The organism is Cupriavidus alkaliphilus (genome assembly GCF_900094595.1).
Classification (GTDB): Bacteria; Pseudomonadota; Gammaproteobacteria; order Burkholderiales; family Burkholderiaceae; genus Cupriavidus; species Cupriavidus alkaliphilus.
Window position 1 is genome coordinate 115,344 of the sequence record NZ_FMAD01000012.1, and the last position, 55,281, is coordinate 170,624.

The following is a 55,281-nucleotide window of genomic DNA, read 5'->3' on the forward strand; positions in this document are numbered from 1 at the left end:
GACGCGCATGGTGACGCAGTCAGACATGATCGCGGTGCTGACGGCGGATGTCGCGCAATACTACGCGGCGTTCGGCATGGTGGAAGTGCTGCCGATGGCCATGCCCTGTCATATGGACGACTTCGGCCTGATCACGCCGACCGACCGGCTGATGTCGCCCGGCGCACTGCTGGTTGCGGATGCGTTGCGCGAAACGGCTCTGCGCATCTACGGCAGGTAGTTCCAGTGCTGGTGCCAGCGCCGGTCATCCCTGCCCGCTCTCGCGCGCCGCGATCCGGCGCCTGATGGTCTCGTCGAACCAGCGGTCCATCATCGCCTTTTCATAGCGCAGCCTGTCGCCCTGGCTGTAGACGTTGACGCCCATGTTGAAGGCCTGGTCAGAGATGCGCTGCTCGCCGCTGCCGATCACCGCACCGTCGCTGCCGCGCAGTGCATAGCGCAGCGTCATGCGCGGCCAGGTGACGTCGCGCACGATGCGGACGTCATAGCCGCGCACGCGCCATGGCTCGAAATGTCCCGCGAGATCGATATCCAGCACCTCGATATTCAGCGCATAGCCCTGCGGCAGGTAGCGCGCGGCCAGCTCGTCGAAGTGGCGGCGGATATCGTTCATCACCTGCGCGCGCTCGCGGTCGCTGCCGTACGGGCTGCGGTAGGCGGCATCGGTGTAGGTGTCGGGATGGGGGAAGGAAACTGTCAGCGTTCCGGCAGGCGGCGCGGCGAAGGCATGGATGGCACCGATGGCACACATCAGGCCCATGGGCGCCGCGCAGGCGGCCAGCAGACGGCGGGATCTGGCCATGGCGAACTCCAGGACAAGGGCAACTGCACCCTTGATGCCTCTTGATTGTAGTGCGCCACGGCCAGTCAGCCAGCCAGTTAGCCGGTCAGCCGATGATGTTGAACTGGCTGAAGTATTCCTCGTTCAGTTCCAGCCCCAGCCCCGGCAGGTTGTCGTCAAGCTGCAGGTAGCCGTTGTCCGGCGCGGGGTCGCCCTTGAAGATGTAGTAGAACAGCTCGTTGCCGACCTCGACGTCGTGCACCGGGAAGTACTCGGCCATCGGCGACGCGGTCGACGCCATGGTCAGGTGGTAGTTGTGCATCTGCCCGGCGTGCGGGATCACCGGCACCGACCAGGCCTCGGCCATCGCATTGATCTTCTGTGCCGCGGTGATGCCGCCGACGCGGTTGGTGTCGTACTGGATCACGTCGACCGCGCGGCGCTCCAGCAGGTCCTTGAAGCCGTACGAGGTGAACTCGTGCTCGCCGCCGGAGATCGGGAACGGGCTCGCCTTCTTCAGCTCGACATAGCCTTCGATATCGTCGGCGATCACGGGCTCTTCGAGCCAGCGGGGATTGAACTCGGCCAGGCGCGGCAGCATGCGGCGCGCGTATTCGAGCGTCCAGCCCATGTAGCATTCCAGCATGATGTCGACACCGTCGCCGACCAGCTCGCGCAGCAAGCGCACCTGCTCGATGTTCTTCTGCATGCCCGCGGGGCCGTCCTTGGGGCCGTAGCCGAAGCGCATCTTCATCGCGGTAAAGCCCTGGTCCAGGTAGCCCTGCGCTTCGGCCAGGAAGGCATCGCGGTCGTCGTTGTTGTAGAGCTTGGAGGCGTAGCACCAGATCTTTTCCTTGGTGCGTCCGCCCAGCAGCTTGAACACCGGCTTGCCCACGGCCTTGCCCATCAGGTCCCACAGCGCGATATCGACCGCCGAAATCGCCGCCATGCCGATGCCCTTGCGGCCCCAGGCGTGGGTGCGGCGGTACATCTTCTGCCACAGGTATTCGTTGTCGAACGGGTCCTGGCCGATCACCACCGGGGCCAGGTACTGGTCGACGATCTGCTTGGCCACGCGCGGCGCCAGCGCGCAGTTGCCGATGCCGACCAGGCCGGTATCGGTCTCGATCTCGACCACCATCCAGCCGTGGAAGCGGAACGAGCCCATGGCGTCGCCGCGCTCGAACAGGATGTCGGTGGCGTTGGTGCAGAAGTGCGCCTGCGGCGGCACGGTCTTGCCCTTCCATTCGAAGACGCGGGCGCGGACGTTGGTGATCTTCAATTTCAGCTCCTGATGGCGATGCGTTGGCACGAACGCTCCCCGGCCGCACCGGGGGGCGGTCATGCTGTGATCCGGTATGGATAAGAGTGGCTAGGCTTGTGCGGCGGCGCGCCGTTGCGCACCCATGCGGCAGGCGATCTGGAACGCCTGCAGCGTGGCGCCGGGATCGGCGCGGCCCTGCTGCGTGATGTCGAACGCGGTGCCGTGCGCCGGCGTGGTGATCGGCACCGGCAGCCCGCCCTGCACCGTCACGCCGCGCGAGAAGCCCATCAGCTTGATGCCGATCTGTCCCTGGTCGTGGTACATGGTGACGATGGCGTCGAACTGCCGCTGCGACGGCCCGCCCTGCACCTTCAGGAAGATGGTGTCGGCCGGGAACGGGCCGTCGGCATTCACGCCACGCTCGCGCGCCGCGGCGACGGCCGGGGCAATCACATCGATCTCTTCGCGGCCGAAGGCACCGTTGTCGCCGTTGTGCGGGTTCAGGCCGCATACCGCGATGCGCGGGCTCGCCATGCCGGCGCGGCGCAGCGCCTGGTCGATCAGGTCGATGGCGGCGCCGACGCGTTCCGGCGTGATCATCGCCGGCACGTCCTTGAGCGCGATGTGCGAGGTCACGCGCGAAGTCCACAGGCCGTCGAGCACGTTGAATTCGCAGAAATCGCCACTGTAGCCAAGCTGCTCGGCGAACCAGTGCAGCTCGTCGCTGTGGGCCATGCCGGCGGCGTGCAGCGAACTCTTGTTCAGCGGCCCGAACAGGATCGCATCGGCCTGTCCGGCCTGCGCCAGCTCCAGTGCCAACGCCAGCGTGCCCAGGCTGTAGCGCCCGCCTTCGGCGCTGGCCACGCCACGCGCATACACCGGGTTTTCGGGCAACTGCCAGTGGTACAGGCGCGGCTGGCCGTCGGTGGCGAACGCCGGCACATCGGTCTCGGCCACTGCCAGTTCAACCCCGGCGACCTGCATGCCGTGGCGCCATTCGGCGCGGTCAGCGATCAGCAGGATCTCGGCCTGCGCGGCGGTGCCGGCATCGGCCAGCAGCCTGGCGATCAGTTCGGGACCGATGCCGGCGGGGTCGCCCAGCACCATGGCGATTCTTGGACGGGAATGCATGAGGCTTCCGTAGAGGTTATTGGTCGAGCTTGACGCCCAGTTCGGCGATCAGCTTGCCGTAGCGCGCATATTCGGCGCGCGAGAAGGCATCGAATTGCGAAGCGGTCAGCGCGCCGGGTACGGCCCCCACGTCGGCCAGCTTGCGCACGGTATCCGGATCCTTGATCACGGTCGACAGCGCGGTGCCCAGCTTCTGCAGCGTCGCCGGCGGCGTGCCGGCCGGCGCATAGACACCGTACCACGCGCTCATCTGGATGCCGGGCACGCCCGCTTCAGCCAGCGTGGGCACATTGGGCAGCAGCGCCGAGCGCTGGTCGGCGGTCACCGCCAGCGCGCGCAGCTTGCCGGCCTTGATATGGCCGATGACCGACGGCATGGTCTCGAAGCTCAGGTCCACCTGCCCGCCCATCAGGTCCACTAGCGCGCTGCTGCTGCTCTTGTACGGCACATGCAGCAGCTTGCCCTTGATCTGGCGCGCAAAGGCCGCGCCGGCCAGGTGCTGGGTGCTGCCGACTCCCGACGAGCTGTAGCGGAACTTGTCCGGATTCGCCTGGATCTGCGCCACCAGCGCCTTGACGTCGCGCGCCGTCACCTGGCTGTTGACCACCAGCACATTGGGCACGGTCGATACCAGCGCCACCGGCGCCAGGTCCTTGAGCGGATCGAACTGCAGCTTGAGCAGGTGCGGCGCGATCGCTTGCGAGGTAACCACGCCCATCAGCAGCGTATTGCCGTCCGCCGGCGCCTTGGCGGTGATGTCCGCCGCAATGGTGTTGGACGCGCCGGGGCGGTTGTCCACCACCACCGGCTGCTTCAGCTGCGCGGCAAGCTTGTCGGAGACGATACGCGCCATCACGTCGGTACCGCCGCCAGGGGCGGCGCCCACCATCAGCCGCACCGGCCGCGTATCCTGGGCCCATGCCGCGCCCGTTGCCGCGGCCACCGTGGCGAGGCCGGCGATTGAGCCGGCGATTGCGCCGGCGATCCATGTCTTCATTGCCTGTCTCCGTCGTTTGCTGTCCGGCTCTGCGGCGCGGATGGCCAGACTATAGGAGCATCAGTGATTCGCCACTACTGATGTTTTTTGAACTGGCGATCACCTGGCGTTATACCTTGGCGCCACCCCCGATCGACGTGGTCGGGCCCGCTTTCAGGATAGCGACCAGCTGCCGCGCCGCCGCCGACAGCCCGCCCCCGCGCCGCGTGACGATGCCGAAGGTCTGCTGGCGCGACTGCAGCCGCACGGGCAGGATGCGCAGCATTTTCTGGCGCACGAACATGGCGGCCACGCCCGCCGGCAGCAACGACACCAGGCCGGGATCGCCCTGCAGCATCGCCACCGTGACGAACGCCGACGAGGTCGACACCGTATTGGCCGGAAAGCTGATGCCGGCAAGGTCCAGTTCGCGCTGCAGCAGCGCATGCATCGGCATATGGCCGGCATACGTGATCCAGCGATAGCCCGCGAGGTCGGCAAACCCCATCGAGGCCGCGCGCGGCGCCGGATGCGAACGTCCCACCACCACCGCCACCTGCTCGTCGCCGAGCGGGTGGTAGTGGTAGCGGGCCGGCTCGTCGCTGACCAGCGAGCGGCCGATCACTAGGTCCAGGTGGCCGTCGTCGAGCAGTTCCAGCAGGCGGCGGCTGGTGTCCTCGATGACTTCCAGCGCCAGCTCCGGGTGCGCCTGGCGCAACTGCGCCAGCGCCGGCACCAGCACATCGGGCACCGCGCCCATGATGGTGCCGACCGCGACGCGACCGCCGCTGCCGGCACGGATGCCGGCCACCTCGTCGCACATCGCGCCCAGGTCCGCCACCAGCTGGCGTGCGTGCCGGATCACGCAATGGCCGAAGGCGTTGGGGCGCATGCCGCGCCGCGAGCGCTCGAACAACGGTGCCTCCAGCATGCTTTCCAGCTCCTGCAGCGACTTGCTCGCCGCGGACTGGGTCATCGCCATGGCTGCGGCCGCCTGGTGCAGCGACGCCTGTTCATCCAGCGCGATCAGCAGTTGCAGCTGCTTCACGCGCAGGCGGCCCATGAGGGTTTCGAGGGTGGATTTCATGACAGGTCGGTGAGTCGCAAAAGCGATCACCAGATGGAAAGGATTCAATATACAGCCCGCCGCGCGGCTCGTATATTGGCCCGACCCATTGATCGACAGCCGGAGCGAGACCATGACCCGCAGCCCCACCCCCACCGTCTACCGCGGCGTATTCCCGGTGGCGCCCACCATCTTCGACGCGCAAGGCGGGCTCGACCTCGACGGCCAGCGCCGCTGCATCGACTTCATGATCGATGCCGGCTCGCACGGCCTGTGCATCCTGGCCAATTTCTCCGAGCAGTTCGTGCTGAGCGACGACGAGCGCAACGTACTGATGAAAACCGTGCTGGAACACGTCGACGGCCGCGTGCCGGTGATCGTCACCACCACGCATTTCAGCTCGCGCCTGTGCGCCGAGCGCAGCCGCGCGGCGCAGGACGCCGGCGCGGCCATGGTGATGGTGATGCCGCCCTACCACGGCGCCACCATCCGCATGCCCGAGCGCAGCATCTATGAATTCTTCGCCACGGTCTCGGACGCCATCGATATCCCCATCATGATCCAGGACGCGCCGGTCAGCGGCACCACGCTGAGCGCGCCGTTCCTGGCGCGCATGGCGCGCGAGATCGGCAATGTGTCGTACTTCAAGATCGAGGTGCCGCAGGCCGCGGCCAAGCTGCGCGAGCTGATCGAGCTGGGCGGCGACGCCATCGTCGGCCCCTGGGACGGCGAAGAGGCCATCACGCTGATGGCCGACCTGGAAGCCGGCGCCACCGGCGCCATGACCGGCGCGGGCTTTCCCGATGGCATCCGCCAGATCCTCGATGCCTGGCAGGCCGGCGACGCCGAACTGGCCGCGCAGCGCTACCAGCAGTGGCTGCCGCTGATCAACTATGAGAACCGCCAGGGCTGGCTGGCCACCAGCAAGGTGCTGATGCAGGAAGGCGGCGTGATCGCGTCGGACGCGGTGCGCCACCCGCTGCAGCCGATGCACCCGGCCACGCGCGAAGGGCTGATGCGGATTGCGCGGCGGCTGGATCCGATGGTGCTGCGGTGGGGGCGCTGAGCGCACGGCAATGAAGTGCTGGCGCCTCGCATCGAGAGGCGCCGGCCCTCACCCCAACCCTCTCCCGCAAGCGGGAGAGGGAGTACACAGAATGCAATTGCGACGCCGGTTTGCTCCCCTCTCCCGCCCCGCGGGAGAGGGGCGGGGGTGAGGGCCGGTGCGTCCACGAAGCGCTATTCCTGACGATGCCTCCGCCCTTCGCAGATGCCAACACCATCCCCACCCTTCAAAAACCAACCATGACCCTCACCGGCAACCTCCTGATCGGCCGCCAATCACCTCGCGGCACCCACGGCACCCTCCACGCCATCGACGCCGCCACCGGCACCCAGCTGGAACCGGCCTTCGGCGGCGCCACGCCCCAGCAGCTCGACCACGCCTGCGCCGTCGCCTGGCAGGCCTTCGATGCCTACCGCGAGACCGCCCCCGAGCGCCGTGCCGATTTCCTTGAAGCCATCGCCGCCAACATCCTGGCGCTGGGCGATGCGCTGGTCGACCGCTGCGTCGCCGAGTCCGGCCTGCCGCGCGCCCGCATCGAAGGCGAGCGCGGCCGCACCGTGGGTCAGTTGCGCCTGTTTGCCAACCTGCTGCGGCAGGGCGATTTCCTGGAACTGCGCGTGGATCCGGCCCAACCCGAACGCAAGCCGCTGCCGCGCCCGGACCTGCGCCTGCGCCATATCCCGCTGGGGCCGGTGGCGGTATTCGGGGCCAGTAATTTCCCGCTGGCATTCTCGGTGGCGGGCGGCGATACCGCATCGGCGCTGGCCGCCGGTTGCCCGGTCATCGTCAAGGCGCATCCGGCGCATCCCGGCACCTCCGAGCTGGTCGGCCGCGCCATCCAGCAAGCCGTGGCCGGCATGGACCTGCCCGAAGGCACGTTCTCGCTGCTGTTCGACGCCGGCCTGGAAGTCGGCCAGGGACTGGTGCGCGATCCGCGCATCAAGGCGGTGGGCTTCACCGGCTCGCGCGCGGGCGGCATGGCGCTGATGGCGATCGCGGCCGCCCGCTCCGAACCGATCCCGGTCTATGCCGAGATGAGCAGCGTCAACCCGGTGCTGCTGTTCCCGCACGCGCTGGCCAGCCGCGCCGAAGCCATCGGCACCGCCTTCGCCGATTCGCTGACGCTCGGCGCCGGGCAGTTCTGCACCAACCCCGGCCTGGTGCTGGCCGTTGCAGGGGACGACCTCAACCGCTTCCTGGAGGCCGCTTCCGCGCGGCTGGCCACGCTGCCCGCGGCGACCATGCTGACGCCCGGCATCCATCGCGCCTATTGCGCCGGCGTGGAGTCGCTCGCCGGTCATGCGCAGGTACAGACCGTCGCGCGCGGTCCGGCGGGATCGGCCACGCAAGGACAGGCCGCGCTGTTCACCACCGACGCCGCGGCCTTCCTCGCCGAACCGGCACTGCGCCACGAAGTCTTCGGCGCCGCCGCGCTGGTGGTGCGCTGCCGCGATCTTGCCGAGATGAAAGGCGTCATCGATTCGCTGGAAGGCCAGCTCACCGCCGCACTGCATCTCGACGAGCCCGACCACGACGCCGCCCGCCCGTTCCTGCCCGCGCTGGAGCGGCTGGCGGGACGCATCCTCGTCAATGGCTTCGGCACCGGCGTCGAGGTCGGCCACGCGATGGTGCATGGGGGGCCGTGGCCGGCCACCGCTGACGGCCGCAGCACCTCGGTCGGCAGCCTGGCGATCGCGCGCTTCGTGCGCCCGGTGAGCTACCAAGACATGCCGGCCGGGCTGCTGCCCGCGTCGCTGCGACCGGACAGCGCGCAGCGCCATGCCTGGCGCGTGGACGGCAAGCTGCCTGGCAGCGCCGGCTGAGGCCTAGCGCGACAGCGCCCGCAACGCATCGATCAGCAGGCTCATCGATGCGGTCGGCGGGCGTCCGCGCCGCGTGACGATGCCATACGGCCCCAGCTTGCGCGGCAGCGGCAACGGCAGCACCACCAGCGCGCCAAGCCGGCCATAGTAGGCCGCGACCGATTCCGGCAACACCGCGATCAGTTCGCTGTCCGCCAGCAACGAGGTGGTCATGAGCACCGCCGCGGTCTCGATGGTCGACGGCGGCGCCGGCACGCCGGCATCCTCGAACGAGCGGTCGATCAGCGCCCGCATCGGGCTGGGGCGCGGCTGCATGATCCACGGATAGCGCGTCAGCTCAGCGAACGACAGCTTGCGGCGCCGCGCCAGCGGATGCTGCGGCCCGACCACGATCGCCAACCCCTCGTCGCCCAGCTGCTCGAACTCCAGCCCGCTGCTGTCCCAGCCATCCGGCACCCGGCCCAGCACGAGATCGAGCTGGTCGCGCTCGAGCTGCGGCATCAGCACGTCGCTGGTCTCGACATGCACCGCCACCTCAAGCCGCGGGTGATCGCGGTTGAGCTGCCGGATCACGTCGGCAAGCAGCCCCGGCGTCGGCGCCATCACCGCGCCGACGCGCACGCGGCCGATCTTGCCCGATTCCAGCGCCACCAGTTCGTCGCGCAAGCCGCCCATATCCGCAAACACCAGCCGCGCGTAGCGCGTCGCCGCCAGCCCGAAGCGCGTCGGCCGCAGCCCGCGCGCATGGCGCTCGAACAGCGGCACGCCGAGCAGGTCTTCCATATCCTGCAGCATCTTGCTGACCGCGGGCTGCGTCAGCGTCAGCGCTTCCGCGGCCTGGCGCAGCGAGCCGCGCTCTTCCACGGCAAGCAGCAGGCGCAAGTGCTGCATCTTGAGGCGGCCGTGGAGGGTGCTGACGGGTGGGATCATGGGCAGGACGAAGGCGGGGATGCAAGGACAGGCTCGCGCCTGTGATCGCAAATTCTTATCGCTTTGTCCAGGATGGTCAACCTGCGATATCACTGCCCTACCGGCAACTGGCTCCGCTGCCATGCCCGCCCTATAGTGAATGGCGATGCGGCCGGTTGTAACGTCCTCCACTTCGGGGCCGCATCCGTTACATCCATGGGAGGCCAGCACCATGCATGGCGATGCCAACCTCACCGAGGTGACGATCCCGGCCGCCGGCGTGATCTTGCAAGGCGTCCTCGCCCTGCCACCGGGCGCCGCGGCATTGGTGCTGTTCGCGCACGGCACCGGCAGTTCGCGCCATAGCCCCCGCAATCGCTACGTGGCCGCCGAACTCAATCGCGCCGGCATGGGCACCTTGCTGATGGATCTGCTGCTGCCCGACGAAGACCAGGTGCAGGCGATCCGCTTCGACGTCGCGTTGCTGGCCGAGCGGCTTGCCCATGCCACCAACTGGGTCACGCAGCAGGCCGGCATGCCAGCTCAGTTGGGCTACTTCGGCGCCAGCATAGGCGCCGCCGCATCGATTCGTGCTGCCAGCCTGTCGCCGATCCCGATCGGCGCCATCGTCTCGCGCGGCGGCAGGGTCGACCTGGCAGGCGCCGACGCCCTGGCCAGCCTGCCGACACCGACCATGCTGATCGTCGGCGGGCTCGATGTCAGCGTGCTGGAACGGAACGAGTCGGCCTTCGCCGGCCTGTCATGTCCGAAGAAGCTGGTGATCGTACCCGGCGCTTCCCATCTGTTCGAGGAGCCCGGCGCGCTGCAGTCGGTGGCCCGCCTGGCGGCGCAATGGTTCGAGCGTTATCTGTGCAAGGCATCGTCCTGAGCAACGTGTGGGGACGATCGCGCCCCGAGTGTCGCCAACTGGCAAGTCAATGTCCCTGCAAAGTAAGCAGGTCGCCGGCGCGCGCCTGATACTGGCCTGCAATAAGCCGGGCACCGAACAGTCCGACGATTGACCGACCTGCAGGAGACATAGCAATGAAGATCAGGCAAATCACCCCCGCCATCGGCGCCGAGATTTCTGGCGTCAACCTTGGCGCCGCGGCACGCGATCCGGCGCTTTTCGCCGAGATCCGTTCGGCGCTGCTCAAGCACAAGGTGCTGTTCTTTCGCAGGCAAGAGATCTCGCGCGCCGATCACGTGGCGTTCGCGAGCGGCTTCGGCAAGCTGGAAGACCATCCGGTGGTCGGTAGTGTTCCCGAACATCCGGGCCTCGTGAAGGTCTACCGGAGCGACAACCCGCACAGTTACGAGAACAGCTATCACTGCGACGGCCTGTGGCGGCCCAACCCGGCCATGGGGGCGGTACTGCGCTGCATCGAATGTCCGGAGATCGGCGGCGACACCATCTGGGTCAACATGGCGAAGGCCTACGAAGAGCTGCCCGAGGAGATCAAGCGGAAGATCGACGGCCTGCGCGCCAGGGCAAGCATCGAGCACAGCTTCGGCGCGGTCATGACTCCCGAAGACCGTGCCAGGCTGGCCAGCGAACATCCGCCGGTAGAGCATCCGGTGGTGCGTACCCATCCCGAGACCGGGGAGAAGATCCTGTTTGTCGGTGCCTCGTTCACGACGCACTTCACCAACTACAGCACCCCGGAAAACGTGCGCCACGGCATCGACAAGTCGCCGGGCGCCTCGCTGCTGCTCAACTACCTGACCAGCCGCGCCACCATTCCCGAGTACCAGGTGCGCTGGGCCTGGCAGGAGGGCGATGTGGCGGTGTGGGACAACCGCAGCACGCAGCACTATGCCGTGAACGACTACTACCCTGCACCGCGCAAGCTGGAGCGCGCCGGCATCGTCGGCGATATCCCCTGCTGATGCGCACGCTCGCAGGCAAGTACCTGCGCGCCGCCGGCAGTGCGCAAGACGTCGAAGTGAACGTCGGCTGTCACGCGTGGCCTTGCGCCGTGCGGCGGCTCCGACACGAGGAACGTCGGGGGTTATCCTCGCTTGACAAGACATGGCGGCTATTTATCATGGGCTGTCAATTTTCTGCGCCCGTTCCAGATGTCGTTACTTGTGCGCGCAGCAGCGCTCACCAACTACAGCGAGGTCGCCCGGGCAGCCGGGCTGGATCCGGTGCGGATGCTGCTTGACGCGGGGCTCAGTCCGGGCGTACTTCGCGAGCCGGACCTCAAGATTCCGGTCGAGCGCTTTGGTCGCCTGCTCCAGGCCTCCGCCGACATGTCGGGCAATGAGAGTTTCGGGTTGTGCATGGCAGAGTCACGCCTGCTGTCCAATCTTGGGGCGGTAGGCATGCTGATCCGCGACCAGGCGACGCTGCGTGATTCGCTCGACATGCTGATGCGCTACCAGCCGATGCTCAATGGTGCGCAGTCGCTGGCGGTCGAAGAGTGCGGCGAACTTGTCATCATCCGCGAGACGCTGATTGCTGGCAGTGCACACCAGCCGACTCGCCAAAGGGTGGAGCTGGCGCTCGGCGTCATGGTGCGATTGATACGCCAGCTGCGCCAGCCCGACTGGCAGCCGCAGCGCGTATGCTTCGAACACTCCGCGCCGCGCGACCTCAGTGCGCACCATCGTTTCCTGGGCCCTCACATCGAATTCAATTGCGATTTCAACGGCATCGTCTGCGCGAAGGCCGATCTCGATGCGCGCAACCCCTGGGCCGATCCCGCGATGGTGCGCTACGCGCAGCGGCTGGTCGACCACTCTGCCCTGTCGCAGCGGACGACAATGCGCGAGGACGTGCGGCGCGCGGTCCTGCTGCTACTGCCCAGCGGGCGCTGCAGCATCGAGCAGGTGGCCGAAAGCATGGGCGTGGTGTGCCGCACGGTTCAGCGCCGCCTGGCAGAAGAGGGGCAGAGCTTCTCGACCATCGTCAATGAAGTGCGCGCGGAACTTGCGACGCGCCATGTCATCGAGAGCGATCGTCCCCTGACTGAAGTGGCGACGATGCTCGGCTTTTCTGCGCCAAGCGGTTTCTCGCGCTGGTATCACGTGCAATTCGGTTGCAGCCCCAGGGAGAGCCGCATCGCGCGCCGACCCGCGGCGCCTTCGCCTGCAAGCAAGGCATAACGCCCCCTGAACGGGATGCGCGGGCCAGCCCGCTTCATTCATCCAGCCGGATTTTCGCATCGGCCGCGATCTTCGCCCAGGCCTGCAGATCGTGGCTGACCGTCTCGCCAAACTGCACCGGGGTCTTCACCGGCGGCGGCCCGAAGTTCATGGTCTTCATCATGGTTGCAAGCTCCGGGGACGCCTGGACCTTGTTGACCTCGTCGGCCAGCCGCTTGACGATGGTCGGGCTGGTTCCCGCGGGAGCGAACATGCCGAACCATCCCACCATATCGAACGGATAGCCCTGTTCCCCCATGGTCTTGACATCCGGCAGCTTTGGCGCGCGCACGTTGCCGGTGACGGCAATGGCGCGGACCTTGCCGGCGCGAAGGAAAGGAACGGGCGCGGCCGGGTCGGTCCAACCGATTTTTACGACACCCGAGGAAAGGTCGGTCAATAGCTGATTCGAGGTCCGGTATGCGACATGCTCCGCCTTGATGCCGGTCTGCTTCTTGAGCCATTCCATGGTCAGCTGTCCTGAAGAACCCGTGGCCCAGCTGGCGTAGCTGTACTTGTCCGGGTTCGCCTTCAGCAGTTGGACGAGCTCCTGCAGGTTGTGCGCCGGCAGGTCGTTGCTTACCAGCAGCACCACGCCACCCTCAGCCGTCTCGGCGATGGGGACAAGGCTTTTCTTCGGGTCATACGGAAGGTTCTTCAGCACGGCCGGGGCGACGACCTGGTTCGATGCGGTGGTGTACAGGATCGTGTATCCGTCCGGCGGCGCCTTGACTACGGCGCTTGTCCCGATGACGCCACTGCCGCCTGGCCGGTTTTCAATGACGACCGGTTGCTTCAGGACGACCGACAGGCGTTGCGCCATCACGCGTGCCAGGGCATCGGTTCCCGATCCTGCCGACGACGCAACGACCATCTGGATCGGGCGTGTGGGCCAGCCTGCTTCCGCCTGCACCGCGCCGGCAGCGGACCACGCCAGAAGCGCTCCCGTGCCCAGCGTGACAGCTACGAGCTGTTGAATTCGCCATGCCATAGTCTACCTCCATGTACTTGTCTTGCTGACGCTCGGTTGCTGCGTCCATGTGCGTCGCCCTGGCGGCAGGGCAACGCACATGGCGGGGCCGAGTGAGCCGTTCGCCAGGATTTCTTTACATGCACTCGGCCTTGCGCAGGAAGCCCTGGTGGCCACCGTTGCGATTTGGGGCAAAGCCATTCTTCTGCAGCGTCTCTTCCACGGTGTCGTAGAAGACCCCAAGCTGCAGGATCTCGCGGGTCTGCTGCGCGGTGGCGATGGGGCGGCCGAATTCGCCGGCGATGCGCACCAGTTGCCTGATCTGCTCGACCGTGCTCATCTTGCCCGTGCGGGTCTGGTTCCAGAGCACGTCCTCGATGCCACACCGCACATGCAGGCCCAACGCCATGCCGATCATGTTGATGGGCAGCACATTGAGCACCGAACTCTCCACCGTGACCACGGCGCCGTCCGGCACGGCACGCAGAATGTTGGCCAGGTTGTAGATGTTCGCCTGGTCCATGCCGCCGCTGATCGCCACCCAGTTCATGACCAGAGGGCCCTTGTAGACGCCGCGGCGAATCATCCGCTCGATCGTCTCGAAGCTGTTGATGTTGTAGCACTGGAACTCGCTTTGGATGCCGGCGGCCGTCAGGCGTCGGACGTGCTCCTCGAACCAGCTGGGATTCGAGGGCACCACCATGTCCTTGTAGGTCTGGTAGAGCTGCGGGAATCCCCGCGAGACCCCCTTGAAGTCTTCCACGCCGGCATGTTCGGTCACGTTCATCTGCGACGTGTTGACGGTGACCGTGACCTGGTCGGGCTTCGGATCGAGTTCGGCCAGCATGTGCCGCGTGTCATCGTCGAGCCATTTGGCTTCCTGGCCTTCTTCCGGCGCGAAGCTGATCGAGCCTCCGACCTGGATGACCATCTCGGGGCAGGCGGCGCGGACCCCGGCGATCAGTTCGTTGAACCTGGACAGGCGCTTGCTGCCCTTGCCGTCGGCTTCGCGCACGTGCAGATGCAGCACGCGCGCGCCGGCTTCATAGCAATCCACCGCCTTCTGGATCTGATCCTCCATGGTGACCGGGATATCTTCCGGAAAGTCTGACGGGATCCAGCCCGGCGCATAAGGAGCGGCGGTGATGATCAGGGGCTGCTGGTTCTCGGGATACAGGTGGCCGTCAAGGAAGTTCATGCTGGTGGATCTCCAGGGTGAAAGTTAAATCCGCCCTATTCAAGGCGGGCAAACGGTCAAATCACGAAAATCGATGAGCCGGTGGTCTTTCGGGACTCGAGGTCGCGATGTGCCTGCACGGCTTCCTCCAGCGCATAGCGCTGATTGATGCCGATGCGGATGCGGCCGGCCGCCACGTGGCCGAACAGTTCGGCGACCAGTTCCGCCTTCTCGGCGGGATCCGCGATATAGTCGGCCAGGCCCGGCCGCGTCAGGAATGCCGAGCCTTTGCGGGCCAGGATTGCCGGATCGAACCCGGTAACCGGGCCCGAGGCAAAGCCCACGCACACCAACAGGCCGCGGCGCTTGAGCGAGTCAAGCGAGGACATGAAGGTGTCCTTGCCGACGCTGTCGAAAACCACGTTCACGCCCGCGCCATCGGTCAGCTCCCGCACGCGCGCGGCCACGTCCTCATGGCTGTAGTTGATCGTGTGGTCGCAGCCATGGGCGTGCGCGACTTCGGCCTTGGCGTCGGAGGAAACCGTTCCGATCACCGTCAGTCCCTGCAGCTTGGCCCATTGCGAGAGGATCAGCCCGACCCCTCCTGCCGCGGCATGCAGCAGGATGGAGTCGCCTGCCTTGAACGGGTAGATCCGGCGCATCAGGTACGCTGCCGACAGGCCCCGCATGGTCATGGCCGCCGCGACTTCGCAACTGATGGCCTCCGGCAGCCTGATCAGCGGATCGGCAGAGATCAGCCGCTCAGTGCTGTAGGCGCCCAGGGTGGGGATAAAGCCCGTATAGCTCACTCGATCGCCGACCGCCAGATGGGTGACGCCGGCACCGACGGCCTCGATCACGCCGGCGGCTTCGTTGCCGATACCGCTGGGCAGCGCAACCTTGTAGATGCCGCTGCGGAAGTAGGTGTCGGCAAAATTCAACCCCACCGCCACGTGACGGACGCGCACCTCTCCCGGTCCCGGATTCCCCACGCGGGCATCCTCGAAACGGAGGACGTCGGGGCCGCCTGTTTCGTAAATCCTGATGACTTTCGCCACGTTGTCACCTCTTCTCCATCTGCTATGACGTGTCGTCTGCGATGGATGGCTGCATGTCCTTCGCGACGATGGAATCATCTGGCCCGGGGCAACTTTCTGCTTTCCCTTGCATGCCCGGAACTTTCCCCTTTGTGACAAGGCGCGAGCGACGCCGCAGGTACAATGTCCCGGCCCGCGGCCTTGCCAGGCGGGCGCATCCACGCCAATTTCTCAAGGGACAGGTCACCACCCATGCGCGACACCAGCCGGGCATTCCTCCTCGGTCCGCTGCTCAAAGGCGTGTCGCGTTCGTTCTACCTGACGCTGCGCGTGCTGCCCGCGCGCATGCGCGATCCGGTGGGGCTGGCCTACCTGCTGGCGCGTGCGGCCGACACGATTGCCGATACCGCCCTGATCCCGCCGCAGCGGCGGCTGGCGCTGCTGTTGTCATTGCGCGAGCAGATCAACGGCACCGCCGGGGGTGCGGCTGCTGCCAGCGATATCGCGGCGCAAGTGGCCGGGCACCAGGAACAGTCAGACGAGCGCCTGCTGCTCGAATCGGTGGGGCCTGCGCTGGCCGAGCTGACGCAGCTCGGCGCGGCCGACCGGCAAGCGGTACGGCAGATCGTGTCGACGCTGACCGAGGGCATGGAATTCGACCTGCGCACGTTTCCCGACGAAGGTTCCGGCCGAGTGACCGCGCTGGGCGACTGCGACGCGCTGGATCGCTATACCTACATGGTTGCGGGGTGCGTGGGCGAGTTCTGGACGTGCATGACGATCGCACACGTACCGGTTGCGATCGAAGACAGCGGCACCATGCTGCGCCGCGGCGTTCGCTTCGGTCAGGCCCTGCAAATGACCAACGTGCTGCGCGACTGCGGCAAGGACCTGCGGATCGGCCGCTGCTACATCCCTCAGACAACGCTGGAACGGCACGGCTTGCTCGTGCCGGACCTGCTGGGTTCGGACGCCTCGGCGCGGGCGCGGCCCCTGATGTTCGAGCTGGTGCGCAAGACTCTGGAACACTTCGACGAGGCGCTGGCGTACACGCTGGCCATTCCCGTGCGCTTTGTCCGGCTGCGGCTGGCGTGCCTGTGGCCCGTGCTGATCGGCATGGAGACCTTGCTGCGCCTGGTCCACAACGACGACTGGCTGGATCCGGCAAAGGCGTCCAGGCTACCGCGCAGCGCGGTTTACCGGATCCTTGCCGGTTCGCTGCCGGCGGTGCTGTCAAACCGACTGTTGCGCCGGTGGTGTGCGCGTCTGCGACGGGACATCGACGCCGCCGTCGTCCGCTGACGCGCACCGGGTCGTTACTACTTAGTCAGACTGGTACTTGGGCGAACGCGGCCCATACAGCAAGCCGCCGGGCTGGCCCGCGGCCAGCAGCCGGTAGCTGGTGCTGCCTGCAACGGTATAGCTGGCGTCCATGGTGTGGTTCATCGCCTGCGTGATGGCCGCACTGATCAGCATGCCGATCAGTCCGCCGCCGCTGCTGGAGCTGTCGGTGGCCGCCACCGCGGTGCCGGACCACAAGACGTCGCCATTCTTCAGGTCGACCAGTTTGGCGTTGGCCGCCACCCGCGTCACGCTGCTGAGGATCTGATAGCGGGATCCATACTCGGTCACGGTGATATACAGCGCGGCGTCGGCGCCGAAGATCTCGCGCAGCTTGGCCGCCGGCACGGCATGGATATCGTCCGGCACCGTCAGGCCGTTCTGCCGGAAGGTTTCGTCGACCACCGCCACGGGCAACACGTAGTAACCCGATTCCGCCAGCGGCACCGTGGCTTGCGACAGCATGGCATAGGTGGCCTTGATGTCGGGCGAGGTATTCTGCGGCGGCAACACCACGATGGAGCGCGGCCGGCTCGACTTGAAGGCGGAGTAATCCACCTGCTTGGCCGGCACGGCACAACCGGCAAACAGCACGACCACGGCCACGCTGGCGACATAGGTCAGAAGGCGGCGCATCATTGGGTGCTCCCTGCGGCGGTAACGTCCTTTGCGGCAGTGGAGCCGGCCTTGATTTCCGTGCGGGTGTCGCTGTTGACATTCCTGAGCAGGAAATCCATATAGGGCGTGGATTCCGGGAACAGGGTCTTTTCGGTCTGGAACTCCTTGATCATTTGATCGCCCTTGCCGATGTTCAGGTACAGCATGCCAAGCTGGGCGTGATAGCCCGGCGGCACCGAACCGCTCTGCGCCTTGATTTTCTGCAGGCCGCTTTCCAGTGCCGTGATCTGCGCTTCCTTGGATTCGCCCTTGAAATACTCGTAGACCTGGGCCTGATAGCCCTCCCACTGATACATGGGCTTGGGTGCCGCGCAGCCGGCGAGCAGCAGACTGCCGGCGGCTGACATGAATGCTGCGCGGCGCAGCATGACCGTGTTCTTCATTGTTGTTCTCGTTGCGTTGAACCTTGCCGCTTATTGCGGGCCCGGCTTCCAGGCGCCCGTCTCGATGGCGCTGACCAGGTTGTTCACTGCCTCGCGCATGGCCAGGTCCATCACCTTGCCGTTGAGCGTCGAGTCGTAGCTGGCCGTACCGCCAAACCCGATCACCTCGCGGTTCGACAGCTTGTATTCGCCGGCCCCTTGGGTGGCATACACGACTTCCGAGGTGTTGATGTTGACGACGTTGAGATTGACCTTGGCATAGGCCACCTGCTCGCGGCCGCGGCCGAGGATGCCGAACAGCTGCACGTCGCCGACTTCCTTGCGGCCGAACTCGGTGATGTCGCCCGTCACCACATAGTCGGCGCCCTTGAGGCGCTGCGCCTGGTTCTTGATTGCCGCCTCGCGCTTGATTTCCGCCAGGTTCTCGCGCTCCAGCACGTTGAAGCGGTTGGTCTGCTGCAGGTGAGTCACCAGGCTGGTCTTGGCCTGACCGCTGAGGCGGTCGATGCCATCCGAGAACACCCCGCGCATATAGTTCGAGCGGTTGTCGAACTTGCCGACGGCAATCGGCGTGCGCACGCCGTGGTATGGCCGGCTGGCGCTTTCCACTTTCTGCACCGGCAAGGCGGTCGAGGTTTCGGTAGCGCAGCCTGCCAGCAGCAGCGCGGCGGCCACGCCGAGCAGGCAGCACGATTTGACGTTCTTCACTTGATTTCTCCCTGTTGTCATTGAGCGGCACCCTGGTCCAGGCGCGCCGCTGCCGCATGGCCCGCACTGCGGCGCGGCCAGCGGCGCGCGCCATGCTACCCCGTGCCGTGCAAGGGAAGATCAATCTGGATCAACAGGCTGGCGCGCCGGGTCGCATGAGGCGCAGTCCTGTCTTACGGCAGGGGCCGGCAAATCCTTAGCCACACCGGCTGACGATGCAGCTAAAAAAAACCGGCCCAATGGGCCGGTTCGATGCGTTATACAGCAAGCGCGTGGCGGAAGCTCAATCCACCGTGGCCCCCGAAGCCTTCACCACCTTCGCCCACTTGGCCGTTTCCGATTTCATGAACGCGGCCAGTTGCGCCGGCTTTTCCGGGTTGGGCTCGGCGCCCTGGTCGGCCATCTGCTTCTTCACGTCCGGCATGGCCAGGATCTTGACCACTTCGGCGTTGAGGCGGTCGACGATGGCTTGCGGCGTGCCGCCGGTGGCGTACAGCGCGAACCACGAGGTGGCTTCATAGCCCGGCACGCCCGATTCGGCCACGGTCGGCACGTTGGGCAGCGCGGGCGAGCGCTTGGCCGAGGTCACGGCCAGCGCGCGCAGCTTGCCCGCCTTCACGTGCGGGTACGACGACGGCATGTTGTCGAACATCAGGCCGATCTGGTTGCCCAGCAGGTCGTTCACGGCCGGGGCGCTGCCCTTGTACGGGATGTGCTGGATATGCAGGCCGGTCATCGAGTTGAACAGCTCGCCCGACAGGTGCATCGACGAGCCGCTGCCCGACGAGCCGTACGACAGCTTGTCCGGGTTGGCCTTGACGTAGGCAATCAGTTCCTTGATGTTGTTGACCGGCACCTTCGGGTTGGCCACCACCAGGTTCGGCACCATCGCCACGCGGCTGATCGGGGCGAAGTCCTTGACCGGGTCGTACGGCAGCTTGGAGTACAGCGACTGGTTGATGGCGTGCGTGCCGATGGTGCCCATGAACAGCGTGTAGCCGTCGCCCGGGGCCTTGGCGGCGAGCGAAGCGCCGATGTTGCCGCCCGCGCCCGGACGGTTGTCGATCACCACCGGCTGGCCGAGCGCCTTGCCCAGCTGCAGGCCGACGATGCGGGCCAGGATGTCGGTGGTGCCGCCGGCCGAGAACGGCACGATCAGCGTGATCGGCTTGGTCGGATAGCCGCCCTGCGCGTGGGCCGCGCCGGCAAAGCCGGCGATGGTGGTGGCCAGTGCCACGCCGGCTGCAAGCAGGCGGCGGCGCGTGGTGGAGGTCTGGGAATCTTGTCTCATCGGTAATGCTCCGGTGCTATATCGTTCCGGCGGTGATCGGTACCGCGGGAGGTTGTGCTGAATGGCGTGATTGCCGTTCCCGAACGGAGCGCGCACACGCGCGCTGCCGGTGGGCGGCCCGTTTGCGGGCCGCCATGCGTGACGCTTGGTTAACGTCTCTTCTTGTTGAATGCTTGAGTCGCGCAGGCGGCCGGTCTTTACACCGGCGCAACGCCCAGCGTGGTGCCGCCGCACACGTACAGCACCTGGCCGGTGACGAAGCCGTTGTCGGGCGACAGGAAGAACAGCGCGGCACGTGCCACGTCCTCGGGCGTGCCCATGCGCTTGACGGTGATGCTGGCAAGGATGCGCTTGGTCTGCTCCGCGCCTTCCGGATTGCTCTTGCGGAACAGCTCGGTGGCGATCGGGCCCGGCGCCACGGCATTGACGGTGATACCGTCGCCGCCCAGCTCCATCGCCAGCGTGCGGGTCATGCCGATCAGGCCGGCCTTGGTGGCCGAGTACACCACGCGCTCGGGCTTGCCCAGCGCGGCGCGAGAGGCCATGTTGACGATGCGGCCGAAGCCTGCGGCGCGCATCGCGGGCAGGCAGGCCTGCAGCAGCAACAGGGGCGCCTGCAGGTGCAGGCCGGTCACGTAGCCCAGGTCGGCGACGGTGGCGCTGTCGGCGGTGCCGGGGCGGGTGGCGCCGGCATTGTTCACCAGGCGCGTGACGGCAAAGCGCGACGTGACCTGCTCCGCCGCGGCGCGGGTGGCCTCGGCGTCGGTCAGGTCGGCCTGGAAGAAGGTCATGTTGGGATGCGACCACGCCGGCGCGGCGTAGTCGACATTGACCACCTGGGTCACGCCATCGGCCAGCAGCATTTCACAGATGGCGCGGCCGATGCCGGAACTGCCGCCGGTGACGAGGGTGGCTACGGGGAGGGACATCTTCGGACTCACTTTCAAAACGACTGCGGACTGCGGTCTTGCTCCCCTCTCCCGCGTGCGGGAGAGGGGCCGGGGGTGAGGGCAGGACGTTGCGTACCAGAGCGACTGACTTCGTCGATGCGCCCGCCCTCACCCCAACCCTCTCCCGCTAGCGCGAGAGGGAGCAAACAAGCGGTAGTACTGACAACCGCGCTTAAACCCGCTCGATCACCATCGCAATGCCCTGGCCTACGCCGATGCACATCGTGCACAGCGCGAAGCGCCCGCCGGTGCGGTGCAGCTGGTACATCGCGGTGGTGACCAGGCGCGCGCCGCTCATGCCGAGCGGGTGGCCCAGCGCGATCGCGCCGCCGTTCGGGTTGACGCGCTGGTCGTCGTCGGCCACGCCCAGTTCGCGCAGCACGGCCAGGCCCTGTGCGGCAAATGCTTCGTTCAGTTCGATCACGTCGATCTGGTCCAGCGTCATGCCCAGTTGCCTGAGCAGCTTCTGCGTTGCCGGTGCCGGGCCGATGCCCATCACGCGCGGCGCCACGCCGGCGGTGGCCATGCCGACGATGCGGGCACGCGGGGTCAGGCCGTGTTGCTTGATGCCGGCTTCGCTCGCCAGCAGGATCGCGCAGGCGCCGTCGTTCACGCCCGAGGCGTTGCCGGCGGTGACGGTGCCGTCAGGACGGACCACGCCGCGCAGCTTGGCCAGCGCTTCCATGCTGGTAGCGCGCGGGTGTTCGTCGCGCTCGACCACGATCGGGTCGCCCTTCTTCTGGGCGATGGTGACCGCGGTGATCTCTTGCGCCAGCGTGCCGTCGGCCTGTGCGCGCGAGGCCTTTTCCTGGCTGCGCAGCGCCATCAGGTCCTGGTCTTCGCGGCTGATCTTGTAGTCGGTGGCGACGTTCTCGGCGGTCTCGGGCATCGAGTCCACGCCATACGCCGCGCGCATCGCCGGATTGATGAAGCGCCAGCCGATGGTGGTGTCGAAGATCTGCGCATCGCGCGAGAACGCGCTGGTGGCCTTGCCCATCACGAACGGCGCGCGGCTCATGCTTTCCACGCCGCCGGCAATCATCAGGTGGGCCTCGCCGGCCTTGATGGCGCGCGCGGCGGTGCCGGTGGCGTCCATGCCGGAACCGCACAGGCGGTTGATGGTGGCGCCCGGCACGTCCTGCGGCAGGCCCGCCAGCAGCGACGACATGCGCGCCACGTTGCGGTTGTCTTCGCCGGCCTGGTTGGCATTGCCGTAGATCACGTCGTCGACGGCCTTCCAGTCGACGTTGGCATTGCGGGCCATCAGCGCCTTCAGCGGCACCGCGCCGAGGTCGTCCGCGCGCACCGCGGACAGGCTGCCGCCGTAGCGGCCGATGGGGGTGCGGATGGCGTCGCAGATAAAGGCTTCGGTCATGGTGCGTCTCTCTCTCTTTGTGATGGATATCGATGCCGGCGCTCAGGCCTGCTTCAGGGGCACGCCGGTCAGGCGCTGCAGTTCGTCAAAGCCCAGGCCCTCGACCAGGTCGCGCGCGACCAGGCCGTCGGCGGTGACGTCGAGCGTGGCAAGGTCAGTGTAGATGCGCGTCACGCAGCCGATGCCGGTCAGCGGATACGTGCACTTCGGCACGATCTTGCTTTCGCCCTGCTTGGTCAGGTGCTCCATCATCACGAACACCTGCTTGGCGCCGATCGCCAGGTCCATCGCGCCGCCCACGGCGGGGATGGCGCCCGGTGCGCCGGTGTGCCAGTTGGCCAGGTCGCCCTGCTGCGACACCTGGAACGCGCCCAGCACGCAGAAGTCGAGATGGCCGCCGCGCATCATCGCGAACGAATCGGCATGGTGGAAGTACGAGCCGCCCGGCTTGATCGTCACCGGCTGCTTGCCGGCGTTGATCAGGTCGCCGTCCTCTTCACCGGCGGCGGGCGCGGGGCCCATGCCGAGCAGGCCGTTCTCGCTGTGCAGCAGGATTTCCTTGTCGGCCGGCAGGTGATTGCCGACCAGGGTGGGCAGGCCGATGCCGAGGTTGACCACGGCACCGTCGGGAATGTCTTTGGCCACGCGGGCGGCCATCTGATCGCGGGTCAGGCGTTGCATGCTGTTTCTCCTGTATTCGCGCTCAGGCGACCTTGACGACACGCTTGACGAACAGCCCCGGCGTGACGATGTGCTCGGGATCCATCTCGCCCAGCTCGACCACGCGGCTGACCTGCACGATCGCGCATTTGGCAGCCATTGCCATGATCGGGCCGAAGTTGCGCGCGGTCTTGCGGTAGGTCAGGTTGCCCCAGCGGTCGGCGGTGTCGGCCTTGATCAGCGCAAAGTCGGCGTGGATCGGGGTTTCGAACACATAGCCCTGGCCGTCGATGATGCGCGTTTCCTTGCCCTCGGCCAGCGGCGTGCCGTAGGCGGTGCGGGTGAAGAAGCCGCCGATGCCTGCGCCGGCTGCGCGGATGCGCTCGGCCAGGTTGCCCTGCGGCACCAGCTCCAGCTCGATCTCGCCGGCGTGGTAGAGCGAATCGAACACGTAGGAATCCGCCTGGCGCGGGAACGAGCAGATGATCTTGCGCACGCGCTTGGTCTTGAGCAGCGCGGCCAGCCCGGTGTCGCCGTTGCCGGCGTTGTTGTTGACGATGGTGAGGTCGCGCGCGCCTTGCGCGATCAGCGCGTCGATCAGTTCCGCGGGCATGCCTGCCAGGCCAAAGCCGCCGGTCAGGATGGTGGCGCCGTCGTGGATGCCGGCAACCGCCGCTTCCACCGAGTCGTATAGCTTGTTGATCACTTGCGTTCCAGGTCGGAAGATCCGCCAGGCTTACCGGAGCGGGCCGCAAGCCGCGGCGCATGAAAGACGGTCTCCGGTAGTCCTGCCGGAAGGATGTTCGTTGCGGCGGGCGGCGTGGCCTGCCCGGTGAACGAGTCCAGCAGTCTGCGCGTGCTCTGCATTGGTCGAAGTGGACCAGGCACTCGTCGATCGAACCATCGGAAAAGCCGGGAAAAAGCCGGAACCAACCGAAATGTTCGATATACGAACTTGAATTCGCAGAATGAACAGGTTACACCTGGCCCTCGTCGACGGTCAAGCCGACCGGGCGGTCGGCAAACCAGTTTGTGCGATCAGCGCGCAAGGTGATGCAGACACCCTCTGTGTAGGACAGAGCCGACATCACAATCGGCTCGCACGGGATAGGGTGCGAAGCCGGCCGGGCCTATCGTTGAATCAGAACAAGGCAGCGCCGCACAGCAGCTTCCGGACCACCCGGCTGAGCCGGCCTCGCCTGGCACCACACAAGAACGAGGAGCCCGTCATCATGGCCACCGCCAACGTCCCGTTTTCTTCCACGCCCCATGCAGCAGCGCTCGCGCGCATCCTGCATGTCACCCGCAATGCCTGGGCAATGGACACTCACCCGACCCAGGCAACGGCGGCGCCTGCCGCAACCGGTGCCGCCACGCAGCCGCTATCGCGCCGCGCGCGCCTGGCCCGTGCGGCCGCCCGCGCCTTCGAGGCGCAGGTGATGGCGATCCGCTGCCGCCAGGCCGTCGTCGCCTGACTGTCGCCTGACCCTGCCTTCCCCGTCTACGCGGCCACCGGCACACCGGTCAGCAGCACGCGGCTGCCGCCCGTGCCGGGCCGCACTTCCAGTCGCACATCGATGCGTTCGCGCAGCTCGGTCACGTGCGAGATGATCCCGACCAGGCGCCCGGCCTGCTGCAGGTCAAGCAGCGTGCGCAGGGCGAAGTCCAGGCTTTCGGGATCGAGCGTGCCGAAGCCTTCGTCGACGAACAGCGTGTCGAGCTGGATGCCGCCCGAGCGCGACTGCACCACGTCGGCCAGTCCCAGCGCCAGCGACAGCGACGCGAGAAAGCCTTCGCCGCCTGACAGCGTGTTGGCCGGCCGCGCCGCGCCGGTATCGTGGTCGAACACTTCAATGTCGAGCCCCCCGGCGCTGCGCTGGTCGGCCTGCTCGCGCACGCGCTGCAGCACATAGCGGCCGCGGCTCATCGCCAGCAGGCGCGCGGAGGCGGCCTCCAGCACCTCGTCGAGCAGCGTGGCCAGCACGAAGCGCTGGAACGTCATGCGGCGCGGGTTGTTGCCGTTGGCCACTTCGGCCAGCCGGCCCAGCACGGCAAAGCGCGCCTCGATGTCGCGGCCTTCCTGGTCCAGCTGCTGCAGCCGCTGCTGGCATTGCAGCAGCGCGTCGCGGGACCGGCCGCGCTCTGCCTGCTGCCGCACCAGATCCTCCACGGTCGCGGCCGAAGCCGCCAGCGCCGCGCGCAGCGCGTCTACGTCGGGTGCATCGAGCGCTTGCGCGGCAGCTTCCGCGCGATCGCGGCGGTCCGCGGCGGCGGCCAGCTGGCTATCGAATGCGCGCAGCGTGGCGTCGAGCGCCTGCATCGCGTCATCGTCCAGGCGGGCGTCGGCGTGCGCTCGGGGATCGGCAAAGCCGTGCTGCGCGAGGGCCTGCACCAATGCCGCTTCGGCGTTGGCCAGGCGCTCAGTGATCTGCGCGTGAGACTGCCGTGCCGACACCAGCGCGGCCTGCGCACCGGCATCCTCCGCCGCGGCGTGGCGCTCTGCCGCCTGCGCCGCGGCCAGCGCCTGCTCCAGTCCAGTCAGCGTGGCCTGCGCCTGGCGCAGTGCCTGGCCCAAGGCCACCGGATCGCGTGAGTCCTCGGGAACCTGCGCGCTCTCGGCCTGCCATTCGCCGCGGCAATGTGCCAGTGCCTGCGTGGCGGCATCGGCAGCGGCGACGGCATCGCGATGCACGGCTTCGGCGCTGTCGCGCGCCGCGCGCGAGGTCGCGATCGCCGCTTCGCGCTGCGCCAGGCTTGCCGATGCCTGCCGCTGCTGCGCCAGCGCCGCTTGCCGCGATTCGATATCAGCGTGGACGCTGGTGGCCGCTGCCTCGCTGGCATCGCCCAGTGCCGCGGCCAGTTCTTCCAGCCGCTCGCGTGCCTGTGCGATCGCCAGCTGCGCGGCCTGGTGCTGGCCGGCACAGCGCACTGCTTCGGCCTCCGCTTCCAGCAAGGCATGGCGCGCGGCTTCCAGCGCCAGGTCGGACAGCGGCTGCGCCACGTGCCGTGCCGGCTCGGGATGCGCGGTGCTGCCGCACACCGGGCAGGCATCGCCTGACGCCAGCGTCTGCGCCAGGCGCGCGGCCTGGCCCGCGCGCCACGCGGCTTCGGCTTCGGCCAGCGCGGTTCGACAGCGGTCGCGCCGATGCAGCGCCTGCTGTTCGGCTTGCGCATGCCCGGCGGCCTGCGCGTTCGCGCTGTCCAGCGCGCGCGCCGCTTGCCGATGCCGTTCGAATTGCCGCGCGCGGTCCTGCAGCGCGGCCAGCTGCAAGGCGCTCGCCTGTGCCTGCGCCGCGGCGAGCTGCGCCTGTCCCAGTGCCGATTCGGCGGTCACGGCGGCGGCACGGCACGCTTCAACCTGCGCCATGGCGCGATCGCGTGCGGTGGTGGCGGTGGCCTGCCTGGCTTCGGCTTCGTGCAAGGCGTGCTGCAACGCCCCCAGCCGCTGCGCGCGCGGCAGCATCGCTTCCAGTTGCGTAACACGGCGCTGCGCGGCCTGGCGTACCTCGGCCTGCTGCACCTGCGCCTGCAAGGCCGCGGCGGCCTGCGTGGCCCGTTGCCCGGCGCGCGCCGCGTGCTCGGTCGCCTGCCCCAAGGCCGTGGCGCCGGCGGCGTGATCGCGCTGCGCGGCCTGTGCGGCCTGCACCGCCGGCATCACGCGCGCGGCGCGCTGCGCCGCCTGCAGGCGGCCGCGCTGCTCATCCATGGCGGCCTGCCGCGCCAGCAGCGCGGCATGGGCGGCTTGCGCCTGCTGGCGCTCTAGCAAGCGCGCCGCCACCTGCTCGCCCGCCGCGAGCGCGGCCTGCGCGCCAGCTTGCGCAGCGCGTGCGCCCTGCTCCTGGCCTTGCAGCGCCTGCAGCTCAGCCTGCATCGCAGCGATGCCGTCCGCCAACGCCTGCGCCGATGCCGCGCCGGCCTGGCGCAACGCTTCCTCGCGCTGGATGGTAATGCGCTCGGCGTCGCGCCGAATGCCGGCGGCCTCGGTCTTCAGCAACTCTTCCACGCGGCGGTACAGCTCGGTGCGGAACAGCCGCTCGAGGATGGCCTGCCGCGCCTGCGAGCTGGCGGTCAGCAGTTCGCGAAAGCGTCCCTGCGGCAACACGATGACCTGGCGGAACTGCGCGCTGTCGAAGCCCAGCAGCTCGCGCACGGCATCGGTGACCTTGCCCGGCTGGCTGGCCTTGCTGACCCAGCCGTTGCCGTCGTGCAGGTCCAGTTGCGCCCTGGCCGGCTCGGTGACCCAACCCTCGCCGCGCTGCCTGGGCCGCTCCTGCACGGGCGAGCGCACCACGCGCCAGCGCTGCGCGCCAAGACTGAAGCTCAGCGTCACTTCGGTGCGCAGGCCCGCTGCCGCATTGGCGCTGCGCATGGCCTGCGCGCTGCGCTCGCCGCCGGAGGTGTCACCGTACAGCGCGAAGCAGATGGCATCGAGCAGCGTGGTCTTGCCCGCGCCGGTAGGGCCATGGATCAGCACGAACGCCTGCTCGCCCAGCCGCGTGAAATCGATCTCCTCGGTCGCGGCAAAGGGGCCGAACGCCTGCAGCGTCAGATGCAGCGGTCTCATGCCGACTCCCGTTCGGCCGCGGCGATGCCGGCCAGCACCTGGTCGAGCGCGGCGCGCTGGTCCGGGTCCAGCTCGGCATCGGCCACTTCGCGGAAGAAGCTGGCGAACAGCTCGCCGGTGCCCAGCTGCCGCAGCTTGCGGCCCGCCTCCGAGGCCAATCCGGTGCGCGCCAGCACCGTGCGCTCGATTGCCAGCGCGTTGGGATAGACCTGGCGCAACCGGGCCATCGGGTCCAGCAGCGCGCCGGTATCGGTGAGGCGCGCGTGGATGTAGTCGTCGCATTGCGGGTCGTCGGCGCCCGCGGCCAGCAACTGTGCCAGTTCGCCCTCCACCACGCGCACGTCGCGCAGGGGCTGCAGCGCCACGGGGGTGATGGCAACGGCCCCGTCCGCATCCAGTTCGATGCGCGACACCGACTTCTGGTGCGCGCATTCCGACAGCGAGTATTTCAGCAGCGAGCCCGCATAGTGGATACGGCCGCCGCCCAGCGTCTGCGGCCGGTGCAGGTGGCCCAGCGCGACCAGGTCGAAACCGGCAAACAGGTCCGCGGCCACGGCGCCGCTGCCGCCCACCGACAGCGGCCGCTCCGATTCGCTGGCCGCGCCGCCCACCACAAAGGCATGGCCCACCACCACCGCGCGCACGCCCGGCGGATGCACGGCGCGGATGGCATCGAGCTGCGCGCGCAAGGCGGCTTCATGCGACGGCACTTCGGTGCCCATCGCATCGCGCACCACCGCTGGCTCGGCATACGGCAGCGCATAGACGCGGACTTCGCCGTGCGCGTCTTGCAAGGTCACGCAACTGGCCGCCGCCAGCGTGCGGCCGGCCACATGCAGCCCCTGCGCGCGCATCAGGCGCGCACCGAATTCCAGCCGCTGCGCGCTGTCGTGGTTGCCGGCGATCATCACCACCGGCACGCCGGCGTCGACCACGATGCGGCCCAGCACGTCGTCGAGCAGCGCCACCGCCTCGGGCGGCGGCACGGCGCGGTCATAGACGTCGCCGGCAATCAGCACCGCATCCGGGCGCTCGGCGCGGACCAGTTCGACAAACTGGTCGAGAAGGTGGGCCTGGTCTTCCAGCAGGCTGCGCGCATGGAAGAGGCGGCCGAGATGCCAGTCGGCGGTGTGAAGGAAACGCAATCCGGGGTCCGTTGAAGTAGCGGCGAAACCCGCATCATAATGCGTCGCAGCCCGCCACTTGTTCAGCACAGGTTCAGGCGGGCGCGCGCATCATGGCCGCAGTCGCCCCTCGATCCATCTCAACGGAGAACGCACATGAAACGCATGCTGACCACCACCACCCTCGCGCTGGCACTGGGCCTGGGCGCCGCCGGCGCCAGCGCCCAGTACACCGGGCCCTCCACGGTGCCCGTGATGACCGTCAAGGCGCTGCAGGCCGACGGCAAGGACGACCAGCAGGCCGTGCTGCGCGGCAAGATCGTCAGCAGCGTCGGCGACGAGCGCTATCTGTTCTCGGACGGCACCGGCCAGATCAAGGTGAAGATCAAGGCCAGGACCTGGCCCGCGCAGAAGCCGGTGGATGCGCAGACCACGGTGGAACTGGTCGGCGAATACGACAAGGAACTGATCGGCGAATCGCACTTCGACGTGAAGGAGATCCGCCTGCCCTGATGACGATGGGGGCTCAGACCGGCTCGGCCTCGCTGTCGGCGATCTGGTACTTGCGCATTTTTTCCCACAGCACCTTGCGGCTGATGCCCAGGCTTGCCGCCGTGTCCTGCCGCCGCCAGCCGTTGGCGTCGAGCGCGGCCAGGATGCGGCGGCGTTCTTCCATGTCGCCGCGCAGGTCGGCGCGCTCGCCGCCATCGAACGCGCCCGGATGCAGCGCGCGGAACAGCGGCCGGATGCGCTCCTCGTCCCAATGCCCGGTCTGCTGCACGGTGATGCCCACGCGCTCGGCCAGGTTGCGCAGCTCGCGCACGTTGCCGGTGAAGTAGGCGGTGCCGACCGCGCCCTTGAGCCAGTCCGGCATCGGCGGCAACGCGTCATAACCCGACGCGCCCAGCATATGGCGCAGGAACGACTGCAGCAGCGCTACCTTGTCGGCCGGGCCGCGCTCCTCCAGGCTGGGGATGCGCATCTCGATCACCGCCAGGCGGAAGAACAGGTCGGCGCGGAAGCGCCCCTGCCGCACCGCGTCGCGCAGGTCCTTGTTGGTCGCGGCGACCAGGCGGAAGTCCAGCTTGACCGCCAGCGTCGAGCCCAGCCGGGTGATCACGTTCTCTTCCAGCACGCGCAGCAGCTTGACCTGCTGGAACAGCGGCAGGTCGCCGATCTCATCGAGAAACAGCGTGCCGCCGTTGGCCTGCTCGAAGTAGCCGCGATGCGCGAACGAAGCGCCCGTGAACGCGCCCTTGGCATGGCCGAAGAACTGCGACTCGAACAGCCCGTCGGGAATCGCGCCGCAGTTGACCGCGACGAACGGGCCCTTGCCGTAGGTGCTGTTGCGCTCGTGGAACAGGCGCGCGATGCGCTCCTTGCCGGCGCCGGTTTCGCCGTACAGCATCACGTTGCTGCCGAAGTCGGCAAAGGTTTCCACGTGCTGCAGCAGCTGGCGCATCGCCGCGGAGCCGGCCACCAGGTCAGCCTCGCGCTCGCCTGGCGCGTCGGTCGCGAGCAGCTGCGGCAGCAGCTTGCCGATCTGGCCGCGCAGGTCGGCGCCGGTAAAGTCATCGGCCAGGATATGCGCGTACTCCGGCGGAAAGCGTCCGGGATCGGTCTCGCGCCCCGGTCCGGCCACCCAGATCACCGGCATGCCATGCGCGGCTTCCCAGTCCAGCGAAAAGCGCGCGGCGCCGATCACCGACACGCTGATCACCGCGATGCACGGCTTCAGGCGCGGCTCGGCCGGCAAGGCCTCGAGCGCGCCGGCGCGAATCACGTCCACGCCCAGCGGGGCGAGGAAACGCGTGACGCGGTCGGCAATCTCGTACTTGCCTTCCCACACGTAGACTTCAAGGTTTTCGTAGGCCCAGCGGTCTGTCTTCATTCCGTTTCTGCCATCAGGCGGTTTGGCGCGATCATGGCTCAGTACACCAGTTCAGCGTTGTTGCAGTCGATGCTGTGGACCCATAGGTCGGCGGTACCGAGCTGGATGCCGAGGCCGTTTAGCAGCGGCGGGATCAGCGCGTCAAGCGTCGTGCCCAGCGGTGCAAGCGTAGGTCCGAGGTCGATAGGCAGGCTTATCAAGCCCAGTATCTTCGTCCGGACCTTGAGCGCAAGCACCTGCGAGAAGAGGCCGCCGAAGGGGTCTGCCGCGCCGACTTGCGCGTGTTCGCCCGGCCCGAGCGTGACCTCCTTCGCGACCGAGTTGCCAAAGCGTTGATTGTCAGTCGCGGTGACCTCGACGAGCTTGAGGCCGACTGTCGCCTTGGCAAGCTCTACGTCGCCACTGCATGCATCCGTCAGGCACGCTGTGACAAGACCGCTTTTCACCTGCATGGTGGCGCGGCGGTCAGCAGGACTTGCGGCACATTGCAGTTTGGTCAGGTCCGCCTTGGCATCGGCAATTTTCAGGTGCACCGGGACGTTGATGCCAAGATCCAGCCATGGCGCGAGCGCGTCGGCCTTGATCTGCAGGAGCAAGTCCAGCGTCACCTGTGAGGAGCTTGCCGTCGTTTGCCAGGTGTCCGGATGGCTTGAAAGCTGGCGTGCTGGCCCGGCGGCCATCACCGGGGGGTTGATCACGCGCAGGCTTGCACTCAGGCCGCCCAGTTCTGCTGGCAGCGCCAGGTTCAACGGCAACGCCACCGCCGTATCGCCACGCGCTACCTGGGCCGCTGCCATCAACAGCTGCGCCACATTAAGGCCTACCTCTGCCGCGGACGACGCCGCCGGCGCCAGCACACCGAGCTTGAGCAGTTGTGCCAGCGACACCGTCGCGCCCGCGCCCCCCGCGCCGAGCGTCGTCGGGGGACTGCCCAGCATGGTTGACAGCAGCGAATCCCGGGCCGCTGCGCCAAGCACCAGCGCGTAGAAATCGTGCAGGCCCAGCGAGGTGTTCAACAACTGGTCCACCGTACCGACATCGGCCTTGAGCCGCAGCTGGTCCAGCGTCACCGTAGCATTGACCAGCCCCTGCCAGTCCGCCACCGACAGGTTCACCGCATTACCGAGCAGTACGCTCAGCATGCTGTTTGCCGTCGAGACGTCCAGCAATCCCGTGCCCAGCGAAAACGCCGCCACCGGCGGGCTGCCGCTCGCAATCGATTCGGCAAACAGCTGCCTGCCGCTGCCGCCGTCGAACACGAACAGGATCGGCACCGTCTGCGTGGCCTGCACGCGCACGGCATTGGGCGAGACCGTGGCGGGGTTGTACGCGGCGTTGAAATGCCGCGGGCCGGCGGTCGCCGGATCCCACACGCCGACGCAGGCCGTCATTGCATCCGCGCCACCGCCGGCGGCTTCCGCGCAGCCCATGCCGATGCCAGCCGGATATCCGTTCCCGGCGCCGATATTGCTGACCGTTCCCAGCACAGCGGCGTTGAGATTGGCGGCACTGTCCGCCCGCTTGAGCTGCTGCGCCGCCGACATCGCCGCCAGGTCCACCATGTTCTGCAGCTGCCGCTGGCGCATGAACACATGGCCCACGTCGATCGACACCAGCGCGGCGATCGCCACGGTGGCGATCAGCAGCGCCGCCATCACGCTGACGGCGCCGCGCGCGCAGCGACGGGTGCGGGGCAACGGCAGCTGGCGCAGGCTCATTTGCCGCCCAGCATCTGCCCGGCCGAGCCGGCGCGCGTGGTACTGGCGTTGGCCTGGCCGGTGTAGAACTCGGGCAGCGCGAAGCGGAAGCTGTTCAGGTAGCGCTCATAGCCCAGCGCGGCCTGCTCGCCGTGCATCGGCAGCATCGGTCCGGCCTGGGTGCCCTCGCGCTGGATCGCCAGGATCGTACGCGTGTCGGCACCGATCTGGCGCTGCGCGGGCCGCGCCGGCGGCACGCCGGCGGCTTCGGTCAGCGCGGCGTCGCCCTGCGCGTAAGCCAGCGGAGCCAGTGCCCACAGGCAGAGCGCCACGCATGCGGCGCGCTTTCGGATCGCAACAAGTAGATTGGCTGTCATGGTGTAGCGCCGCTTTGCGCGGCGATGGCGATTGGCTTGGCCACGACCGCCACGGCGGCCGCGGGCGCGGAGATCGGTTTCTGGCCGTGGCGCCCCACCGCGCGGTCACGCGCGGCGGCGGCGCGGGCGATGCGCTCGGCTTCCTTGCGGATCGCGCTGCGCGTGGGCTCGGGCAATGCGGCCTTCTGCATCATGGCGTTGGCCTGGGCGCGCTTGCCGTCGGCCATCAGCCACACCACGGCATTGCTGATCACGCGCGGATTGCGCGCGTCCAGTTCGAGCGCCTGCATCACCGGCACGCGCGCGTCCTGCAGCGCGCCGGCGCGCATCAGCGCATAGCCCAGGTCGCTGGCGATGCGCGCGTTGACCGGGTCCAGCGCGGCGGCGGTGCGCAGTTCCGTGACCGCGCGCGCAAAGTCGTCCTGGCGCCCCGCCAGCAGGCCAAGGCCGTGGTGAGCATGCGCTGCCTCCGCGCCCTTCGCGGTGGCGGCCAGCGCCTGGTAGGCCTCGATGGCGGCCTGGTCCTGTCCGGTTTCGCGCAGCGCGTCGGCGCGCATCACCTGGATCTCCGGGCCGGTGCCGAAGCGCTGCACATAGACCTCGATATGCGCGAGCGAGGCAAAGTAGAGCCCGTCCTGCTGCATCTTGCGGATCAGGCCCAGGTAGACCGCCTGTTCGCTGTATTCCGCGCGCGCGGTCTTGTCGCGCAGCCTGGCCAGTTCCACCTGGGCCTCGGCCTGCTCGCGCATGGCCGAGGCGCCGTTGTTGCCGGCGGCGCAACCCGACAGCGCCGCCACCAGCACGCACGCGGCCGCGGCCCGGATCCGGCCCGTCGCCACCGCGGCCGGGCGCGCCATGAAACCCATCATCGCGTTCCTCCCATGTTTGCCAGCATGCGGATCACCCCAAGAAAGCCGGGGCCCGCGGTCAGGATCAGCAGCACCGGCAACAAGCTGACCACCATCACCGCGGTCATCTTGACCGTGAGGCGGCCGATCTCGTCCTTCATGCGCGACTTGCGCGCCTCCTGCATGCGCAGCCCGAACTGGCGCAACGGCTCCTGCACCGCGCCGCCATGCTTGTCGACCTGCGTCAGCAGCGTGATCAGGCTCTTCAGGTCTTCGCTGTCGAACAGCCGGCCGATGCGCAGCAGCGTCTGCTCGCGCGAGCGGCCCGACGCAAACTGCTGGTTGGCGCGCGCCAGTTCCGGCCCGAGCACGCGCAGCATGCTGCCGAACTCGGCCACGATCACCTGCAGGCTCTGATCGATCGACAAACCCACGCCCTGCAGCAGCCGCAGCATGTCGATCAGCACCGGCAGCTCGTCGTCGACCATGCGCAGGCGCGCGGCGGCGCGCCGGCGCAGGAACCACTTGGGCGCCAGGTAGGCCACGGCGAAGGTGCCGAAGCCCCATGCCATGACCATGAAGGCACTGGCGCCGAGATGCCACAGCATCGCCAGCACCGACAAGGCCGTCGGCAGGCCCAGCCGCAGCACGCCGAACACCACGCGCGCCTGCACGCCATACCAGCCGCATTGCTCGAGCAACTGCTGGTCTTCCGGCGTCACCACCGCGCGGCCGAGGCGCGATTCCAGCCAGTGGGCATCGAAGCGCTCGCCCACGCGCGCACCCAGCTGGGCGCCGAGCGCGGTGGCGACACCGGACGTTACCGCGGTGGCCGCCGGGTTGGTCGCGGGGCGCGCACCCGGGGTACCGGGCACGCCCGGTGCGGCCGGCGCGGCAGCGGGCGAGGCCTTGGCAGCCTGGGCGACTTCCGTCGTACGCTGCTGGCGCGCCAGCGCGGCGTCGATGGTGCGGGCCGACAGCCGGCGCTGGCGCCAGTCGCGCAACAGCGGCAGCGCCAGTACGCCGACGCCGCAGGCGGCGGCCAGCAGGCTCAGCGAGATCAGCGTCAGGCGGTCCATGGGGGCGATGTCATCGTTGCCTTCAGATCGACTTGGCCAGCCGGTACAGCATCAGCGCGCCGGCGACTTCCAGCGCCGCGGCCGACAGCAGCATGGTCTTGCCGGTGGGGTCTTTCCACATCATCAGGATGTAGCCCGCATTCAGCGTGAACAGGCCGCCGGCCACCACCAGCGGCAGCAGGCCCAGCACCCATGCCGACAGCCGGGTCTCGGCCGACAGCGCCATCAGCTCGCGCTGCGCCTGCTCGCGGTCGCGCATAAAGGTGGCGGTGCGCTCCATCACCACGTCGGCGCGGCCGCCGTAGCGCACCGACAGGCGCAGCACCGAAGCCACCAGCACCAGTTCCTCGACCTTGTAGGCGCGCCCGACCTGCAGTACCGCCTGGTCCAGCTCCTTGCCGGCGCGCTGCAGGTGCACGGCCTGCACCAGGCACTGGCGCAGCGGCGCCTCGGTATTGGCGATGGAATTCTGGAATGCGGCGGGCACGCTGCTGCCGATGGTCATCAGCCGCACCACGCCATCGAGGAAGCCCGGCAGCTGCGACAGCAGCTTCTTGTGCAGCCGACGCACGCGGTGCCAGGCCGCGCACGCCGTCACCGCCAGCGCGACCACCAGCGCCGACAACGCGCCCAGCCATTGCCCCGCCACCGCGCCGGCCAGCGTGCACAGCACCAGCGGAGACAGCCACACCAGCGCGGTGCGGCGCGTCGGCGCCAGGTCTGCGCGGCGCAGGAAGTCGTCCCAGCGGCGGCGCAGGTCGCGCGCGGGCAGTTGCAGCGTCGGGTCGGGCGCCTGCGTGTAGCGCATCCGTACCTGCTCGGTCTGCGCCTGCAGGAAGGCCTGCTGCTGTTCGCGGCGCGCGCGCGCCTGCGCGCCGGCGAGCAGCAGCAGCCCCAGGCCGGTGATGACCAGGGCGAGCGCGGCGAGCAGCAGCGTGGCGCTAGACATCGAAGCGGTCGTCCAGCATGAAGCCCGGCCCGCGCATGCGCGCGAGCTTGGGCGAGTGCGGCAGCAGGCCCAGCGACAGCCAGCGGTCGGTCTCGGTGCCGTCGGGGTTGACGAACGGCTCGTGCCGGTACAGCTCCTGGGTCGAGATGATGTTGTCGCCCAGGCCGGTGACCTCGGTGATCGACACGATGCGGCGCTTGCCGTTGGACAGCCGCGCGATCTGCACGATGAAGTCGATCGCGTTGGCGATCTGGCGCCGCAGGCTCATCTCGCTGCCCTGGAAGCCGGCGAAGCCGGCCAGCATCTCCAGCCGGTACAGGCACTCGCGCGGGCTGCTGGCGTGGATGGTGCCCATCGAGCCGTCGTGGCCGGTGCTCATGGCCTGCAGCATCTCCAGCACCTCGCCGCCGCGCACTTCGCCGACGATGATGCGGTCCGGGCGCATGCGCAGGCTGTTGCGCAGCAGGTCGCGGATCGACACCACGCCGGTGCCCTCGAAGCCGCCCGGCCGGCTTTCCAGCCGCACCACGTGCGGATGGTTCAGCGCCAGCTCGGCGGTATCCTCGATGGTGATGACGCGCTCGGTGGGCGGCACGAAGGTGGCCAGCGCATTGAGCAGCGAGGTCTTGCCGGAGCTGGTGCCGCCGCTCACCAGGATATTGCAGCGCGCCTGCACCGCGGCCTGCAGCAGGTCGCAGATCTCGGGGCTCATGGTGCCCAGCGCCTGCAGGTCGGCGGGCGTCATCGGGTCCTTGCGGAACTTGCGGATCGACACCACCGGGCCTTCCAGCGCCAGCGGCGGGATCACCACGTTGATGCGGCCGCCATCAGGCAGGCGCGCATCGACCATGGGGTTGGACTCGTCCAGGCGCCGGCCGATCGGCGCCAGGATGCGGCGCACGATGCGCAGCAGGTGGCCGCTGTCGGCAAAGCGCACCGGGATGCGCTCGAGCACGCCATGGCGCGATACGTACACGTCCAGGTGGCCGTTGACCAGGATATCTTCGACGGCCGGATCGTTGAGCAGGTCCTCGATCGGGCCGAAGCCGGCCAGCTCCTTGGTCAGCGCCTCGGCAATCTGGCGCAGCTCGGCCTCGTTGATGGGGATGCGCCGCAGCCGCGTAAAGCTCTCGAGCTCCAGGTCGACAAAGCGCTGGATCGCGGTGCGCGACCAGCGCCCGAACTCGGCGCCAAGCTCTTCGATGCGCGTCAGCAGGTGCTCGTGCGCGGCTTCCTTGATGTTGTGGAACTCCTGCGACACCGGGAACGGTGCGGGGGCGTGGTCGGAGAATTCGATCGCTTGCGTCATGTCAGCTTCCTGTACGTGCCGCGCGCGCGCCGCGCGCTACCAGCGCCGAGCGCAGCGCGCCGGGCAGTTTGTCCTTGATCCGCGCCAGCAGCGTGGCGTCCCGTGCCGCGGCGGTGCGGTAGCCCAGCCGTGCCAGCAATTCGGCCAGCGCGCGCACATAGGGGCAGTGCGGATCGTCGTCGGCCAGCACCGCGCCGCGGTTCATCGCCAGCACCAGCGCCTCGCGGCTGTCGGGCAGCGTCGCCACCGACTCCACGCCCACGCGCCGCGCAATCTGCGCGGCATCCACGCCCAGCCGCGCATCGAAGCGCGATACCAGCAGGTGGAGGTCGTCGCGCTCGACTTCGCGCGCGCGCAGTTCATGCACCAGCTCCGCCGCCGACACGATCGCGCCCACGCTCTGGTCCGCCACCAGCACCACGCTGTCGGCGGCCTTGACGATCTGCGCGGTGAACTCGGCGTTGCCGAAGCCGCCCAGGTCGACGATCTGCAGGTCGAAGAACGCGCGCAGGCGCTCGAGCAGGCCGATCGCATCGGCGTACGAGATGTCGCGCAGCTCGCTCAGCGCGGCCGGCAGCGGCAGCACGCACACGCCGTTGCCGTGGCGCGTCAGCGCGGTCTGCACGAAGACCTGGTCGAAGCGGCGCAGGTTGCGCACCGCCTCGACGAAATGGAAGCCCGGGCTCAGGTTCAGGTAGAGCGCGCCGTCGCGCGCCGGCAGGCCCAGGTCGGTCAGCAGCACTTCGGCGCGGGCATCGGTCTTGGCATGGCGCGGCAGGTGGCGGCGCGCCGCCGCGGCCAGGTTGACCGCCAGGCTGGTCACGCCCACGCCCGCGCGCGCGCCCAGCAGCGCGATGATCTTGCCCTGGCGCACGGCCTCGGCCGGGCGCACCTGCTCGCTCGGCACGGCCAGGCGCTTGACCACGGCCTCGGCCTCGGCCGGCGCGTCGCGCAGGTCGATGAAGTCCTTTACGCCCGCGCGCAGCGCGGCCAGCATCACGCCGGGCTCGCCGGCGTGGCCCACGGCCACCAGCGGCAGGCCGGGGAACAGCCGCTGCAGCTGCTCGGCCAGCCGCGCCGACGGCGCCGCGAGTTCCGCCGAGAAATGCAGGAACACCAGACCCGGGCGCAGCTCGGATACGCGCTCGATAAAGCCTTCCTGGGCGCCACCATCGGCCACCAGCGTGCCCAGCGCGCCGATGACCTTGCCCAGCCAGTCCCTGACTTCGCCCTGCGTTGCGTGCAACAGAAAATAGTCCATCTCTCCGCCTCAAAGCTGTTGGCCATGCCAGCCGGCATGGCCGGCGGCTATTTCGAGAAACCCGGCAAAGTCGGGTCCGCGTATTCGCCCAGCATGTACCAGCCCCACACATTGGGGCTGGCACTGGTCCGGCCGTCGGCGCCGACGGCCTGCGCCGCCGGCGAGTTCTTCGCCATCGGCTTCACCAGGCGCGGCGTGACGACGATCATCAGCTCGCGGTCTTCCTGGTGGAAGTTCAGGTTCTTGAAGAACACGCCGATCACCGGCAGGTCGCCCAGCACCGGCACCTTGTTGACGTTGCTGACGGTGTTGCGGCTGACCAGCCCGCCGATCACGAAGCTCTCGCCGTCGCCCAGCTCGACGGTGGTGTCGGCGCGGCGCGTGACGATGGCGGGCACCACCGCGCCGTTGATCGAGATGCCGCGCGACGGGTCCAGATCGCTGGCCTCGGGCGCCACCTTCAGCGCAATGCGGTCGGCCGACAGCACCGTGGGCGACACCGTCAGCCCGATGCCGAACGGCTTGAACTGGATCGTGGTGGTACCCAGCGCCTGCGGCACCGGGATCGGGATCTCGCCACCGGCCAGGAAGCTGGCGCTCTGCCCGGACAGCGCCACCAGGCTGGGCTCGGCCAGCACGCGCGCCAGGCCGTTGGCCTCGAGCAGGCTGATGTTGGCGAAGATGCCGTGGGTGAGCGACGCGGCCACCAGGTTGAAGGCATTGCTCATCGGCGACGCGATATCGGCGCTGAAGCTGCCGGGCGTGCCGCCGCTGCCCGGGGTAAAGGTGAACTTGTTCAGCGTCGACGGCGAGAACGTGCCGAAGGCAAAGCCCGAGTTGTTGCGGAAGAAGTTGATGCCGACTTCCTTGAGCACGGTCTTGCTGATCTCCACCACCTTGACGTCGACCTGCACGGTGCCGGAGAGCGGCACGGTGGAGCGGTCCACCACCAGGCCCGGCCTGCCGTCGGTCTTGCCGGCCGTGGCCGCACGCGCCGCAGCTTGCGCGCGCGCGGCGCCATAGGCGTCGGGCGACTGGCCGGTGATGGTAGCGCCGGCTGCCGAGTAGCCCAGCTGCGCGCCGTTGGCATCGGGCGCGATCGCATCCACCTGCACGCTGTAGCTCTGCGGCTCGGCGCCGCCGCGCGTCCACACCATCACGTCGGTCACGCCAGGCTGTTTGGCCACCAGCAGCACGCTGGGTGCGCCGCGGGTGCGCAGGATCAGCGCATCGGCCACCGCGGGGTTGCCCACGGCGACGCGCTCCACCGGCTGCGCGCTGCGCAGCTCCTTCTGCGCGCCGGCCATCAGGCGCAACTGCCGCGCCGTGGCGGCATCCTGCGCCTGCGCGCGCGGCGTCAGCGCACACCATGCGGTGGTGGCGATCATGGCGGCAAGTGTGAGCTGCATCAGCCGGCGGCGCAGCGTCACGGCATGGGCGGAGGTTTTCTGGATTGGCATGCGATGGGCGCCCACTTTCTTATTCGATGTCGCGCTTGCCGGCGCGGATCACTTCCACGCCGGCGCGTTCTCTGACTTGTGCCGGCGCCGGTGGCGCGGCGAGCTGCAGCGGCCGCGGCGCCGGCGCTGCCGCCGGTGCGCGTGCAGCCGGCGCGCGGTTGGTGGCGGCCAGTCCTGACAGCAGCACGCCGGCGGTGGCCTTGTCGGTGGCAGCGCGCGCTGCGTCGGCAGGAACGCCGGCGCGTGCGGCCAGCGCGGGCGGCGGCTCGGCAAACATGCCGTCGCTCGGCATGGCCGGGTCTTGCGGATTGCGCAGCGCCAGCATCAGGCGCCCGGAGTGCTGCGCCATCGCCAGCCGGCTGACCTGCTCCAGCGGCACCGACAGCACCGCGGTCTTGGCGCCTTCCTGGCGCGCCATCATCTGTTCCGGCTTGGCCGCCTGCGGGCGGTTGACCGAGGCCACGCCGTAGGCCAGCACGCGCAGGCGCGACAGCAGCATGCGCGCCTGGCTGTCGGGGATTTCCTGCTGGTCGCGCCGCAGCACCAGGAACACATCGACATAGTCGCCCGGCTGCACCTGGTTGCCGACGCCGATGACTTCATCGACCGACACCGCCACCGCGCGCTCGCCATCAGGCACCTGCGCGGCCAGGCCGGACAGCAGCTGGCTTTCCAGCACCGGCACGTTGGCGCCCAGCGCCACCAGCGGCACCTGCCCGGTCACGCGCGCCACCTCGCGGTAGGCGCCGGCGGGATCGATCGGCAGCATCTCTACCTTGAGCGACTCGGCGTCGAGCGGCTTGCCGGCTTCGGCCGGGCGCGTGGTGACCACCACCGGATGCAGCGGCTTCGCGGCGGCGGAGGCGGCGGGCTGGGCCGGCTGGCGTCCCACCTGCCACGCCAGCAGCGCCAGCAGCAAGGCCAGGCCCAGCAGCACGACGGCCAGTAATCGGATCTGCTTGCTGGTCATGCGGAAGTCCTTGGTTCGGGCATGGGGCAGTTCGTCATGCGCATCAGATATCGGGAGAGAGCTGGACCATGGCCGAGCCCGACAGCGCGGCCGGCAGCGGCACCATCGGTACCGCGGGCATGATGTTGGTGGTGGTCAGGGTCAGCGTGACCTGTACACAGACGTCGGCCGAACCAACCGCGCATGGCACGGCCGTGGCAACGCCGGCGGGTGGAATCAGGTCGCGCAGGGACGCGGGCAGGGTGCCGCGCGCCATCGCGGCGGCGGCATCGACACGGGCCTGCTGGGTGGCCGCAAGGCCGGTGCCGGCGACGCCCGCGGGATAGCGCAGCGCGGCGCGCGCGCCCTCCTCGGCGGCCAGCGTCAGCACCTGCTGCAGCGCCAGCATCACGCCGTAGTAGACGATGCCGATCACGATGGTGACCAGCACCGGCACCACGATCGCGAATTCGACCGCGGCGCTGCCGGCACCGTGGCGGCGCCGGCTGATTTTCCTGTTGATCCTTGCGTGCAGCAACATCCGAAACCCCGGTCTCCTGGTTCTGCCGCGCCGACCGGCGGCGCGGCCTGCTGGCGTCAAGCCTTTCCGGCTATCGGCCCGCAGCCATCCAGGCCAGCACGCCCACGGCCAGGTACGCCGCATACGGGATGCCGCGCGCCAGCGAAAACTGCGCCGTGGGAAGTGTTGGGTCCTGGGAATGCAAAGCGTGATCCGCGGCCGGCGTGCGACGCGCCAGTGCCAGCGCCAGCAGCGCGTGCACCAGCCCGAGCAGGCTGCCGACGACCCATGCCACCACCAGCCCTTGCGGACCGGTGAACAACCCCGCCACCGTCAGGAACTTGACATCGCCCGCAGCCATGCGCCCAAGGGCGTAGACCGGCAAGGTGACGGCAAGACCCAGCCCCGCGCCGATCAGGCGCGTGGCCAGCTGCGGTTCCGTAGCCTGTCCGGCGATCCATGCCAGCCCGAGGGCCAGCACGGCAATCGCAAGCAGGACGTTGGGAACGCGCCGGTAAGCGAAGTCTGTGTAGAGGGTCGCCGCGCAGAGGAGCGCGGCAATCACGACAGTTTCAGCAGCTACGGCTTAAGGCTTCGGCAGCCATACACCGACCTTGTTAGCGAGGTTCTGGAAACCATCCTTTAGATTTGTACCGAGGGAACCGGCGGAAGCCGCAATAGCCAGCGCGATAAGTCCCGCGATCAGCCCATATTCAATAGCGGTTGCCCCGCGCTCATCTTTGATAAAGCGTGCAATGAGTCGTTTCATGATTTTTGACACTCCCAAGGTGATCTGATGCCGCGATCACGCTTTCCCCGTTCGATTATCACGGTGCTCTGTTGGCCCGCTCTTTTATCGACTATTCACGCTTGCTGCGCCTTTTTTATAAGACATGGTATGTCTCAACCATACCCCTCCCTCGGGTGATAGTAATGACCCGAAGGGGTCAAAGCATCCGTTTGAAACGGCCTGGCGCGCAACCGGCCGCAGCTTGTCAAGGAGCAGGCGGGCCGGTGCAAACCGGCCCGCAGCCTGACCAAGCCGGCGTTTCAGCCGCGCGGCCAGGCGGAATAAAAAGATGCGCTGCGACGGGGTGATGAGCGACAGCGCACCGTGAAAACACCTATGCGGGTTGAGACATTTCAGTGGTGGAGCAGTCCGCCCAAGATCGGCAGTTGCGGCTTGCTGTCGCCGCCGCCCGAGCCGCCACCGGCGCTGCCGCCGACACCGCCCTTGATGCCGCCGACCAGACCCGTGACCGGCGCCAGCAGCGCACCGACCGGGCCCAGCGCGCCGCCGCCACCGGCACCGCCATCGCCGCTGCCGGGCTTGACCAGCGGCAGGCTGCCGAGCAGGCCGCCGAGCGCATTGCCGCCGTGGCTGCCATCGCCGCCCTGGCCGTTGCCGGCGCCGGCCAGCGGCAAGTTGCTCAACAGGCCGCCCAGCGGATTGCCGCCGGTCTGGCCGTTGCCGTTGACCAGCACGCCGACCGCGGCAACGGTCTTGCCGGTCTCGGTCACCACGCCGCCGAGCGGGGCGACCACCGGGGCCTGCGTGTTGCTGAGCATGCTGCCGCCGGTGGCCACCGTATTGCCCACCTTGTAAAGCAGGCCGTCGGCCGGTCCGCCAAGGCGCGTGGCCGCGCCCAGCGTCTGGGTGCCGTCGGTGACCTTGCTGGTCAACGGCACGATGACCTTGCTGAGCGAGTTGGTGACCTGCGCGACGGCGCCATCGGACAGCACCGTCTGCAGCTTGTCGCCGCCGCCCTGCACCGCTGTGCCGACCTTTGCGACCAGGCCGCCCACCGGCGTGGTCAGCGGTGCCAGCGGCGCCAGCTTCTCCGTGCCCAGGCCCTTCACCAGCGCACCGCCGCTGACCACGGCGTCGCCCACTTCGCGCACGACGTTGCCGGTGCTGGACACGGTCACGCCGAGCGGGTTGTCGACCGAGCCCATCTGCCCGAGTCCGTCCCGCACGCCGGAGCCGAGCGCGCCGACCGCTTCGCCCGCATTGACCACCACGCCGCCCGCGCCCTTGCGTGCGTCGGTGGGCAGCAGCGGCAGCGGTGCATCCTGGATCGACTTGCCGATCTCGCTGACGGCATTGCCCGCTGCCACCACGGTATTGCCGGCGCCTTCGGTGACCTTGGCAGTCGGCGTGGTTTGCGCGGCGGCCGGCGGCGGCGGCGTGACCGGCGTATCGGCGCCGCCGCCGCTGGGCTGCGGATTGGCGCCGCTGCCGCCGCCACTCGACGAACAGCCTGCCATCAGCAAGGCAAGCGCGGCGACGCCCGCCGCGGCCAGCGAAGTCATGGAATGCGGTGCGGAATGCTTGGTCTTCATTGTCCTTCTCCTGTCTGGTTGGCCACGGCGCAGCCGGGCCGTCTTTTCTTGTGAGCCGCATGGAATGCCGACGAGCCCCCCGGTTGTCCCGCTTTGTTCGACCGGCCTGCCATCCCCATCAGCCATGGCACACGGTGGAACGCGAAATCGTCGGCGCGTCGGGAGAGGGAATGGCAAGGCCCGTGCCAGCGCTGCAAGGTACGCGGGCGCACCGACCCGCGGGCTGCTTGCATGCCTTGCGCGGCGCGGGTTGCAGCCGAATCGGAATGACAGCGGCACACACGGTGGCAGCGCCGCGGCCGGGTCAGAACGTGTTACGTGCTACGTAACGTGTTCCGCGCAGGCGGGAACACGCCGCGGCGGCGCGCGCCGCGCGCGCCGGCCGGCGACGCACCCCATCGCCCACGCTGTTTTTGTTCCCCGCCTACGACACACGTTACGTAACGCGTAACACGCCAACCCCTTCACGCAAGCGCTTGCGCAACGCTCGCGGCGTTTTCCCCGACCAGCGCGCAGGCCGCATGGCGCAAGGCTTCGCGGGTGCCATACCCGACTTCGGCGGGGTCTGTGCGGTAGCGCGCTAAAAGGCTGGCATACCGATTGCGCCATCACCGTCACCGCAGCACGCAGAAGGACGAACGCGTTGCGCGGCCGAGCGATTAAACGACGGGAATGAAGGAACAGATCATGCGCAAACAACAACTCGCCGTCACGGCACTCCTCGCAACCCTGCTGGCCCTGGGTGGCTGCGCCAGCGGCAGCGGCTCGACGTCGATGGGCACCAGCGACACAGCGGGCACGAACGGCGGTACCAATGGTGGGGGTACCAGCGGCGGCACTGGCGGCGGCTCCGGGGGAACCGGTGGCGGCACCGACCTGGCCGGTGGCGGTACCGGTGGCACGGGTGGCGGCACGGGAGGCACGGGCGGCGGCACCGGTGGCAATGGCGGAAACACCGGCGGCAATACCGGCGGCGGCGAGACTCCCACCGCGCTGACCCCGACCGCCACGGTGATCAACAATGCCGGCACGGTGCTGGGCAATACGGGCAGCACCGTCAGCGACCTCGGCAACCAGCTTGGCAACGCCAACCTGCCGCTGGTACCGGGCCAGACCCAAAGCGGGCTGGGCGGCGTGGTGGCGGCAACCGGCGATGCCGTCGGCGCGCTGGCCTCGGGCCTGCAATCCGGGCTGGGCAGCATGCCCAATTCGGCCAACCCGGTCGGCACCACCGTCGCCAGCACCGGCAACGTGGTGACCGAACTGGGCAAGGCGGTAACCAGCGCCGGCACCGCGGTGAGCGGCCTGGGCACCGGCCAGCTGGCACCGCTGGCGCCGCTGACTTCGCCGCTGGGCGCGGTGGTCGGCACGCTGGGCAATACCGTGAGCAACACGGGCGGGACGCTGACCTCGGTATTGTCGAGCGGTGCGGTCGAGCAGGTGACCATCACCACCAGCAAGCTGATCGTGCCGATCACCTCGCAGCTGACCAGCACCACGCAGTCGCTGGGCGCCGCGACCGGTCTGGGCACCCCGACCGCCGGCCTGCTGGCGACGGTGGGCGGCGCGCTCGCGACGGCCGGCAGCAAGCTGCAACAGACCAACACGCCGGTGGTTTCGGGCGTCGGCGGCGTGGTGAACGCCACCGGCACCACGGTGGCCTCGCTCGGCGGCGCGGCGAACGGCCCCGCCAGCGGCGGCGGCCTGGGCGCGCTGAGCCCGGTACTTGCACCGGTAACTTCGCTGGCCGGGGGGCTGACTGGGGGTGCGGGCGCTGGCGGCAACGGTTCGCCGCTGGCGCCTGTCACCGGCCTGGTCGGCAGCGTCACCGGCGGTCTGACCGCCGCCACCGCCAACACGCCGCTGGCGCCGGTCACGTCGCTGGTCAGTGGCGCGGTGGGCGGCCTGGGCAGCGCCACCGGCGGCAGCGCCGGTTCGCCGCTGGCTCCTGTGACCAGCCTGGTCGGCAGCGTCACCGGCGGGCTGACCTCCGCGACAGCCAGCACGCCGCTGGCGCCGGTCACTGCCGCGGTCAGCGGCGTGGTGGGCGGCGTGGTGGGCAGCGTTGGCGGCGCAGCGGCCGGCACGGGCAGCACCAGCCCGCTCGCGCCCGTCACCAACGTCGTCTCCGCCGTCACCGGCGGGGCCACTTCCACCGCTGGCAGCACCACCAAGGGTTCGACCACCACCGGCCCGATCGGTGGCCTGGTCGGCGGCCTGCTCGGCGGCCTGAGCGGCGCGCTCGGCCAGAAGTAATCCTGCCTTGACCGCCGCCCGGCGATCGCGTGATCGCGGGCAGCGGTGCTCACCTGATTCAACGTAGCGGCCACGCGCTGGACCGGCAGTATCGGCCAGCAGGCGCCCGGGGGTAGCGGCAATCCCCACGCCGGTGGCACGCGACGTCAATAGCCGCAGTGTTTCTTACAGGGGTTTTGCCATGCGTGCACGTCATCGCGTTGCCGCGCTGCTGGTCGGCGTCGGCGCGTTCCATCACGGCCTGGTCCAGGCCGATCCGCGCAGCCCGGTCCAGGGCGATCCAACCCAGACGCTTCCCAAGATTGCGCCGGCCCGGCCCGACAGCCGCGTGACCGTGCAGGTCGAGCGGCCGCAGCCCGCCATGCAGGACCTGCTCAACGCGCGCCTGACGCCGCGGCGCTTTCGCATCGAGGGCGCCAAGACGCTGCCGTTCGAGGAAGTGGCCGCGCAGTTCACGCCGCTGGCCAACCGCGAGATCACGGTGGCGCAGCTGCTGGAAGCCGCCAATGCGGTGACGCAGATGTACAAGGAGCGCGGCTACCCGCTGTCGTTCGCCTTCGTGCCGGCGCAGGACTTTGCCAACGGCGATGTGCTGGTGACGGTGGTGGAAGGCTACGTCGCCAAGGTAACGGTGACCGGCAAGGCGGGTCCGGCCGAGCGCCGCCTGCGCGCCATCGCCGAGAAGCTGCAGCAGGACCGCCCGCTGCGCCAGGACCGCTTCGAGCACTACGTCAACGCGCTGGCGCTGCAGCCCGGGCTGCAGGTGGCGGCCACGGTGCAGCCGCCCACCACCACCGACGGCGCCTGTGAGATGGTGCTCGACGTCAAGCGCAAACCCTTCACGTTCGGCACCGGCATCGAATACATGTCGCCGGGCCTGCGCGCCATCGCCACGGCCACCACCAACAGCCTGACCCCGCTGGGCGAGCAGATCTCGGTCTCGGCGCTGTTCCCGAAGGGCCGCGACAGCGAGGAATACTACGCCGCCAGCTATGCGCAGCCGATGGGTACCGGAGGCATGGTGGCGCGGCTCAACGCCTCGCACTACCGTGGCGTGCCGCAGAACGCAACGCTGGCGCCGATCGGCTTCAACCCGCGCTATGTCAACGACACCAAGCGCATCGGCGGCACCCTGAGCTATCCGCTGCTGCTGTCCAACGCGCATACGCTGACGCTGACCGGCGGCGTGTACGGCGCCGACCAGTTCGAGCGCTATACCCATACCGCCACCGGCACGCGCGTCACGCTCGGCACCAACGTGCGCGTGGCCACGGCGGAGCTGACCTACCTGCAACGCGGCGAAGGCGTCAGCCGCAACGCCACGCTGGGCCTGTACAAGGGCTTCGATGCGCTGGGCGCGAGCCGCCAGAACAACAACAACGACCTGAGCTTCTTCCGCACGCGGCTGCTGCTGTCGCAATCGAAGGACCTGCCCGCGGGCTTCGGCCTGACCCTGGCCGCCGCCGGCCAGTACAGCGGCGACCGGCTGGCTTCGGGCGAGCAGATCAGCTTTGGCGGGCGCTTCTTCGGCCTGGGCTATCCCGCCGGCGAAGTCGCGGGCGACAAGGGCTGGGGCGCGTCGGCGGAAATCAGCCGGCTGTTCCTGCCGGACCTGACCTACCTGCGCACGATCCAGCCCTATGTGTCCGCCGACGTGGCGCGCGTGTATTCCAACAGCGTGTCGCTGTCGCACCGCAGCCTGTCGTCTGTGGCCCTCGGCGCGCGCTTCTCGGACCGGCGCTACTACACGCTGGACCTGTCGCTGGCACAGCCGGTCGGCGACAAGCCGACCAATGCCAGCCGCCGCTCGCCACGCATCAACATGATCTATTCCTACCAGTTCGACTGAGTCCCGGCTCTTCCAAGGTTCCCTGCACGGCCGGCGGCAGTTCTGCGCCGGCCGATTTTTTTTGGGAGCCGACATCCCGGCCGCGGTCCGGGCCGGCGCCGCTATTTCGCAACACTTCTGGCAAGACTGGCCCAGACCGCGCCAGTCAGCCTTGACCTGTCAACCATCATCAAATGATAATCCTTCTCATTATTGTTTCTGTTTTCTAATACATTAGAGGCGTAAAGTGCAGTATTCGGCAGTCATAACAAAAAAGAGCCACGGGAAGTCGGGTGCCATTCCACGTTTGACCAGCCTGGTCGGCGCTGCCGTCGCGGCGGCGCCGGTCGCCGCCCAGCAGGCGCCCAAGCCGGTCGAGCTGCCGCAGGTCACGGTCACCGGCGACAGCGGCTTCAAGGCGGAAAGCTCGTCGTCGATCAAGAATCCCGAGCCGCTGCGCGATACGCCGCGCTCGATCACGGTCATTCCACAGGAAGTCATCCAGAGCACCGGCTCGACCACGCTGACCGACGTGCTGCGCACGGTCCCGGGCATTGCGTTCGGTGCGGGCGAGGGTGGCAATCCGGTTGGCGACCGGCCGTTTATCCGCGGCTATGACGCGCAGGCCAGCACCTTCCTCGACGGTTTCCGCGATATCGGCGCGCAGTCGCGCGAGCTGTTCAACGTCGAGAGCGTCGAAGTGACCAAGGGCCCGGCCGGCGCCTACGACGGGCGCGGCTCGGCCGGCGGCAGCATCAATATCACCAGCAAGGCGCCCAAGCTGGGCAATTTTGCCGAAGGCAATATCGGCGTCGGCAACGCGCAGTACGTACGCGGGACCGCCGACGGCAACTGGCAGTTCGCCGACCACGCTGCGTTCCGCCTCAATGCGATGTTCCACGACCAGGACGTCGCCGGTCGCGATGCCGTGCACCAGAAGCGCTGGGGCGTGGCGCCGTCGGTGGCCTTCGGCCTGGGCACCGACACGCGCCTGACGCTGTCGTACTACCACATGCAGACCGACGACATCCCCGACGTCGGCATCCCGTACAACAACCCCGCCTTCACCGCGCGCCGCGACGGCCGTCCGCGCACGCGCCAGACCGGCGACGGCTCGCCCGTCAACGTGCCGCGCAGCACCTACTACGGCCTGCTGGACCGCGACTTCCGCAAGGACCAGGCCGACATGGGCACGATCCGCTTCGAGCACGATTTCTCGCCGGCGCTGAAGTTCCGCAACCAGACCCGCTTCTCGCGCACCAACCAGGACTACATCTACACCCAGCCTGACGACAGCAAGGGCAACATCTACTACGACCTGCTCTGGCGCCGCGTGAACACGCGCTACTCCACCGCGCGCACGGTGGCCAACCAGACCGACCTGTCGGGCGAGTTCCTGACCGGCGCGATCAAGCACAAGTACGTCTTCGGCGTCGAGTTCTCGCAGGAAAAGAGCGAGAACGACAGCTACACCGTCGACACCGGCAACAGCAGCTGCCCCAACGGCGCGGGCGCGGCCGGCGGCTACAACTGCACCACGCTGCTCAACCCCAACCCCAACGACCCGTGGCGCGGCAGCATCGCGCGCACCAACAACCCGACCAACGCCAAGACCAACACGGCGTCGGTGTACCTGTTCGACTCGGTGGAGCTGAACAAGCAGTGGATCGTCAACGGCGGCGTGCGCTTCGACAGCTACCGCTCGAGCTTCACCGCGGCGCGCGCGGCCAATGGCTCGCGTGCGGAATACTCGCGCGACGACAACCTGTTCAACTACCAGCTGGGCGTGGTGTACAAGCCGGTGGAGAACGCCAGCTTCTACGTGTCGTACGGCACCTCGTCGACACCCGCGGGCGCGTTCCTGGCGCAGGGCTCGGATCCCAACGGCCTGGCTCCGGACCGCAGCGGCAACCGCGGCGACCAGCTGGCGCCGGAAAAGAACCGCTCGTTCGAACTGGGCACCAAGTGGGACGTGCTGAAGAACCGCCTGGCCCTGACCGCGGCGATCTTCCGCATCGAGACCACCAACGCCCGCATTGTGCAGCAGGACGGCACCGCGGCGATGGCCGGCAACAAGCGCGTGGACGGCTTCGAGCTGGGCTTCTCCGGCAACCTGACCGACAAGTGGGCCATGTTCGGCGGCTACACCCACCTGAAGAGCGAGCTGCGCAACAACGGCGGCGCCGGCTCGGCCTTCGGCCAGACCAACGGCCAGGCGTTCCCGAACACGCCGGAAGACAGCTTCAGCCTGTGGACCACGTACCAGCTGCTGCCGAACCTGACCATCGGCGGTGGGGCGTACTACGTGTCGAAGATCTGGGGCAACGAGGGCACCAACAAGTGGGTGGCGCCGTACTGGCGCTTCGATGCGATGGCCGCATACCGCATCAACAAGAACGTGGCGCTGCAGCTTAACGTGCAGAACCTGACCGACAAGACCTACTACAGCCAGGCCTACACCTCGCACTACGCGACCGTGGCACCGGGCCGCACCGCGGTGCTGAACCTGAACCTGCGCTACTGAGCGCGGCGGCCGCCCAGGCCACACCACGCGGCACGCGGCCGGCTCCGGTCGCGTGCCGTTTTGCCTTTTCAACCGAAGCCCTTTGTATGGATACCCTGCCCTTCCGCGTCGCCACGCCGGTCGAACTGGAACAGCTCGGTCCCGCCGGACTGCGCGACAAGCTGGCCGGCCCGCCGCAGCTGGCGCTGCCGTGGCTGGGCGGCGCCGCGGTGGCAGGCCACCTCGACGCGCAGATGGTGCTGGGCCAGTGGTTCCTTGCCGGCCATGGCGTCGCGCGCGACCCGGTGCAGGCGTTTGCGTGGTTCAAGCACGCGGCGCACGCCGGCCACGCGGGCGCGGCCAACCTGGCCGGCCGATGCTACGAGAACGGCTGGGGCACCGCGCCGGACGACCGCGCCGCCGCGCACTGGTACACGCTCGCGGCGGAGCGCGGTTCGGACTGGGGCATGTACAACCTGGCCACGGCGCTGGTGCTGGGCCGCGGCATCGCCGCGGACCGGCGCGCCGCGCTCGGCTGGTACCAGCGCGCAGCGGCGCTGGGCCATGCCAAGTCGCTCAATATCCTCGGCGGCTTCCATGAAGACGGCTGGGAGGTGGCGCAGGACCCGGCGCGCGCGGTCGCGTACTACCGCCAGGCGGCCGAAGGCGGCGACTTCCGCGGCCAGTTCAACTATGCGCGCATGCTGGCGCTGGCGGGCCGCGAGGCCGAAGCGCAGCAATGGATCCGGCGGGTGCCGCAGACCGCCACCGGGCCCTTCATCGACAAGATGCTGGCGTTCCTGCGCGACGCGCCGCAGCAGGCGCTGCAGCGCCTGTACGCGCATGCCAGCGTGGCCGCGCAGGCCGCAACGGGCGTGCAGACCGCGCAGCCGACGCCGGAGGCCGCTGCCGCGGCCTGAACGCAGCGAGGGATCAGGTCACGCGGAAGCCCACCTTCAACGTGACCTGGTAGTGCGCGATCTTGCCATTCTGGATATGGCCGCGCGTTTCCACCACCTCGAACCAGTCGATGTTCTTGATGGTCTCGCCAGCCTTGGCGATGGCGCTCTGGATGGCCTGGTCGCAGCCGTCGGGCGAAGAGCCGACGATCTCGACCAGCTTGTAGGTGTGGTTCGTCATTGCTTCTCCTTGGCGGCCGCGGCCGCATGGGTTGCATCCATCATAGGCGCCGGCCGCGGATAGTCCCAAGGCTGCGGCGCGACGCCATGCACACCGCAACACCAGCCACAGATCCTGTTACACAATCCCGCTTTGCCAGTGGCGTATGCGGCTGCTACGCTGCGTTCCCGCCCCCGGACAGGTGCGGCGCGCGGCGCGCGCACGCTGTCCTTTACCGACGCCAAGATCCGCCGTGACTTATCGCTTCGTTCGCCGGGCCGTGCTGGGCCTGGGCCTGGCCGCCGCCTTGTCGGCCTTCACTTCGTTCAGTCCCTTCGCGCTGCTGGCGCACGCCCGTTCTACCTCGACCTTCGACGAGGTCTCAGAGACCATCGCCAACAGCATCAGCGAGACCTTCAACGAGGCCGTCGCCAATCACTTCCCGTCCCGCACCGGCAAGCCCGCGCAACCGGCCCAGCCGCCCGACGCCAGGCCGCTGCCGACCAAACCCTTTGCCGATGGCAGCGGCTACACGCTGTGCTTCGTGCCGGATGGCGCGAGTTGCCAGGCGCTGCTGATCAATGCGATCCGCAGCACGCGCCAGCGCCTGCTGATCCAGGCCTATTCGTTCACCAGCGCGCCGATTGCCGAGGCCGTGGCGCAGGCGCACCGGCGCGGCGTCGACGTGCGCGTGATCCTGGACAAGAGCCAGCAGAGCGAGCGCTATACCAGCGCCACCTTCCTCAAGCACGCCGGCGTGCCGGTGGTGATCGACAACAAGCCCGCGATCGCCCATAACAAGGTGATGGTGTTCGACGACCAGGCAGTCTTCACCGGCTCCTTCAATTTCACCAAGTCGGCACAGGAGCGCAACGCCGAGAACGGCATGCTGATCCGCGGCGACGCGGCGGTGGTCAAGGCCTATACCGACAACTGGCACAAGCGCTACCGGCAGTCGCGCGCGTACTGAAGGCAGCATCGACGCGGCCCGCGCCTGCACGAAGCGGCGTGCGGTGGCACACTGGCGGGCTGATATTGCGGCAACCCTGCCAAGTCCTTTCCGGAGAACCCTTCGCCATGACAGCCATTCCCGACAGCCAGTGGATCCGCGTCGACACCGCCGCGGGCAGCTTCGATGCCTACCTGAGCCTGCCGCCGGCCGGCGTGCAGCCCGGCGCGCCGGGCATCGTGCTGCTGCAGGAAATCTTCGGTGTGAACGAGCATATCCGCGCGGTGGCCGACCAGTACGCTGCCGACGGTTATGCCGTGCTGGCGCCGGACGTGTTCTGGCGCCAGGCGCCGCGCGTGCAGCTGGGCTACGAGGGCGACGACATGGCGCGCGCCATGGCCTTGCGCAAGGCGGTGGACGTGGAGACCGCACTGGACGATATCGCCGCCACGGTGCAAGTGCTGCGCCAGCATACCGGCGCCGGCAAGGTAGCCGCGGTGGGCTACTGCTTCGGCGGGCTGCTGTCGTACTTGAGCGCGGCGCGCGGACTGGTCGATGCCGCCGTGCCCTTCTACGGTGGCGGCATCCAGAACCAGCTGCAGGAAGCCGCCAGCATCGGCGTGCCGGTGCAGTTCCACTACGGCGCGCTCGACGCGCATATCCCGCCCGACGCCGTGCAGGCCGTACGCGACGCGATGGCCGGCAAACCCGCCACCGAGATTCACGTCTACCCGCAGGCCGACCACGGCTTCAACTGCTGGGCGCGCGGCTCCTACCATCAGCCCAGCGCTGCCCTGGCGCACGGGCGCGCGCTGGTGTTCCTGTCGGAAGCGCTGTAGTCCGCCCCCAAGGTGTGCCGGCTTGCCATGGCAAGCCGGCACACCTTATCCTCGCCGCTTGGCTTCAAGACTTGCTGGACCCCAACCATAACAATGGAGACCACCATGCAGTCAGAGCAGCAGCGCGCCCTGCGCAACACCATCCCCGACGCCATCGCCCGCGCGGTGCGGCGCAGCCCGGACAAGACCGCGATCCGTTTCGGCGAGCGGTCCTGGAGCTTTCGCCAGCTCGATGACGCCACCGCGCGCGTAGCCGGCGCGCTGGCGCAGTGGGGCCTGCGTCCCGGCGACCGCGTCGCCGCCTTCGGCAAGAACTCCGACGCCTATGTGCTGTTGTGGCTGGCCTGCCTGCGCAGCGGCCTGATCCATGTGCCGGTGAATTTCTCGATGACGCGGGCCGAGGCCGAGTACATCGTCACGCAATCGGGCGCCAGCGCGATCTTTTCCGACCCGGCGCTGGCCGAGCGCGTCGACGGCCTGCCGTGCAAGGTCCGCGGCACGCTGCATGGCGGCGATCGTCGCACCGATATTCTCGCCGCGGCCGCCGACGGCCCCACGGCGCCGGTGTCGGGCACCCTCGCCGAGTCCACGCCCGCGCAGATCCTGTACACCTCCGGCACCACCTCCGCGCCCAAGGGTGCCGTGCTGACGCATCGCGCGCTGCTGGCCGAATACTTCAGCACCATCGCCGCCTGCGATATCCGCGCGTCGGACTATTCGCTGGCCGCGCTGCCGCTGTACCACTCGGCGCAGATGCATGTGTTCCTGATGCCGCTGCTGCTGTGCGGCGGCACCACGCTGATCGCCGACAGCCCGGAAGCCGGCTATTGCCTGCGCACCATCCACGCCGAGCGCATCACCAGCTTCTTTGCGCCGCCGACGGTCTGGATCGCGCTGCTGCGCCATGCGGAGTTCGACCCGGCCCGGCTGGGTATGCTAACCAAGGCCTACTACGGTGCCTCGATCATGCCGGTGCCGGTGCTGCTGGAACTGCAGCAGAAGCTGCCGGCACTGCGCTTCTACAACTGCTACGGGCAAAGCGAGATCGGGCCGCTGGCCACGGTGCTGGGACCCGACGAGCACGCCGCACGGCCGGCCTCGGCGGGGCGCCCGGTGTTGAATGTCGAGACCCGCATCGTCGATGAAACCCTACAGGACGTACCGCCCGGCGAGCTGGGCGAGATCGTGCATCGCTCGCCGCAGCTGCTGACGCACTACTGGGACAAGCCGGAGCAGACCGCCGAAGCCTTCGCCGGCGGCTGGTTCCATTCGGGCGACCTCGGCTACATGGATGCCGAGGGCTACCTGTATGTGGTGGACCGGATCAAGGACGTGATCAACTCGGGCGGCGTGCTGGTGTCGAGCCGGGAAGTGGAAGAGTGCCTGTACACCCATGGCGCGGTGGCCGAGGCAGCGGTATTCGCGCTGCCGCACCCGAAGTGGGTCGAGGCGGTGACGGCGTGCGTGGTGCGCAAGCGCGGCCACGACGATGCCAGCGAGGACGAACTGATCGCGCATGCGCGCCAGGCACTGGCGCCGTTCAAGGTGCCCAAGCGCATCGTGTTCGTCGCGGACCTGCCGCGCAATACCGCGGGCAAGCTGCTCAAGCGCCAGCTGCGCGAGGATTACGCGCAGTTGTTCGGCGCGAACTGACGCTCAGTACGGCACGGCCACGCCGTTCTCGATCCTGACGCGATCGCCGATGCGCATCTGGTAGGCATTGGACTGGGTCAGCGTCAGGTAGGCGTTGTCGCTGGTGCGCACGCGCACGCGGTAGGCCGGGGCACTGGTGCCGGTCCGCTTCTCGACCTCGTTGCCGGCCACCGCGCCCACCACGGCGCCGCCGATGGTTGCCACGGTATTGCCGCGCCCGCCGCCCACCTGGTGGCCCAAAAGCCCGCCGACGATGCCGCCGACCACGGCGCCCGCGCCGCTGGTCGATGGCGGCTGGCCCGGCACCACCTCGATGCCCTCGACCCAGCCGTAGCGCACGCCGTAGGCCTGGTTGCCGTAGCCGTTGCCATAGCTGCCGTCCTGGTACGACGGCTGGGGATACGGCTGCTGCGGATACGAAGACTGCGGGTAGTCCTGCTGCGGATAGCCTTGCTGCGGGTAACCCTGTTGCGGATAGCCCTGCTGCGCCGGGTAACCGCTGATGGTGGTGCCGCTGCCGTAGCCAGTGCTGCCGTAGCCAGTGCTGCCGTAGCCGGTGTTGCCGTAGCCCCCGCCATACCCTGCGCCATAGCCGTTGTCGTAGCCATACGGCGTGGCACACCCGGCCAGCGCACCGGCGCCAAGCACCGCAAGCACAACCGAACGAAGGGGGATGGACATGTCAGGACTCCTGCGCGCTGCGCGTGTTGGGGAATGCGCGCGAGTCTAGGGCCGCCGCCGGCCAGCGGGTGTCACCGGAGCTTGTGATTGGTAACCGCCTGTAACGGCCTGCGATGCCGCCGCGGCGATGGTCAGCCGCGCTCCGCGCCGTCGTCGTTGAACTGCGTGATGCGGGCCACGCGGAACGCGCCGCGCAGCGATTCGAGTTCGGTCCGGTGCAGCATGGCCAGGCGGTTCAGGTAGCGCTCGCCCTTGGCGGTCAGGTGCACCTGCACCACGCGGCGGTCTTCGGGGTTGAGGCGCCGCTTGACCAGCCCGGCAGCCTCGCAGCGATTGACCAATGCCA

Annotated in this window: 52 protein-coding genes (2 of these 52 running past the window's edge); 16 read left to right on the forward strand and 36 right to left on the reverse strand. The window is 68.5% G+C overall.

What is annotated here, in order from left to right:
* On the forward strand, positions 1–220 hold the 3' portion of the coding sequence (locus tag GA0116996_RS22850; protein ID WP_208601268.1) for a LysR family transcriptional regulator. Its footprint begins 761 nt before the window's first position; 220 of the gene's 981 nt are visible here — the last part of the coding sequence; its start codon lies off the left edge, out of view; the stop codon is at positions 218–220.
* Between the two features lie 24 nt (positions 221–244).
* Here GA0116996_RS22850 and GA0116996_RS22855 read toward each other — a convergent pair whose 3' ends face one another.
* From GA0116996_RS22855 to GA0116996_RS22875, 5 genes are all read right to left on the reverse strand, one after another.
* Positions 245–802, reverse strand: a complete 558-nt coding sequence (locus GA0116996_RS22855; RefSeq protein ID WP_092316151.1) for a DUF3016 domain-containing protein — start codon at positions 800–802, stop codon at positions 245–247.
* 85 nt (positions 803–887) lie between these two features.
* Positions 888–2,063 (reverse strand): L-rhamnonate dehydratase, encoded by a 1,176-nt coding sequence (locus GA0116996_RS22860; RefSeq protein WP_092316153.1) that lies wholly within the window; start codon positions 2,061–2,063, stop codon positions 888–890.
* 90 nt (positions 2,064–2,153) lie between these two features.
* Positions 2,154–3,176, reverse strand: a complete 1,023-nt coding sequence (locus GA0116996_RS22865; RefSeq protein WP_092316155.1) for a 4-hydroxythreonine-4-phosphate dehydrogenase PdxA — start codon at positions 3,174–3,176, stop codon at positions 2,154–2,156.
* Positions 3,177–3,192: 16 nt separating this feature from the next.
* Positions 3,193–4,173, reverse strand: coding sequence for a Bug family tripartite tricarboxylate transporter substrate binding protein (locus GA0116996_RS22870; RefSeq protein ID WP_092316157.1), 981 nt, complete (start codon positions 4,171–4,173; stop codon positions 3,193–3,195).
* Between the two features lie 109 nt (positions 4,174–4,282).
* The gene (locus GA0116996_RS22875; RefSeq protein ID WP_092316159.1) at positions 4,283–5,239 is read right to left on the reverse strand and encodes a LysR substrate-binding domain-containing protein; all 957 of its coding nucleotides are present in this window, start codon (positions 5,237–5,239) and stop codon (positions 4,283–4,285) included.
* Positions 5,240–5,351: 112 nt separating this feature from the next.
* On the opposite strand from GA0116996_RS22875, the gene GA0116996_RS22880 reads away from it, so the two are divergent.
* Both GA0116996_RS22880 and GA0116996_RS22885 read left to right on the forward strand, forming a co-directional pair.
* Positions 5,352–6,284, forward strand: a complete 933-nt coding sequence (locus GA0116996_RS22880) for a dihydrodipicolinate synthase family protein (protein WP_092316161.1) — start codon at positions 5,352–5,354, stop codon at positions 6,282–6,284.
* Between the two features lie 239 nt (positions 6,285–6,523).
* Positions 6,524–8,107, forward strand: coding sequence for an aldehyde dehydrogenase (NADP(+)) (locus GA0116996_RS22885; RefSeq protein ID WP_092316163.1), 1,584 nt, complete (start codon positions 6,524–6,526; stop codon positions 8,105–8,107).
* 3 nt (positions 8,108–8,110) lie between these two features.
* Here GA0116996_RS22885 and GA0116996_RS22890 read toward each other — a convergent pair whose 3' ends face one another.
* Positions 8,111–9,037: a LysR family transcriptional regulator gene (locus GA0116996_RS22890; protein WP_092316165.1), complete on the reverse strand. Its 927-nt coding sequence runs from the start codon at positions 9,035–9,037 to the stop codon at positions 8,111–8,113.
* Positions 9,038–9,248: 211 nt separating this feature from the next.
* Here GA0116996_RS22890 and GA0116996_RS22895 point away from each other — a divergent pair, with 211 nt between their 5' ends.
* The 3 genes from GA0116996_RS22895 (at position 9,249) to GA0116996_RS22905 (ending at position 12,127) form a co-directional block, all read left to right on the forward strand.
* A complete protein-coding gene (locus GA0116996_RS22895) occupies positions 9,249–9,905 on the forward strand; it encodes a dienelactone hydrolase family protein (protein WP_092316167.1) in 657 nt (218 codons plus the stop codon).
* A gap of 155 nt (positions 9,906–10,060) precedes the next feature.
* Positions 10,061–10,906, forward strand: a complete 846-nt coding sequence (locus tag GA0116996_RS22900) for a TauD/TfdA dioxygenase family protein (protein WP_092316169.1) — start codon at positions 10,061–10,063, stop codon at positions 10,904–10,906.
* A 189-nt stretch (positions 10,907–11,095) separates the two neighbouring features.
* A complete protein-coding gene (locus tag GA0116996_RS22905) occupies positions 11,096–12,127 on the forward strand; it encodes an AraC family transcriptional regulator (protein ID WP_092316171.1) in 1,032 nt (343 codons plus the stop codon).
* Between the two features lie 34 nt (positions 12,128–12,161).
* On the opposite strand, the gene GA0116996_RS22910 is transcribed toward GA0116996_RS22905, so the two are convergent.
* The 3 genes from GA0116996_RS22910 to GA0116996_RS22920 form a co-directional block, all read right to left on the reverse strand.
* Positions 12,162–13,157 carry a Bug family tripartite tricarboxylate transporter substrate binding protein gene (locus tag GA0116996_RS22910; protein WP_092316173.1) on the reverse strand — a complete coding sequence of 332 codons (996 nt, stop codon included), beginning with the start codon at positions 13,155–13,157 and terminating at the stop codon, positions 12,162–12,164.
* 115 nt (positions 13,158–13,272) lie between these two features.
* Positions 13,273–14,334, reverse strand: a complete 1,062-nt coding sequence (locus GA0116996_RS22915) for a beta-keto acid cleavage family enzyme (protein WP_092316175.1) — start codon at positions 14,332–14,334, stop codon at positions 13,273–13,275.
* A 56-nt stretch (positions 14,335–14,390) separates the two neighbouring features.
* Positions 14,391–15,371: a quinone oxidoreductase family protein gene (locus GA0116996_RS22920; protein ID WP_092316177.1), complete on the reverse strand. Its 981-nt coding sequence runs from the start codon at positions 15,369–15,371 to the stop codon at positions 14,391–14,393.
* A 231-nt stretch (positions 15,372–15,602) separates the two neighbouring features.
* Between GA0116996_RS22920 and GA0116996_RS22925 the strand changes: the two genes are divergently transcribed.
* Positions 15,603–16,652: a phytoene/squalene synthase family protein gene (locus GA0116996_RS22925; RefSeq protein ID WP_092316179.1), complete on the forward strand. Its 1,050-nt coding sequence runs from the start codon at positions 15,603–15,605 to the stop codon at positions 16,650–16,652.
* Between the two features lie 21 nt (positions 16,653–16,673).
* Here the strand turns inward: GA0116996_RS22925 and GA0116996_RS22930 are convergent, their stop codons facing one another.
* The 8 genes from GA0116996_RS22930 to GA0116996_RS22965 form a co-directional block, all read right to left on the reverse strand.
* The gene (locus GA0116996_RS22930) at positions 16,674–17,330 is read right to left on the reverse strand and encodes a DUF799 domain-containing protein (RefSeq protein WP_092316181.1); all 657 of its coding nucleotides are present in this window, start codon (positions 17,328–17,330) and stop codon (positions 16,674–16,676) included.
* Positions 17,327–17,752, reverse strand: coding sequence for a DUF4810 domain-containing protein (locus GA0116996_RS22935; protein WP_092316183.1), 426 nt, complete (start codon positions 17,750–17,752; stop codon positions 17,327–17,329). Before GA0116996_RS22935 ends, GA0116996_RS22930 begins: the two co-directional genes overlap by 4 nt.
* A 30-nt stretch (positions 17,753–17,782) precedes the next feature.
* Positions 17,783–18,460 carry a CsgG/HfaB family protein gene (locus tag GA0116996_RS22940; protein ID WP_092316185.1) on the reverse strand — a complete coding sequence of 226 codons (678 nt, stop codon included), beginning with the start codon at positions 18,458–18,460 and terminating at the stop codon, positions 17,783–17,785.
* Between the two features lie 283 nt (positions 18,461–18,743).
* Positions 18,744–19,751, reverse strand: coding sequence for a Bug family tripartite tricarboxylate transporter substrate binding protein (locus GA0116996_RS22945; RefSeq protein ID WP_092316187.1), 1,008 nt, complete (start codon positions 19,749–19,751; stop codon positions 18,744–18,746).
* 197 nt (positions 19,752–19,948) lie between these two features.
* The gene (locus GA0116996_RS22950) at positions 19,949–20,680 is read right to left on the reverse strand and encodes an SDR family NAD(P)-dependent oxidoreductase (RefSeq protein ID WP_092316189.1); all 732 of its coding nucleotides are present in this window, start codon (positions 20,678–20,680) and stop codon (positions 19,949–19,951) included.
* 193 nt (positions 20,681–20,873) lie between these two features.
* Positions 20,874–22,076 carry a 3-oxoadipyl-CoA thiolase gene (pcaF, locus tag GA0116996_RS22955; protein WP_092316191.1) on the reverse strand — a complete coding sequence of 401 codons (1,203 nt, stop codon included), beginning with the start codon at positions 22,074–22,076 and terminating at the stop codon, positions 20,874–20,876.
* Positions 22,077–22,118: 42 nt separating this feature from the next.
* A complete protein-coding gene (locus GA0116996_RS22960; RefSeq protein WP_092316193.1) occupies positions 22,119–22,757 on the reverse strand; it encodes a 3-oxoacid CoA-transferase subunit B in 639 nt (212 codons plus the stop codon).
* Positions 22,758–22,779: 22 nt separating this feature from the next.
* The gene (locus tag GA0116996_RS22965; protein ID WP_092316195.1) at positions 22,780–23,442 is read right to left on the reverse strand and encodes a 3-oxoacid CoA-transferase subunit A; all 663 of its coding nucleotides are present in this window, start codon (positions 23,440–23,442) and stop codon (positions 22,780–22,782) included.
* A gap of 526 nt (positions 23,443–23,968) precedes the next feature.
* Between GA0116996_RS22965 and GA0116996_RS22970 the strand changes: the two genes are divergently transcribed.
* A complete protein-coding gene (locus GA0116996_RS22970; RefSeq protein WP_092316197.1) occupies positions 23,969–24,211 on the forward strand; it encodes a hypothetical protein in 243 nt (80 codons plus the stop codon).
* Between the two features lie 26 nt (positions 24,212–24,237).
* Here the strand turns inward: GA0116996_RS22970 and GA0116996_RS22975 are convergent, their stop codons facing one another.
* Both GA0116996_RS22975 and GA0116996_RS22980 read right to left on the reverse strand, forming a co-directional pair.
* A complete protein-coding gene (locus GA0116996_RS22975; RefSeq protein ID WP_092316199.1) occupies positions 24,238–27,300 on the reverse strand; it encodes an AAA family ATPase in 3,063 nt (1,020 codons plus the stop codon).
* Complete coding sequence (locus GA0116996_RS22980) at positions 27,297–28,445, reverse strand: exonuclease SbcCD subunit D (protein WP_092316201.1); 1,149 nt, start codon at positions 28,443–28,445, stop codon at positions 27,297–27,299. The genes GA0116996_RS22975 and GA0116996_RS22980 overlap by 4 nt, the downstream gene beginning before the upstream one ends.
* A 135-nt stretch (positions 28,446–28,580) precedes the next feature.
* Here GA0116996_RS22980 and GA0116996_RS22985 point away from each other — a divergent pair, with 135 nt between their 5' ends.
* Positions 28,581–28,937 (forward strand): YgiW/YdeI family stress tolerance OB fold protein, encoded by a 357-nt coding sequence (locus tag GA0116996_RS22985; protein ID WP_092316203.1) that lies wholly within the window; start codon positions 28,581–28,583, stop codon positions 28,935–28,937.
* 13 nt (positions 28,938–28,950) lie between these two features.
* Here GA0116996_RS22985 and GA0116996_RS22990 read toward each other — a convergent pair whose 3' ends face one another.
* The 14 genes from GA0116996_RS22990 to GA0116996_RS23055 all read right to left on the reverse strand — a co-directional run bounded on the left by GA0116996_RS22990 (position 28,951) and on the right by GA0116996_RS23055 (position 43,107).
* Positions 28,951–30,315 (reverse strand): sigma 54-interacting transcriptional regulator, encoded by a 1,365-nt coding sequence (locus GA0116996_RS22990; RefSeq protein WP_092316205.1) that lies wholly within the window; start codon positions 30,313–30,315, stop codon positions 28,951–28,953.
* 38 nt (positions 30,316–30,353) lie between these two features.
* Positions 30,354–32,033, reverse strand: a complete 1,680-nt coding sequence (locus GA0116996_RS22995) for a TadG family pilus assembly protein (protein ID WP_092316207.1) — start codon at positions 32,031–32,033, stop codon at positions 30,354–30,356.
* The gene (locus GA0116996_RS23000; protein ID WP_092316209.1) at positions 32,030–32,389 is read right to left on the reverse strand and encodes a DUF3613 domain-containing protein; all 360 of its coding nucleotides are present in this window, start codon (positions 32,387–32,389) and stop codon (positions 32,030–32,032) included. The genes GA0116996_RS22995 and GA0116996_RS23000 overlap by 4 nt, the downstream gene beginning before the upstream one ends.
* On the reverse strand, positions 32,386–33,246 hold the full coding sequence (locus GA0116996_RS23005) for a tetratricopeptide repeat protein (protein WP_092316277.1): 861 nt from the start codon (positions 33,244–33,246) through the stop codon (positions 32,386–32,388). Before GA0116996_RS23005 ends, GA0116996_RS23000 begins: the two co-directional genes overlap by 4 nt.
* Positions 33,247–33,254: 8 nt before the next feature.
* Positions 33,255–34,316, reverse strand: coding sequence for a type II secretion system F family protein (locus GA0116996_RS23010; RefSeq protein ID WP_092316211.1), 1,062 nt, complete (start codon positions 34,314–34,316; stop codon positions 33,255–33,257).
* 22 nt (positions 34,317–34,338) lie between these two features.
* Positions 34,339–35,265 carry a type II secretion system F family protein gene (locus tag GA0116996_RS23015; RefSeq protein ID WP_092316213.1) on the reverse strand — a complete coding sequence of 309 codons (927 nt, stop codon included), beginning with the start codon at positions 35,263–35,265 and terminating at the stop codon, positions 34,339–34,341.
* On the reverse strand, positions 35,258–36,574 hold the full coding sequence (locus tag GA0116996_RS23020) for a TadA family conjugal transfer-associated ATPase (RefSeq protein WP_092316215.1): 1,317 nt from the start codon (positions 36,572–36,574) through the stop codon (positions 35,258–35,260). Before GA0116996_RS23020 ends, GA0116996_RS23015 begins: the two co-directional genes overlap by 8 nt.
* A gap of 1 nt (position 36,575) precedes the next feature.
* Positions 36,576–37,835 (reverse strand): CpaE/TadZ family protein, encoded by a 1,260-nt coding sequence (locus GA0116996_RS23025; protein ID WP_092316217.1) that lies wholly within the window; start codon positions 37,833–37,835, stop codon positions 36,576–36,578.
* A gap of 47 nt (positions 37,836–37,882) precedes the next feature.
* Positions 37,883–39,295: a type II and III secretion system protein family protein gene (locus GA0116996_RS23030; protein ID WP_092316219.1), complete on the reverse strand. Its 1,413-nt coding sequence runs from the start codon at positions 39,293–39,295 to the stop codon at positions 37,883–37,885.
* Between the two features lie 19 nt (positions 39,296–39,314).
* Entirely contained in the window at positions 39,315–40,265 is a 951-nt protein-coding gene (cpaB, locus tag GA0116996_RS23035; protein WP_092316221.1) for a Flp pilus assembly protein CpaB, read from the reverse strand.
* 43 nt (positions 40,266–40,308) lie between these two features.
* Positions 40,309–40,785: a TadE/TadG family type IV pilus assembly protein gene (locus GA0116996_RS23040; protein ID WP_092316223.1), complete on the reverse strand. Its 477-nt coding sequence runs from the start codon at positions 40,783–40,785 to the stop codon at positions 40,309–40,311.
* A gap of 70 nt (positions 40,786–40,855) precedes the next feature.
* Positions 40,856–41,329 (reverse strand): A24 family peptidase, encoded by a 474-nt coding sequence (locus GA0116996_RS23045; RefSeq protein WP_092316225.1) that lies wholly within the window; start codon positions 41,327–41,329, stop codon positions 40,856–40,858.
* 21 nt (positions 41,330–41,350) lie between these two features.
* Positions 41,351–41,533, reverse strand: a complete 183-nt coding sequence (locus GA0116996_RS23050; RefSeq protein WP_092316227.1) for a Flp family type IVb pilin — start codon at positions 41,531–41,533, stop codon at positions 41,351–41,353.
* A gap of 374 nt (positions 41,534–41,907) precedes the next feature.
* Positions 41,908–43,107 (reverse strand): collagen-like triple helix repeat-containing protein, encoded by a 1,200-nt coding sequence (locus GA0116996_RS23055; protein ID WP_092316229.1) that lies wholly within the window; start codon positions 43,105–43,107, stop codon positions 41,908–41,910.
* Positions 43,108–43,794: 687 nt separating this feature from the next.
* On the opposite strand from GA0116996_RS23055, the gene GA0116996_RS23060 reads away from it, so the two are divergent.
* The 4 genes from GA0116996_RS23060 to GA0116996_RS23075 all read left to right on the forward strand — a co-directional run bounded on the left by GA0116996_RS23060 (position 43,795) and on the right by GA0116996_RS23075 (position 50,614).
* Positions 43,795–45,363, forward strand: a complete 1,569-nt coding sequence (locus tag GA0116996_RS23060; protein WP_092316279.1) for a collagen-like triple helix repeat-containing protein — start codon at positions 43,795–43,797, stop codon at positions 45,361–45,363.
* 181 nt (positions 45,364–45,544) lie between these two features.
* Complete coding sequence (locus GA0116996_RS23065) at positions 45,545–47,212, forward strand: ShlB/FhaC/HecB family hemolysin secretion/activation protein (protein WP_092316231.1); 1,668 nt, start codon at positions 45,545–45,547, stop codon at positions 47,210–47,212.
* 244 nt (positions 47,213–47,456) lie between these two features.
* A complete protein-coding gene (locus tag GA0116996_RS23070; RefSeq protein WP_244159964.1) occupies positions 47,457–49,715 on the forward strand; it encodes a TonB-dependent receptor in 2,259 nt (752 codons plus the stop codon).
* Positions 49,716–49,801: 86 nt separating this feature from the next.
* Positions 49,802–50,614, forward strand: coding sequence for a tetratricopeptide repeat protein (locus GA0116996_RS23075; protein ID WP_092316233.1), 813 nt, complete (start codon positions 49,802–49,804; stop codon positions 50,612–50,614).
* A 13-nt stretch (positions 50,615–50,627) separates the two neighbouring features.
* Here the strand turns inward: GA0116996_RS23075 and GA0116996_RS23080 are convergent, their stop codons facing one another.
* Positions 50,628–50,834, reverse strand: coding sequence for a dodecin (locus GA0116996_RS23080; protein WP_018004776.1), 207 nt, complete (start codon positions 50,832–50,834; stop codon positions 50,628–50,630).
* Between the two features lie 232 nt (positions 50,835–51,066).
* On the opposite strand from GA0116996_RS23080, the gene GA0116996_RS23085 reads away from it, so the two are divergent.
* The 3 genes from GA0116996_RS23085 (at position 51,067) to GA0116996_RS23095 (ending at position 54,254) form a co-directional block, all read left to right on the forward strand.
* Positions 51,067–51,783 (forward strand): phospholipase D family nuclease, encoded by a 717-nt coding sequence (locus GA0116996_RS23085; RefSeq protein WP_243419779.1) that lies wholly within the window; start codon positions 51,067–51,069, stop codon positions 51,781–51,783.
* Between the two features lie 107 nt (positions 51,784–51,890).
* Positions 51,891–52,601 (forward strand): dienelactone hydrolase family protein, encoded by a 711-nt coding sequence (locus tag GA0116996_RS23090; protein WP_092316237.1) that lies wholly within the window; start codon positions 51,891–51,893, stop codon positions 52,599–52,601.
* A 105-nt stretch (positions 52,602–52,706) separates the two neighbouring features.
* Positions 52,707–54,254 carry an acyl-CoA synthetase gene (locus GA0116996_RS23095; RefSeq protein ID WP_092316239.1) on the forward strand — a complete coding sequence of 516 codons (1,548 nt, stop codon included), beginning with the start codon at positions 52,707–52,709 and terminating at the stop codon, positions 54,252–54,254.
* A gap of 3 nt (positions 54,255–54,257) precedes the next feature.
* Here GA0116996_RS23095 and GA0116996_RS23100 read toward each other — a convergent pair whose 3' ends face one another.
* Both GA0116996_RS23100 and GA0116996_RS23105 read right to left on the reverse strand, forming a co-directional pair.
* Positions 54,258–54,935, reverse strand: coding sequence for a glycine zipper 2TM domain-containing protein (locus GA0116996_RS23100; protein ID WP_092316241.1), 678 nt, complete (start codon positions 54,933–54,935; stop codon positions 54,258–54,260).
* A 131-nt stretch (positions 54,936–55,066) separates the two neighbouring features.
* A protein-coding gene (locus GA0116996_RS23105) for a MarR family winged helix-turn-helix transcriptional regulator (protein ID WP_092316243.1) crosses the window boundary here: on the reverse strand, positions 55,067–55,281 show its 3' portion. Its footprint extends 244 nt past the window's final position; the window shows 215 of its 459 coding nt (coding positions 245–459); its start codon lies off the right edge, out of view; it ends in the stop codon at positions 55,067–55,069.

What these genes read in the sequence shown, in the direction of transcription:
- GA0116996_RS22855 (WP_092316151.1), bottom strand. Translation starts at nt 802, where the DNA reads ATGGCCAGATCCCGCCGTCTGCTGGCCGCCTGCGCGGCGCCCATGGGC.
- GA0116996_RS22865 (WP_092316155.1), bottom strand. Translation starts at nt 3,176, where the DNA reads ATGCATTCCCGTCCAAGAATCGCCATGGTGCTGGGCGACCCCGCCGGC.
- GA0116996_RS22870 (WP_092316157.1), bottom strand. Translation starts at nt 4,173, where the DNA reads ATGAAGACATGGATCGCCGGCGCAATCGCCGGCTCAATCGCCGGCCTC.
- GA0116996_RS22875 (WP_092316159.1), bottom strand. Translation starts at nt 5,239, where the DNA reads ATGAAATCCACCCTCGAAACCCTCATGGGCCGCCTGCGCGTGAAGCAG.
- GA0116996_RS22880 (WP_092316161.1), top strand. Translation starts at nt 5,352, where the DNA reads ATGACCCGCAGCCCCACCCCCACCGTCTACCGCGGCGTATTCCCGGTG.
- GA0116996_RS22885 (WP_092316163.1), top strand. Translation starts at nt 6,524, where the DNA reads ATGACCCTCACCGGCAACCTCCTGATCGGCCGCCAATCACCTCGCGGC.
- GA0116996_RS22890 (WP_092316165.1), bottom strand. Translation starts at nt 9,037, where the DNA reads ATGATCCCACCCGTCAGCACCCTCCACGGCCGCCTCAAGATGCAGCAC.
- GA0116996_RS22895 (WP_092316167.1), top strand. Translation starts at nt 9,249, where the DNA reads ATGCATGGCGATGCCAACCTCACCGAGGTGACGATCCCGGCCGCCGGC.
- GA0116996_RS22900 (WP_092316169.1), top strand. Translation starts at nt 10,061, where the DNA reads ATGAAGATCAGGCAAATCACCCCCGCCATCGGCGCCGAGATTTCTGGC.
- GA0116996_RS22905 (WP_092316171.1), top strand. Translation starts at nt 11,096, where the DNA reads ATGTCGTTACTTGTGCGCGCAGCAGCGCTCACCAACTACAGCGAGGTC.
- GA0116996_RS22910 (WP_092316173.1), bottom strand. Translation starts at nt 13,157, where the DNA reads ATGGCATGGCGAATTCAACAGCTCGTAGCTGTCACGCTGGGCACGGGA.
- GA0116996_RS22915 (WP_092316175.1), bottom strand. Translation starts at nt 14,334, where the DNA reads ATGAACTTCCTTGACGGCCACCTGTATCCCGAGAACCAGCAGCCCCTG.
- GA0116996_RS22925 (WP_092316179.1), top strand. Translation starts at nt 15,603, where the DNA reads ATGCGCGACACCAGCCGGGCATTCCTCCTCGGTCCGCTGCTCAAAGGC.
- GA0116996_RS22930 (WP_092316181.1), bottom strand. Translation starts at nt 17,330, where the DNA reads ATGATGCGCCGCCTTCTGACCTATGTCGCCAGCGTGGCCGTGGTCGTG.
- GA0116996_RS22935 (WP_092316183.1), bottom strand. Translation starts at nt 17,752, where the DNA reads ATGAAGAACACGGTCATGCTGCGCCGCGCAGCATTCATGTCAGCCGCC.
- GA0116996_RS22945 (WP_092316187.1), bottom strand. Translation starts at nt 19,751, where the DNA reads ATGAGACAAGATTCCCAGACCTCCACCACGCGCCGCCGCCTGCTTGCA.
- GA0116996_RS22950 (WP_092316189.1), bottom strand. Translation starts at nt 20,680, where the DNA reads ATGTCCCTCCCCGTAGCCACCCTCGTCACCGGCGGCAGTTCCGGCATC.
- pcaF (WP_092316191.1), bottom strand. Translation starts at nt 22,076, where the DNA reads ATGACCGAAGCCTTTATCTGCGACGCCATCCGCACCCCCATCGGCCGC.
- GA0116996_RS22960 (WP_092316193.1), bottom strand. Translation starts at nt 22,757, where the DNA reads ATGCAACGCCTGACCCGCGATCAGATGGCCGCCCGCGTGGCCAAAGAC.
- GA0116996_RS22970 (WP_092316197.1), top strand. Translation starts at nt 23,969, where the DNA reads ATGGCCACCGCCAACGTCCCGTTTTCTTCCACGCCCCATGCAGCAGCG.
- GA0116996_RS22975 (WP_092316199.1), bottom strand. Translation starts at nt 27,300, where the DNA reads ATGAGACCGCTGCATCTGACGCTGCAGGCGTTCGGCCCCTTTGCCGCG.
- GA0116996_RS22985 (WP_092316203.1), top strand. Translation starts at nt 28,581, where the DNA reads ATGAAACGCATGCTGACCACCACCACCCTCGCGCTGGCACTGGGCCTG.
- GA0116996_RS22990 (WP_092316205.1), bottom strand. Translation starts at nt 30,315, where the DNA reads ATGAAGACAGACCGCTGGGCCTACGAAAACCTTGAAGTCTACGTGTGG.
- GA0116996_RS22995 (WP_092316207.1), bottom strand. Translation starts at nt 32,033, where the DNA reads ATGAGCCTGCGCCAGCTGCCGTTGCCCCGCACCCGTCGCTGCGCGCGC.
- GA0116996_RS23000 (WP_092316209.1), bottom strand. Translation starts at nt 32,389, where the DNA reads ATGACAGCCAATCTACTTGTTGCGATCCGAAAGCGCGCCGCATGCGTG.
- GA0116996_RS23005 (WP_092316277.1), bottom strand. Translation starts at nt 33,246, where the DNA reads ATGGCGCGCCCGGCCGCGGTGGCGACGGGCCGGATCCGGGCCGCGGCC.
- GA0116996_RS23010 (WP_092316211.1), bottom strand. Translation starts at nt 34,316, where the DNA reads ATGGACCGCCTGACGCTGATCTCGCTGAGCCTGCTGGCCGCCGCCTGC.
- GA0116996_RS23015 (WP_092316213.1), bottom strand. Translation starts at nt 35,265, where the DNA reads ATGTCTAGCGCCACGCTGCTGCTCGCCGCGCTCGCCCTGGTCATCACC.
- GA0116996_RS23020 (WP_092316215.1), bottom strand. Translation starts at nt 36,574, where the DNA reads ATGACGCAAGCGATCGAATTCTCCGACCACGCCCCCGCACCGTTCCCG.
- GA0116996_RS23025 (WP_092316217.1), bottom strand. Translation starts at nt 37,835, where the DNA reads ATGGACTATTTTCTGTTGCACGCAACGCAGGGCGAAGTCAGGGACTGG.
- GA0116996_RS23030 (WP_092316219.1), bottom strand. Translation starts at nt 39,295, where the DNA reads ATGCCAATCCAGAAAACCTCCGCCCATGCCGTGACGCTGCGCCGCCGG.
- cpaB (WP_092316221.1), bottom strand. Translation starts at nt 40,265, where the DNA reads ATGACCAGCAAGCAGATCCGATTACTGGCCGTCGTGCTGCTGGGCCTG.
- GA0116996_RS23040 (WP_092316223.1), bottom strand. Translation starts at nt 40,785, where the DNA reads ATGTTGCTGCACGCAAGGATCAACAGGAAAATCAGCCGGCGCCGCCAC.
- GA0116996_RS23050 (WP_092316227.1), bottom strand. Translation starts at nt 41,533, where the DNA reads ATGAAACGACTCATTGCACGCTTTATCAAAGATGAGCGCGGGGCAACC.
- GA0116996_RS23055 (WP_092316229.1), bottom strand. Translation starts at nt 43,107, where the DNA reads ATGAAGACCAAGCATTCCGCACCGCATTCCATGACTTCGCTGGCCGCG.
- GA0116996_RS23060 (WP_092316279.1), top strand. Translation starts at nt 43,795, where the DNA reads ATGCGCAAACAACAACTCGCCGTCACGGCACTCCTCGCAACCCTGCTG.
- GA0116996_RS23065 (WP_092316231.1), top strand. Translation starts at nt 45,545, where the DNA reads ATGCGTGCACGTCATCGCGTTGCCGCGCTGCTGGTCGGCGTCGGCGCG.
- GA0116996_RS23075 (WP_092316233.1), top strand. Translation starts at nt 49,802, where the DNA reads ATGGATACCCTGCCCTTCCGCGTCGCCACGCCGGTCGAACTGGAACAG.
- GA0116996_RS23080 (WP_018004776.1), bottom strand. Translation starts at nt 50,834, where the DNA reads ATGACGAACCACACCTACAAGCTGGTCGAGATCGTCGGCTCTTCGCCC.
- GA0116996_RS23090 (WP_092316237.1), top strand. Translation starts at nt 51,891, where the DNA reads ATGACAGCCATTCCCGACAGCCAGTGGATCCGCGTCGACACCGCCGCG.
- GA0116996_RS23095 (WP_092316239.1), top strand. Translation starts at nt 52,707, where the DNA reads ATGCAGTCAGAGCAGCAGCGCGCCCTGCGCAACACCATCCCCGACGCC.
- GA0116996_RS23100 (WP_092316241.1), bottom strand. Translation starts at nt 54,935, where the DNA reads ATGTCCATCCCCCTTCGTTCGGTTGTGCTTGCGGTGCTTGGCGCCGGT.